Origin of the sequence: Geothermobacter ehrlichii, from assembly GCF_008124615.1 — a bacterium.
In the GTDB taxonomy this organism is placed as follows: Bacteria; Desulfobacterota; Desulfuromonadia; order Desulfuromonadales; family Geothermobacteraceae; genus Geothermobacter; species Geothermobacter ehrlichii.
Genome location: NZ_VNIB01000013.1, coordinates 1 through 55792, shown reverse-complemented (window position 1 = coordinate 55792; position 55792 = coordinate 1). Strand labels below are relative to the sequence as shown.

General features: G+C 63.4%; 55 protein-coding genes and 1 tRNA gene (1 of these 56 cut by a window edge). 24 read left to right on the top strand and 32 right to left on the bottom strand.

Annotation, left to right across the window (positions count from 1 at the left end):
* Positions 1–430, top strand: the 3' end of a protein-coding gene (moaA, locus tag EDC39_RS12500; protein ID WP_148896734.1) for a GTP 3',8-cyclase MoaA. 578 nt of this gene lie to the left of the window's left edge; only the last 430 of its 1008 coding nucleotides appear in the window; its start codon lies off the left edge, out of view; its stop codon occupies positions 428–430.
* A gap of 182 nt (positions 431–612) precedes the next feature.
* Here moaA and EDC39_RS12495 read toward each other — a convergent pair whose 3' ends face one another.
* From EDC39_RS12495 to EDC39_RS12485, 3 genes are all read right to left on the bottom strand, one after another.
* A complete protein-coding gene (locus EDC39_RS12495; protein ID WP_148896733.1) occupies positions 613–1878 on the bottom strand; it encodes a (Fe-S)-binding protein in 1266 nt (421 codons plus the stop codon).
* A gap of 85 nt (positions 1879–1963) precedes the next feature.
* Positions 1964–3343 (bottom strand): FAD-binding oxidoreductase, encoded by a 1380-nt coding sequence (locus EDC39_RS12490; protein ID WP_148896732.1) that lies wholly within the window; start codon positions 3341–3343, stop codon positions 1964–1966.
* A gap of 50 nt (positions 3344–3393) precedes the next feature.
* Positions 3394–4689, bottom strand: coding sequence for a nickel-dependent lactate racemase family protein (locus EDC39_RS12485; RefSeq protein WP_148896731.1), 1296 nt, complete (start codon positions 4687–4689; stop codon positions 3394–3396).
* 132 nt (positions 4690–4821) lie between these two features.
* Between EDC39_RS12485 and radA the strand changes: the two genes are divergently transcribed.
* From radA to EDC39_RS12460, 5 genes are all read left to right on the top strand, one after another.
* Positions 4822–6189: a DNA repair protein RadA gene (radA, locus tag EDC39_RS12480; protein ID WP_148896730.1), complete on the top strand. Its 1368-nt coding sequence runs from the start codon at positions 4822–4824 to the stop codon at positions 6187–6189.
* A gap of 1055 nt (positions 6190–7244) precedes the next feature.
* Positions 7245–7733 (top strand): cyclic pyranopterin monophosphate synthase MoaC, encoded by a 489-nt coding sequence (moaC, locus tag EDC39_RS12475; RefSeq protein WP_148896729.1) that lies wholly within the window; start codon positions 7245–7247, stop codon positions 7731–7733.
* A complete protein-coding gene (locus EDC39_RS12470) occupies positions 7730–8242 on the top strand; it encodes a PH domain-containing protein (protein ID WP_148896728.1) in 513 nt (170 codons plus the stop codon). The genes moaC and EDC39_RS12470 overlap by 4 nt, the downstream gene beginning before the upstream one ends.
* A 75-nt stretch (positions 8243–8317) precedes the next feature.
* A complete protein-coding gene (dksA, locus tag EDC39_RS12465) occupies positions 8318–8674 on the top strand; it encodes an RNA polymerase-binding protein DksA (RefSeq protein ID WP_148896727.1) in 357 nt (118 codons plus the stop codon).
* Between the two features lie 68 nt (positions 8675–8742).
* A tRNA-Ala gene (locus EDC39_RS12460) sits at positions 8743–8818 on the top strand.
* Between the two features lie 250 nt (positions 8819–9068).
* On the opposite strand, the gene EDC39_RS12455 is transcribed toward EDC39_RS12460, so the two are convergent.
* The 5 genes from EDC39_RS12455 to EDC39_RS12435 form a co-directional block, all read right to left on the bottom strand.
* Positions 9069–10055, bottom strand: coding sequence for a 4Fe-4S dicluster domain-containing protein (locus EDC39_RS12455; RefSeq protein ID WP_148896726.1), 987 nt, complete (start codon positions 10053–10055; stop codon positions 9069–9071).
* On the bottom strand, positions 10049–12079 hold the full coding sequence (gene fdhF, locus EDC39_RS12450) for a formate dehydrogenase subunit alpha (protein WP_148896725.1): 2031 nt from the start codon (positions 12077–12079) through the stop codon (positions 10049–10051). Before fdhF ends, EDC39_RS12455 begins: the two co-directional genes overlap by 7 nt.
* Positions 12076–12912, bottom strand: coding sequence for an FAD/NAD(P)-binding protein (locus EDC39_RS12445; protein WP_148896724.1), 837 nt, complete (start codon positions 12910–12912; stop codon positions 12076–12078). Before EDC39_RS12445 ends, fdhF begins: the two co-directional genes overlap by 4 nt.
* 13 nt (positions 12913–12925) lie before the next feature.
* Entirely contained in the window at positions 12926–13990 is a 1065-nt protein-coding gene (locus tag EDC39_RS12440) for a threonine aldolase family protein (protein WP_148896723.1), read from the bottom strand.
* 162 nt (positions 13991–14152) lie between these two features.
* Positions 14153–15154, bottom strand: a complete 1002-nt coding sequence (locus EDC39_RS12435) for a class I SAM-dependent methyltransferase (protein ID WP_222862883.1) — start codon at positions 15152–15154, stop codon at positions 14153–14155.
* Positions 15155–15397: 243 nt separating this feature from the next.
* On the opposite strand from EDC39_RS12435, the gene EDC39_RS12430 reads away from it, so the two are divergent.
* Positions 15398–16477 (top strand): GspE/PulE/PilB domain-containing protein, encoded by a 1080-nt coding sequence (locus EDC39_RS12430; protein WP_148896722.1) that lies wholly within the window; start codon positions 15398–15400, stop codon positions 16475–16477.
* A gap of 99 nt (positions 16478–16576) precedes the next feature.
* On the opposite strand, the gene EDC39_RS12425 is transcribed toward EDC39_RS12430, so the two are convergent.
* The 8 genes from EDC39_RS12425 to hypA form a co-directional block, all read right to left on the bottom strand.
* Entirely contained in the window at positions 16577–17593 is a 1017-nt protein-coding gene (locus EDC39_RS12425) for a GGDEF domain-containing protein (RefSeq protein WP_148896721.1), read from the bottom strand.
* A 337-nt stretch (positions 17594–17930) separates the two neighbouring features.
* A complete protein-coding gene (locus tag EDC39_RS12420) occupies positions 17931–18314 on the bottom strand; it encodes a response regulator (RefSeq protein WP_148896720.1) in 384 nt (127 codons plus the stop codon).
* Positions 18311–21184, bottom strand: coding sequence for a PAS domain S-box protein (locus tag EDC39_RS12415; RefSeq protein ID WP_187426791.1), 2874 nt, complete (start codon positions 21182–21184; stop codon positions 18311–18313). Before EDC39_RS12415 ends, EDC39_RS12420 begins: the two co-directional genes overlap by 4 nt.
* A gap of 87 nt (positions 21185–21271) precedes the next feature.
* Positions 21272–22285 carry a hydrogenase expression/formation protein HypE gene (gene hypE / locus EDC39_RS12410; RefSeq protein ID WP_148896718.1) on the bottom strand — a complete coding sequence of 338 codons (1014 nt, stop codon included), beginning with the start codon at positions 22283–22285 and terminating at the stop codon, positions 21272–21274.
* Positions 22286–22471: 186 nt separating this feature from the next.
* Entirely contained in the window at positions 22472–23575 is a 1104-nt protein-coding gene (gene hypD / locus EDC39_RS12405; protein WP_148896717.1) for a hydrogenase formation protein HypD, read from the bottom strand.
* Positions 23572–23802 carry a HypC/HybG/HupF family hydrogenase formation chaperone gene (locus EDC39_RS12400; RefSeq protein ID WP_148896716.1) on the bottom strand — a complete coding sequence of 77 codons (231 nt, stop codon included), beginning with the start codon at positions 23800–23802 and terminating at the stop codon, positions 23572–23574. The genes hypD and EDC39_RS12400 overlap by 4 nt, the downstream gene beginning before the upstream one ends.
* 211 nt (positions 23803–24013) lie before the next feature.
* Positions 24014–24760, bottom strand: a complete 747-nt coding sequence (hypB, locus tag EDC39_RS12395) for a hydrogenase nickel incorporation protein HypB (RefSeq protein ID WP_148896715.1) — start codon at positions 24758–24760, stop codon at positions 24014–24016.
* 2 nt (positions 24761–24762) lie between these two features.
* Positions 24763–25104: a hydrogenase maturation nickel metallochaperone HypA gene (gene hypA / locus EDC39_RS12390; RefSeq protein WP_148896714.1), complete on the bottom strand. Its 342-nt coding sequence runs from the start codon at positions 25102–25104 to the stop codon at positions 24763–24765.
* Between the two features lie 306 nt (positions 25105–25410).
* On the opposite strand from hypA, the gene EDC39_RS12385 reads away from it, so the two are divergent.
* The 7 genes from EDC39_RS12385 (at position 25411) to EDC39_RS12355 (ending at position 30709) form a co-directional block, all read left to right on the top strand.
* On the top strand, positions 25411–26751 hold the full coding sequence (locus tag EDC39_RS12385; RefSeq protein WP_148896713.1) for a sigma-54 interaction domain-containing protein: 1341 nt from the start codon (positions 25411–25413) through the stop codon (positions 26749–26751).
* 429 nt (positions 26752–27180) lie between these two features.
* On the top strand, positions 27181–27534 hold the full coding sequence (locus tag EDC39_RS12380; protein ID WP_148896712.1) for a NifB/NifX family molybdenum-iron cluster-binding protein: 354 nt from the start codon (positions 27181–27183) through the stop codon (positions 27532–27534).
* Positions 27531–27977, top strand: a complete 447-nt coding sequence (locus tag EDC39_RS12375; RefSeq protein WP_148896711.1) for a NifB/NifX family molybdenum-iron cluster-binding protein — start codon at positions 27531–27533, stop codon at positions 27975–27977. The genes EDC39_RS12380 and EDC39_RS12375 overlap by 4 nt, the downstream gene beginning before the upstream one ends.
* Positions 27978–28039: 62 nt before the next feature.
* On the top strand, positions 28040–29251 hold the full coding sequence (gene nrfD / locus EDC39_RS12370) for an NrfD/PsrC family molybdoenzyme membrane anchor subunit (protein ID WP_246140253.1): 1212 nt from the start codon (positions 28040–28042) through the stop codon (positions 29249–29251).
* 32 nt (positions 29252–29283) lie between these two features.
* Entirely contained in the window at positions 29284–30033 is a 750-nt protein-coding gene (locus tag EDC39_RS12365; RefSeq protein WP_148896710.1) for a 4Fe-4S dicluster domain-containing protein, read from the top strand.
* Between the two features lie 32 nt (positions 30034–30065).
* On the top strand, positions 30066–30449 hold the full coding sequence (locus EDC39_RS12360) for a c(7)-type cytochrome triheme domain-containing protein (RefSeq protein ID WP_148896709.1): 384 nt from the start codon (positions 30066–30068) through the stop codon (positions 30447–30449).
* A 77-nt stretch (positions 30450–30526) separates the two neighbouring features.
* Positions 30527–30709: a hypothetical protein gene (locus EDC39_RS12355; RefSeq protein WP_148896708.1), complete on the top strand. Its 183-nt coding sequence runs from the start codon at positions 30527–30529 to the stop codon at positions 30707–30709.
* 92 nt (positions 30710–30801) lie between these two features.
* Here EDC39_RS12355 and EDC39_RS12350 read toward each other — a convergent pair whose 3' ends face one another.
* On the bottom strand, positions 30802–31269 hold the full coding sequence (locus EDC39_RS12350) for a hypothetical protein (protein WP_148896707.1): 468 nt from the start codon (positions 31267–31269) through the stop codon (positions 30802–30804).
* A gap of 312 nt (positions 31270–31581) precedes the next feature.
* Here EDC39_RS12350 and EDC39_RS12345 point away from each other — a divergent pair, with 312 nt between their 5' ends.
* A complete protein-coding gene (locus EDC39_RS12345) occupies positions 31582–32937 on the top strand; it encodes a sigma-54-dependent transcriptional regulator (protein ID WP_148896706.1) in 1356 nt (451 codons plus the stop codon).
* Between the two features lie 81 nt (positions 32938–33018).
* Here the strand turns inward: EDC39_RS12345 and EDC39_RS12340 are convergent, their stop codons facing one another.
* Positions 33019–33420, bottom strand: coding sequence for a hypothetical protein (locus EDC39_RS12340; RefSeq protein WP_148896705.1), 402 nt, complete (start codon positions 33418–33420; stop codon positions 33019–33021).
* A gap of 176 nt (positions 33421–33596) precedes the next feature.
* Between EDC39_RS12340 and EDC39_RS12335 the strand changes: the two genes are divergently transcribed.
* From EDC39_RS12335 to EDC39_RS12295, 9 genes are all read left to right on the top strand, one after another.
* Positions 33597–35159, top strand: a complete 1563-nt coding sequence (locus EDC39_RS12335; protein WP_148896704.1) for a nickel-dependent hydrogenase large subunit — start codon at positions 33597–33599, stop codon at positions 35157–35159.
* A complete protein-coding gene (locus tag EDC39_RS12330; protein ID WP_148896703.1) occupies positions 35159–35638 on the top strand; it encodes a hydrogenase maturation protease in 480 nt (159 codons plus the stop codon). Before EDC39_RS12335 ends, EDC39_RS12330 begins: the two co-directional genes overlap by 1 nt.
* A 224-nt stretch (positions 35639–35862) precedes the next feature.
* Positions 35863–36963, top strand: coding sequence for a hydrogenase small subunit (locus EDC39_RS12325; protein ID WP_148896702.1), 1101 nt, complete (start codon positions 35863–35865; stop codon positions 36961–36963).
* Positions 36964–36967: 4 nt separating this feature from the next.
* Positions 36968–37897 (top strand): hydrogenase 2 operon protein HybA, encoded by a 930-nt coding sequence (gene hybA / locus EDC39_RS12320; RefSeq protein ID WP_148896701.1) that lies wholly within the window; start codon positions 36968–36970, stop codon positions 37895–37897.
* Entirely contained in the window at positions 37887–39050 is a 1164-nt protein-coding gene (gene nrfD, locus EDC39_RS12315) for an NrfD/PsrC family molybdoenzyme membrane anchor subunit (protein WP_148896700.1), read from the top strand. The genes hybA and nrfD (EDC39_RS12315) overlap by 11 nt, the downstream gene beginning before the upstream one ends.
* A gap of 294 nt (positions 39051–39344) precedes the next feature.
* Complete coding sequence (locus EDC39_RS12310) at positions 39345–41258, top strand: 4Fe-4S dicluster domain-containing protein (protein ID WP_148896699.1); 1914 nt, start codon at positions 39345–39347, stop codon at positions 41256–41258.
* Positions 41255–41995, top strand: coding sequence for an NADH-quinone oxidoreductase subunit B family protein (locus EDC39_RS12305; protein WP_187426790.1), 741 nt, complete (start codon positions 41255–41257; stop codon positions 41993–41995). Before EDC39_RS12310 ends, EDC39_RS12305 begins: the two co-directional genes overlap by 4 nt.
* The gene (locus tag EDC39_RS12300) at positions 41992–43269 is read left to right on the top strand and encodes a Ni/Fe hydrogenase subunit alpha (RefSeq protein ID WP_148896697.1); all 1278 of its coding nucleotides are present in this window, start codon (positions 41992–41994) and stop codon (positions 43267–43269) included. The genes EDC39_RS12305 and EDC39_RS12300 overlap by 4 nt, the downstream gene beginning before the upstream one ends.
* On the top strand, positions 43256–43714 hold the full coding sequence (locus tag EDC39_RS12295) for a hydrogenase maturation protease (RefSeq protein ID WP_148896696.1): 459 nt from the start codon (positions 43256–43258) through the stop codon (positions 43712–43714). The genes EDC39_RS12300 and EDC39_RS12295 overlap by 14 nt, the downstream gene beginning before the upstream one ends.
* Before the next feature lie 19 nt (positions 43715–43733).
* On the opposite strand, the gene EDC39_RS12290 is transcribed toward EDC39_RS12295, so the two are convergent.
* The 14 genes from EDC39_RS12290 to EDC39_RS12225 form a co-directional block, all read right to left on the bottom strand.
* Positions 43734–45215, bottom strand: a complete 1482-nt coding sequence (locus tag EDC39_RS12290) for a PAS domain-containing sensor histidine kinase (RefSeq protein WP_148896695.1) — start codon at positions 45213–45215, stop codon at positions 43734–43736.
* Positions 45212–45991 (bottom strand): ComF family protein, encoded by a 780-nt coding sequence (locus EDC39_RS12285; protein WP_148896694.1) that lies wholly within the window; start codon positions 45989–45991, stop codon positions 45212–45214. Before EDC39_RS12285 ends, EDC39_RS12290 begins: the two co-directional genes overlap by 4 nt.
* 28 nt (positions 45992–46019) lie before the next feature.
* Complete coding sequence (gene gpmI, locus EDC39_RS12280) at positions 46020–47573, bottom strand: 2,3-bisphosphoglycerate-independent phosphoglycerate mutase (protein WP_148896693.1); 1554 nt, start codon at positions 47571–47573, stop codon at positions 46020–46022.
* 6 nt (positions 47574–47579) lie between these two features.
* Positions 47580–48938, bottom strand: a complete 1359-nt coding sequence (locus tag EDC39_RS12275) for a tetratricopeptide repeat protein (protein WP_148896692.1) — start codon at positions 48936–48938, stop codon at positions 47580–47582.
* A 44-nt stretch (positions 48939–48982) separates the two neighbouring features.
* Positions 48983–49336, bottom strand: coding sequence for a TraR/DksA family transcriptional regulator (locus EDC39_RS12270; protein WP_148896691.1), 354 nt, complete (start codon positions 49334–49336; stop codon positions 48983–48985).
* An 18-nt stretch (positions 49337–49354) separates the two neighbouring features.
* The gene (locus EDC39_RS12265) at positions 49355–49828 is read right to left on the bottom strand and encodes a 23S rRNA (pseudouridine(1915)-N(3))-methyltransferase RlmH (protein WP_148896690.1); all 474 of its coding nucleotides are present in this window, start codon (positions 49826–49828) and stop codon (positions 49355–49357) included.
* Positions 49825–50187 (bottom strand): ribosome silencing factor, encoded by a 363-nt coding sequence (gene rsfS / locus EDC39_RS12260; protein ID WP_148896689.1) that lies wholly within the window; start codon positions 50185–50187, stop codon positions 49825–49827. Before rsfS ends, EDC39_RS12265 begins: the two co-directional genes overlap by 4 nt.
* Positions 50188–50201: 14 nt before the next feature.
* A complete protein-coding gene (gene nadD / locus EDC39_RS12255) occupies positions 50202–50846 on the bottom strand; it encodes a nicotinate-nucleotide adenylyltransferase (protein ID WP_148896688.1) in 645 nt (214 codons plus the stop codon).
* Positions 50847–50856: 10 nt separating this feature from the next.
* Positions 50857–52113, bottom strand: a complete 1257-nt coding sequence (locus EDC39_RS12250) for a glutamate-5-semialdehyde dehydrogenase (protein WP_148896687.1) — start codon at positions 52111–52113, stop codon at positions 50857–50859.
* Positions 52100–53260 carry a glutamate 5-kinase gene (gene proB / locus EDC39_RS12245; protein ID WP_148896686.1) on the bottom strand — a complete coding sequence of 387 codons (1161 nt, stop codon included), beginning with the start codon at positions 53258–53260 and terminating at the stop codon, positions 52100–52102. The genes EDC39_RS12250 and proB overlap by 14 nt, the downstream gene beginning before the upstream one ends.
* Positions 53261–53318: 58 nt before the next feature.
* Positions 53319–54341, bottom strand: coding sequence for a GTPase ObgE (gene obgE, locus EDC39_RS12240; protein ID WP_148896685.1), 1023 nt, complete (start codon positions 54339–54341; stop codon positions 53319–53321).
* A 144-nt stretch (positions 54342–54485) separates the two neighbouring features.
* Positions 54486–54740 (bottom strand): 50S ribosomal protein L27, encoded by a 255-nt coding sequence (gene rpmA, locus EDC39_RS12235; protein WP_148896684.1) that lies wholly within the window; start codon positions 54738–54740, stop codon positions 54486–54488.
* Between the two features lie 12 nt (positions 54741–54752).
* Positions 54753–55061: a 50S ribosomal protein L21 gene (gene rplU, locus EDC39_RS12230; RefSeq protein WP_148896683.1), complete on the bottom strand. Its 309-nt coding sequence runs from the start codon at positions 55059–55061 to the stop codon at positions 54753–54755.
* Positions 55062–55257: 196 nt separating this feature from the next.
* On the bottom strand, positions 55258–55554 hold the full coding sequence (locus EDC39_RS12225; RefSeq protein WP_148896682.1) for a hypothetical protein: 297 nt from the start codon (positions 55552–55554) through the stop codon (positions 55258–55260).
* Between the last annotated feature and the right edge of the window lie 238 nt (positions 55555–55792).

The window sequence follows — 55792 nt, the reverse complement described above, 5'->3', positions numbered from 1 at the left end:
TTTCATCGAATTCATGCCGGTCAGCGGCGATCTGGAATACGCACCGGAGCGGCGGGTGCCGGTGGAGCGGATCATGGCCGCTCTCGAGAGGGTCGCTCCCCTGGTAGAGGAACCGAGGACGGGGCCGGCCGGTCCGGCCCGTCTCTACCGCTATGCCGGCGCGCCCGGCGGGCTGGGGGTGATACCGGCGGTGTCCAGTCATTTCTGCGGCGAGTGCAACCGGCTGCGGGTGACGTCCGACGGCAGGATCCGCCCCTGCCTCTTCTCCGGCGAGGAGATCGACCTGCGCGCCGCAATCCGTGCCGGCGCCAGCGACGAGGAGCTGGCCGCCATCTTCCGCCGGGCGGCCCATGTCAAACCGGATCGCCATCATCTCGAAGATTCCAGTGTCGGCACCGGTCAGCGTCGCATGGGGCAGATCGGCGGCTAGGCAATTTTCTGTCGATCAGATGAAGAAAGGGAGCAGCTTTTTAAACTGCTCCCTTTTGTATGGAAAAATCGAACCGCGAAGTCACTAAGAACACGAAGCAGGGGCAAAGCGCAATCTGAACCTTCGGTCCTGCCTTCCGATTTTATCTTCGTTCCTTCGTAGTGGATTTACCTGTCTCGTTTTCACTTCTCCTCCGGCAGCGCCTCCCGCAACAATTCCAGGATATGCACCGCCCGCTGTCTGCCGCCGGCGTGGTTGATCGCATCCTGCAGCTGCATGATGCAGCCGGGGCAGTCGGTGGCGACCAGTTCGGCACCGCTTTCTTCGATGTGGCCGGCCTTCTTCGCGCCGATCTTCCTGCTGTTCTCGTAGTGGTAGACCGAGTAGGTGCCGCCGAGGCCGCAGCAGGTGCCGGCATTTTCCATCTCGACGAATTCGACCTGCGGCAGGGCCCTGAGAATGGCCCGGGGTTCGGCGGTGATGCCGCGGGTGCGCAGGTGGCAGGGGTCGTGGTAGGTGACCCGGGTCTTCACCCCGCGTGAGGGGAGTTCGGCCAGTTTTTCCGGCAGGCCCATCTCGACCAGAAAGACGAAGATGTCCCGGGTTTTTTCTGCCAGCTTTTCAAAGGGTTCGCCCATCTCGGCGTAGATCTTCCCGAGACCGGCGTTGCACGAGGCGCAGGCGGTCAGGACGAAATCGACCGGCTCGCGGCTCAATGCGGCCAGGTTCTGTTCGGCCAGCTTCTCCACCACCTCCCCGGCTCCGGCCGAAACTGCCGGCAGGCCGCAGCAGGCCTGGTCGGCGGGGATGATGACGGTCACTCCGAGAAACCTGAGCGCCTTGAGGAAGGCTTCACCGATCTCGGGATACATGTAATTGATTCCGCAGCCGGTGAAGAAGGCGACGGTCGGCTGGCTCGCTTCCCCCGCGATCCGTTCCGGATGGCGCTCGCGGAAGGGGCGGGCGCTCAAGGGCGGCAGGGTACGGCCGCTTTCGAGATAGGGGAGGGGAAAACGCAGCCGCAGGCCGCTGTTTTCCGGCAGTTTCCTGAACAGCAGGGACGAGAGAGCGCCGCCGGTCTTGGCCAGGGCGTTCATCAGCTTCGGCCGGCCGAGAACGGCGGCCACGCCCTTGCCGAAGGTGGAAAGCCCCTGCTGCTCGGCGATACGGCGTCGGGCGGCGGCGACGATCTCTTCGGTCGGCACCTTGTTCGGGCAGCCGGCACAGCAGGAGCCGCACAGCAAGCATTGGGAGAGGTCTTCGAGCACCTTCGCTTCCAGACCGATCTCGCCGTCGAGCACCGCTTTCGACAGCGCCACCTTGCCACGTGCCACCCGTCCTTCGCGTCGCTCGGCGCCGAACACCGGGCAGTGCGCCCGGCAGGCGCCGCACTTGACGCACTGCTCGATGGCGTCGCGGTAGTCTTCGAGGTTTTTCAGCTTGGCCATTGTGGATAAATCCAGTGACGGGTGACGGGGGACGAGTGACGAGGTTGAGTCTTTTGTTCCTCGTCCCTTGTCCCTCGTCACTGTTTCAATCCAGAAAAATCTTCCCCGGATTGAGAATATTGTTCGGGTCGAGGGCCTTCTTGATGGCCTTCATGTAGGCGGCCGCCTCCGGCGTGATCTCCAGCGGGATATAGGGCGCCTTGGCGATGCCGACGCCGTGTTCGCCGCTCATGGTGCCGCCCAGCTCCAGGGCGCCCCTGAATACTTCCTCGATCGCCTTGTGGGCCCGTTCCAGTTCGCCCGGAACCTTGCGGTCGATCATGATGTTGACGTGGATGTTGCCGTCGCCGGCGTGGCCGAAGTTGACGATCGGGATGTTGTACTTCTCGGCGATGGCATCGACCTTGCGGATCATCTCCGGCACCTTGGAGCGGGGTACGCAGATGTCCTCGTTGAACTTGTCCGGATTGACCTTGCGCAGCGAGGCGGACACCGAGCGGCGGATCTGCCACAGCGCCTCGCTCTCTTCCGGTGTCTCGGCGGTGCGGGTCTCGACCACTCCGAGCGGCTGGATCAGCTGCTGAATCTTCTGCACCTGCTTGGCGAGAAATTCCCGGTCGCCGTCGACCTCGATGATCAGCACCGCGCGGGCGTTGTCCGGCACCTCGAGATCGGTCGCCTGACGGACGCAGTCGATGGTCCGGCCGTCCATGAATTCGAGGGTGGTGGGGATGATCTTGTTGCTGATGATGGTCGACACCGCCTTGGCTGCGCCGTCGATCGAGTCGAACAGCACCAGCATGGTCTTCTTCGCTTCCGGCAGCGGCAGCAGCTTGAGGACTATGCGGGTGATGATGCCGAGGGTGCCTTCCGAACCGCACAGCAGCTTGGTCAGATCATACCCGACCACACCCTTCATGGTCGGGCCGCCAGTGGTGATGATATCCCCGGTCGGGGTGACCACCTGCAGGCCGATGACGAAGTCCTTGGTGACGCCGTATTTGACGCAACGCGGCCCGCCGGCGCATTCGGCAACATTGCCGCCGAGGGTGGAGAATTTGAGTGAGGCCGGATCAGGCGGATAGAACAGGCCGAGTTTTTCCACCTCTTTCTGGAACTGTTCGGTGACCACGCCCGGTTCCACCGTCGCCACCAGGTTTTCGGTGTCGATCTCGACGATCCGGTTCATCCGTTCGGTGGACAGGACGATGCCGCCCCTGGTCGGCAGCGAGCCGCCGGTGAAGCCGCTGCCGGCGCCGCGCGGAAAGACGGGTATCCGTTCGGCGTTGGCGATCTTCATCACCAGCGCCACCTCTTCGGCACTGGCTGGAAAGACCACCACGTCGGGCAGGTACTGCTGCTGGGTGGCATCGTAGGAGTAGCAGATGAGATCGGCCTTGTCGGTGGCGACATGCTCCGCTCCGAGCGTCGCCTGCAGGTCGCGGATAATGCGTTGGTCGAGCATGGTGTTTTCCTTTGGTATTCAGGAGTCAGGTTCCGGGAGAGAAAGGCATTTTATTCTGACTCCTGAATTCTGAATCCTGGCTCCTGCAGTATCGGCAGCACCGTCCCGCCTTCGGGAATGACCAGGGTGCGTGGATTTTCGGGCAGTTCTTGATAGGCCATTTGCAGGGCGGCGTCAAGGTTTTCGGCCTTTTCCATCCCCATGGCGGCGGTCTGCTCGGCGGAAAAGCCGCTGATCAGGATGATCCGGAAGCGGCGGGCCTTGTCGAGGGTGGCGTGGGCGGTCTGACCGTTGATCTGGTAGCCGGCGCGCAGGGCCGTTTCGAATTCGGCCAGATCCTGGTAGCGGAACCAGTCGAAAAAGGTCGGATGGCCGAAACCGTCGGGACATGCGGCCAGCAGGATCGCGGTGCCGCCCGGCCGCAGCGCCCGCACGCCGTAGTCGAGGGCCTTGTGGGCCTGGATGAAGTTGATGTCCTTCGGTGCCCCGCCGCAGGAGATCACCGCCAGATCGGCCGGTTCGGTCACCGGCGCGGTGTAGAGCCGCAGGGCCAGCTCGCAGCCGGCCAGGTGGGCCTGTTCCAGGTCGCCGCAGAAGACGCCGGCGATGCGCTTGTCCGCAGTGAGCACGGTGTTGAGCAGAAAATCGGGCTCGACCAGCCGTGCCGCCTCGAGAATCGCCGCGTGCACCGGGTTGCCGTCGAGTATCGCCGGCGCCGCCAGCGGATGCTTGCCGCCGACCCCGGGCGGGTTGAACACCCGGAAATGGGTGGCCATGCAGGTCTCGCGGGCCGCGACGCCGGGCACCAGTCCCTTGCGGCCGCCGCCGAAACCGGCGAAATAGTGGACGCCGATGGTGCCGGTGACGATCACCCGGTCGGCTTCGACCACCGTACGGTTGATGACCACCGGAATACCGTCGACCTCGCCCAGTTCGACCAGCTGTTCCGAGTCGTCGCAGTCGTGGTCGACGATCCGGATACGGCCGAACAGCGGGCCGAGGATTTTCCGGTGTTCGGCCTCCGTCTGCCGGCGGTGAATCCCCAGGGCGATGACGATGGTGATGGCGTCGTCGGTGATACCGGCCCTGTTCAGCCGTTCCACCAGCTGCGGCAGGTAGATTTCACTGCCGGTGTAGCGGGTGATGTCCGAGGTGACGATGGCGACCGTTTCATGCGGGCGGACGATGGTTTCGATGGGCGGGGTGCCGATGGGAGCGTCCAGGGCGGAGCAGATCAGTGTCGCTTCCGCGGCCGGGGCGACGAAGGGGCGGGCGCACAGCAGCTCGGCGCCGGGAATGCTGGCCGTTATCGTGTCGGTGCCGTATTTCAATTCGAATTCGGTCATATCTTACCTGGGAAGTTGACTTTTCCATCATAATGAAAAAACGGCTCCGGCGGCAAGCTCTGTACCGTACTTTTGTTGACACCCGCCGGCCCCGGTTCCTACAATGCCCTATTTCCAGCGGGAGTGCCTCATTTGGCGAACAAGAAAGCGAAAACCATCTTTTCCTGCCAGCAGTGCGGTTACCAGAGTCCCAAGTGGCTTGGGCGCTGTCCCGACTGCGGCCAGTGGAACAGTCTGGTCGAAGAGACCGTGCAGCCGGCGCCCGGCAGGCGCAGCGGCGTGGCCGCCGGCACAGCGAGTGTGCCGCAGTGGTTGAGCGAGGTCAACGCCCGCGAGGAGGACCGCCTGCAGGTCGGCATCGGCGAGTTCGACCGGGTGCTGGGCGGCGGGGTGGTCCCCGGATCGCTGACCCTGATCGGCGGTGACCCCGGCATCGGCAAGTCGACCCTGCTGCTGCAGGCTCTCGGCCGTCTGGCCGGGCATGGCGCGGCTCTCTACGTCACCGCCGAGGAGTCGGCCCGCCAGGTCAAGTTGCGCGCCGAGCGGCTGGGAGTGGCGGCCGGACAGTTGCTGCTGCTGGCCGAAACCGCGCTGGAAGCGATTCTCGAGCACATCCGGCAGCTCGATCCCGCCTTTCTGGTCGTCGACTCGATCCAGACCATTTTCACCGCCGCCCTGGAGTCGGCTCCCGGCAGCGTCAGCCAGGTGCGCGAATGCGCCGGGCGACTGATGCAGGTCGCCAAGGGGGACGGCATACCGACCTTCATCGTCGGCCACGTCACCAAGGACGGCGCCATTGCCGGACCGCGGATGCTCGAACACATGGTTGACACGGTCCTCTACTTCGAGGGGGATGCCGGCCATCCCTACCGCATTCTGAGGGCGGTGAAGAACCGTTTCGGCTCGACCAACGAAATCGGTGTTTTCGAGATGCGCGAAAGCGGCTTGGTCGAGGTGCCCAATCCGTCGGAACTCTTCCTCGCCGAACGGCCGGAGGGGGTCGCCGGCAGCGCCGTCGTCCCCTCGCTGGAAGGCAGCCGTCCGATTCTGGTCGAGCTGCAGGCGCTGGTGTCGCCGACCAGCTTCGGTACGCCCCGCCGCACCACCATCGGTTTCGATCACAACCGGGTGGCTCTGCTCGGGGCCGTGCTGGAGAAGAAGGTCGGCCTGTCGCTTCTGGCACAGGACATCTTTCTCAATGTCGCCGGCGGGGTGCGCCTGGACGAGCCGGCGGTCGATCTCGGTGTGGCGGCGGCCCTGGCTTCGAGTCATCTGAACAGACCGATTCCGTCGCGCACCATTGTCTTCGGGGAGATCGGCCTGGCCGGCGAGGTACGGGCCGTCTCCCGCCCCGAACTGCGGGTCAAGGAGGCGTCTCGGCTCGGGTTCGACCGCTGTTTTCTGCCGGCGGGAAATCTGAAGAATCTGGAGGCGCCCGAGGGGCTGGAGCTGGTCGGGGTGAAAAGTGTCGCGCAGATGCTGGATGATGTTTTCGAATGAGAGCTGAAAAAGCTGCTGGTTGTGGTCTGCCGGTTTTGAATGTTTAGATCTTCGGGCGATAGAGGTGCATCCGGGGTTGCGCCCCCGGACGGCGCCGTCCTCTTTTGCTGGCCCAAAAGAGGACGCAGAAAAGGGCCTTGCGCCTGCGGCGGGCATTACTGTCGCGAAGGCTCGGTGGGGCGTAAGAATGTCGTATCAACCTGGGACGACAGCCCTTCGAGCCAGCGGAAAAGGCCTCCCCAACGAGCGGCAGGCCGCTCGATGGGCCAGGTCGACCTGCCGCAACCTCGACGGGAACGGCTGTTGGCGGGACAAGCGGTACACATGGGGCAGCTCGGAACCGTTTGGCCCGTGCGAGCGTAGCGAGCCCGGGAACGACGTTTTTCTGCTGCCACGAAGAACTTTCGGTCTGTTTGTCGGGATGGTAGAAAAGAGGCACAGGCAGCCGCGACAGCAATAAAACAAAGCGTTTTTGCTTACTTTTTTCGCGCTGAAAAAAGTAAGGCGCCCGGCGGGGCGCGTCCCGCCGGTTTTGCTTTTGATTTTTTCGACCTTTGGTCGATAGCCATCAATCCGGGGTTGCGCCCCCCGGACGACGCCTTACTCTTTGGCGCTCCAAAGAGTAAGCAGAAAAAGCTTCGCCTGCGGCGGGCATTGCTGTCGCGAGAGTTCGGTGGGACGTAACCCTTGCGTTTCCGTCCAGAACGACGATGCTTTGCGCCAACAGAAAAATTTTCCCAGCGAGCGGCAGGCCGCTCGCTGGGCCAGGTTGCACTGCCGCAGCCTCGACAGAAAAGGTTGTTGCCAGAAAGAACGGTTCGCTCTGCACCGCTCGGAACCGTCTGGCCCGTGTGAGCGCAGCGAGCCCGGGAACGATGATTTTTTGTCGCCACGAAGCAGGGGCTGACCAGTTCGGTCGGTTTGGTAAAATGAGTCACTGGCCTTTGCGGCTGCTATAAAACCAGCGTTTTTGCTTACTTTTTTGCGCTGAAAAAGTAAGGCGCCTGGCGGGGCGCGTCCCGCCGGTTTTACAGGATTTTATCCGGAGAGCAATTATGAGCGATAAGCTGACCCATTTCGACAGCGAAGGCCGGGCGGTGATGGTCGATGTCGGCGGCAAGCCGGTCACCGAGCGGGTGGCTGTCGCCGGCGGCGAGGTGCGGATGCGACCGGCGACTCTGAACCGGATTCTCGACCGGAGCATCGAGAAGGGGGATGTTTTCGGTATCGCCCGCACCGCCGGCATCATGGCCGCCAAGCAGACCGGCAGCCTGATCCCGCTCTGCCATCCGCTGCTGCTGACCTCGGTCAGTGTCGATTTCACGCCGCATCCCGACGAGGGCCGGGTCGAGATCCGTGCCACCGTCAAGGTCACCGCCCGGACCGGCGTCGAGATGGAGGCCCTGACGGCCGTCTCGGTCGCCGGCCTGACCATCTACGATATGTGCAAGGCGATCGACCGGAGCATGGTTGTCGGCCAGGTGCGCCTGCTCGAGAAGCACGGCGGCAGGAGCGGTTCCTGGGTGCGGGAGGAGAACGGATGAGTGCCTGTTACCGTATCGGCTGGAAGACATTGCTCCCCCTGGGACTGCTGCTGGTTCTGCTCCTCGGGCTGCTGATCCTCAGCGTGATCCGCGGCGAGGCCGTGCTGAAGATCCTGCTGGTCGCCGGCATCCTGTTGCCGGTGCTGCTGGTCCTGCTTGCCAGCCTGCGGCGTCGGGTGGTGCTGGACGAGGAAGGTGTCCGGGTGGTGCGTGTCTTCGACGAGAAGTACTTCCGCTGGGACGAGCTCACCTCGCTGGAGGCGGTCGCGGTGCGGGGACGCGCTTTCGTGACCCTCTGCGCCGGCGAGGATTTCGCCATCCTGTCCAACAGTTACGGCGACTTCACCGGCCTGGTGCGGGCCCTTGCCGACAGGTTGCCGGAGTCGGTAGTCAGTCCCGAGGCGAAGCGGCTGCTCGAGCGGCAGGATTCGGTCATGGCCGGGGTTTTTCCCCTGTGGTTCGGCGTTGTCGCCCTGCTCTATATCCTGTGGCACATGCTGCTGGGCTGAATCGGCCGGCGGAATTGACTTGGGATGGTATTTCAAGTAATTTGACTTATTACAGTCCAACCACGGAGGCTCCCCATGGAACCTGAAAAACTCGAAGAATTCCGGCAGTTGTTGCAGGGGCAGCTGGACGAGATTCTGCGCAATGCCGGCGAAACCGTGGCCGAAATGACGGACGAGAAGGAAAACTTTCCTGATCCGACCGACCGGGCCTCGCTGGAATCGGACCGGAATTTCGAGTTGCGCATCCGTGACCGGGAGCGCAAGCTGGCCAACAAGATCCGTGAGGCCCTGGAGCGTATCGACAGCGGCGAATTCGGACTTTGCGAAAGCTGTGGCGAGGAGATCGGCGAAGGACGGCTGAAGGCGCGGCCGGTCGCCACCCTCTGCATTGAGTGCAAGACTGAGCAGGAGCGCCAGGAAAAGATCGGCTGAGGCGGTGTCCTGGCCGCTTTGCCCTGTTGACAGGAAAATCCCCTTTGGGTAAGGTAGCAACGCTTTTCGGGGCTGTAGCTCAGCTGGGAGAGCGACGCGTTCGCAACGCGTAGGTCGGCGGTTCGATCCCGCTCAGCTCCACCAATAAATTCAAGGCCGATCCGGAGAAACCCGGGTCGGCCTTTTTTTGATCGCACCATATCCGGCGGGATCGAAGCGGAGCGAGCGCGTCCAGTGGACGAAAAGCGGCCAGGGATGGCCGCGACAGCGAGCGGAGGGGGGGCTGCGCAGGGGCGGACAGGACGTCTGCCCCGTAGCAGGCGATCCCGCTCAGCTCCACCAAAGAAAAGACGGCCGGTCCGGAGGATATCCGGGTCGGCCTTTTTTTTCAACTTCAGGAGCCGTGCCGGTCGCAGGTGCGCACCAGCTCCTCGCACAGGGCGAACATGCCGATGCCGGTCGGGCAGGCGCGGTCGCAGCGACCGCAGGCGACACAGCCGGGCTCGCCCCAGCGCAGCGGGTCGGCGACCAGCTTGTGATAGATGCGACGGCGGGTGCGCAGGGTTTCGGTGCCCAGGGGATTGTGGCCGCTGGCTTCGCGCATGAAGGCGTCGAGCTGGCAGGAATCCCAGAGTCGGCTGCGCTCGGTCCGCTTGCCGAAGGTCCGGTCCTGGACGCCGAAGCAGCTGCAGGTGGGGCAGGCGAAGTTGCAGCCGCCGCAGGCGATGCAGCGGGCGGCGATCTCTTCCCAGAAGTCTTCCGGAACCCGTTCTTCCTGCAGCAGCCGGGCAGCCTTAAGCAGGATCTCGGGCAACAGTTCGGTGGCGTTCCGGTCGAGGGCGGCCAGCTTGTCCGGCGCGGCCTCGGCAAATCCTTCCAGCAGCTCCGTTCCGCGCGCCGTGTGTGGGTGGGCGAGCAGGCCGTCCGGAGCGAGGATCAGCTCCAGGTCGCACTCCCCTTCCAGTGGGGGCAGTGTCTCCCCCTGCGCGCCGGCCAGGCCGCTTACCCCGACCAGCAGGGCCCCCCGGCGGCGGCGCAGGTAGGCGTCGTCGGTGGGGGGGCTGAGGAAGAAGCGGTCGAGAAAGGCGATGCCGGCCAGATCAAGGTGGTCGAGGCCGAGCAGGGCCGGAGGCTTCTCCGGCGGGTTGGGCAGCGCCACGCCGCCAGCATCGTCCAGTTCCAGGAGCAGCTCGAGTTGGGGGAAGAAAACTTCCGTCGGCTTGCGCTGCAGTGGCGGGCCGGCCAGCACAGGCAGCCCGCCCTGCCAGGGCAGCAGCAGCCGGCTGCCGTCGCTCATCCGCTGCGGCACCAGCAGCTGCCAGCGCTCGGCGATCCGCTCCAGCAGGCAGAGAAAATCCTTCTCTTCCAGCCGTTTCAGCATGGCTGAAGCCTCACGGCGCAGACCTTGAATTCGGGGATGCCCGATTCCGGGTCGAGGGCGTTGTTGGTCAGGGCGTTGGCGGCTCCTTCGACGAAATGGAAGGGGATGAACAGCTGCCCGGCGGGAACCCGATCGGTGATTCTGGTCCGCGCTTCGATGCTGCCGCGGCGGCTGCTGATGCGGACCGGCCGGCGTTCCTCAAGCTGATAGCGGGCGGCGTCGGCCGGATGGATTTCGACGTAGGGCTCGCGTTCTTCGCGGTCGAGCAGGTGGCTGCGGCGGGTCATGCTGCCGGTGTGCCAGTGCACCCCGGTGCGTCCGGTATTGAGCAGGAATGGATAGTCGGCGTCCGGCGTCTCGACCGCTGGTCGGTAGGCGACCGGACTGAAGCGGGCCTTGCCGCGGCTGCAGCGCCCGACGTGCAGGATCGGAGTACCGGGATGTTCAGCATCCGGGCAGGGCCATTGCAGGCCGGTCCCTTCCAGCCGGGGGTAGCTGATGCCGGCGTAGCTCGGGGTCAGCGCGGCGATCTCCGCCATGATCTCCCCCGGACCGGCATAGCCGGCCGGCACGCCGCAGCGCCCCAGCAGCGCGCAGAGAATCTGCCAGTCGGCCCGGGCCTCTCCCGGCGGGGCGATCGCCTGGCGGCCGCGCTGGACCCGGCGCTCGGTGGAGGTGAAGCTGCCGTCCCGTTCGGCGTAGCAGGCGGCCGGCAGCACCACGTCGGCCAGCTGCGCGGTTTCGGTGGGGAAGATGTCGATGACGGCGAGAAACTCCAGCTTCTGCAGTGCCTGACGGACCAGGCCCTGATTCGCCTCGGAGAGGAGCGGATTCTCCCCCATGATCAGCATGCCGCGCACTCTGCCGGCCGCGGCGGCTTCCATGGCGTGGGTCGCCATCAGGCCGGGCCGATCCGGCAGGGGCACGCCCCAGGCGGCGGAGAATTTCTCCCGCGCCGCCGGGTCGCTCACCTTCTGGTAGCCGCTGTAGACGTCGGGCAGGGCGCCCATGTCGCAGGCTCCCTGGACATTGTTCTGGCCGCGCAGGGGATTGAGGCCGGTGCCCGGCCGGCCGATGTTGCCGGTCAGCAGGGCGAGGTTGGAGAGCGCCCGGACATTGTCGACCCCGTGGCTGTGTTGGGTGATGCCCATGGCGAAGACGATCATCGCCTTATCCGCGCAGGCGAAGCGGCGTGCGGCGTCGACCAGTTGCTGGGCCGGCACGCCGGTGATGGCCGCGACCCGCTCCGGGGTGTAGTCCCGCAGCGAGGCTTCGAAGGCGGCGAAGTTTTCGCAGCGGGCGGCGATGAAAGCGCGGTCCTCCAGGCCGTCGGCGAGGATCTGCCGCATCATGCCGCAGAGCAGAGCGACGTCGGTGCCGTTCTGCGGCCGCAGGTGCAGGTCGGCATGCCGGGCCAGGCGGATGGTCCGGCCGTCGATCACGATCAGTCCCGCGCCCCGCTGCCGGGCCTGGAGGATCCGGCTGCCGATCAGCGGATGCTGTTCGGTGGTGTTGGAGCCGATCACCAGCACCAGGTCGGTCCGTTCGAAGCAGTTCAGGCTGTTGGTCATCGCTCCCGAGCCGAGGGTCTCCGCCAGGCCGAAAACGGTCGAGGAATGGCAGAGCCGGGCGCAGTGATCGACGTTGTTGGTACCGAAGCCGGCCCGGGCCAGCTTCATCAGCAGGTAGTTCTCCTCGTTGCTGGCCTTGGCCGAGGCGAGGAACATCAGGCTGTCGGGACCGTGCCGTTCGGCGATGGCGGCCAGGCGGCAATGGACCAGATCGAGGGCGGTTTCCCAGTCACAAGGGCGCAGCTTTCCCTGCCGGCGCAGCAGCGGGTGGGTCAGCCGCTCCGGGTGGGCGACGAAGGCGTGGGCGTTCCAGCCCTTGAGGCAGAGTTGGCCGCGGCTGACCGGATGGCCGGCGACCGGTTCGACGCCGTACAGCTGTCCCCGCTCGTCGCCGAGCAGGTAAAGATTGCAGCCGGTGCCGCAGTAGGGGCAGGTGGTCAGGGTGGCCTTCACAGGGCGCCTCGCAACGCTTCCACCTCCTCCAGCCAGAAGACCGGACCATCGCTGCAGCAGGTGAGGTGTTCGATGCTGCAGTGGCCGCACTTGCCGACCCCGCAGCGCATCTGCCGTTCGAGGGAGAGCATGATCCGGCGTTCGCCGCTCAACCCGAGCCGGCGCAACTCGGCGATCACCGGACGGTACATCGGCGGCGGACCGACCAGCACCGCGCTGCAGTTGGCCGGATCGAGTTCGAGCTGTGACAGCAGCCGGGGCAGCAGCCCGGTTTCGCCATCGTAGCAGGAGTCGGCCGGAATCCGGTCGACGGTGTAGCGGCAGTCGAGTCGCTCGCTGCGCTGCCAGGCGGCCAGATCGTCCTTGAACAGCAGATCGGCGGGAGAACGGGCGCCGTAGAGGATGTGCACCGCGGCGAACTCCTCCGGCCGGTCCTGGCAGTACTGGATCAGGGAGCGCAGCGGAGCCAGGCCGCAGCCGCCGGCGATCAGCAGCAATTGCTTGCCGCGCAGGGCGTCGAGCTGGAAGGGGCGGCCGAAGGGGCCGCGGATGCCAATCAGGGCGCCGGGGGCAAGCTTGTGCAGGGCGCCGGTGAGTCGGCCGGCCCGGCGCACTGCCAGTTCGAAAACGGTGCCGCGGGTCGGCGAGTTGGCGACCGAGATCGGCGCCTCGGTCAGACCGGGAATCGACAGCTGGATGAACTGCCCCGGCTGGTGTCCCAGGGAGGAGCCGTCCACCAGCTGCAGCCGGAACAGCTTCTCCTGCGGGGTCAGCCCGGAGACGGTCAGCAGCCGGCAGGGCCGGGGGGCGTAGAGCGAGGCGGGAGCGGTCATCGCTTTTCCATGGTCATCCCGTCTTTGGCAGGGCGGCTCGGACCGCGGCGACCAGCTGGCCGACATCCTCTTCGCTGGTGTGCCAGGAGCACATCAGTCGTGCTTCGCCGGTACCGATGAAGGTGTAGAAATACCAGCCTTCGGCCCGCAGGGTGTCGATCACCTCCTGTGGCAGACGGACGAAGACCGCGTTCGCCTCGACCGGATGGGCCACCTCGACCCCGGGCAGTTTCTGCAGCTCATTGGCAAGCAGTCTGGCCATGGCGTTGGCGTGGCGGGCGTGGCGCAGCAGGGCGCCGTCCTGCAGCAGGCTGATCCAGGGGGCGGAGAGGTAGCGCATCTTCGAGGCGAGCTGGCCGGCCTGCTTGCAGCGGTAGTCGAATTCGGCCGCCAGTTCCCGGTCGAAGAAGATCACCGCCTCGCCGACCGCCATGCCGCACTTGGTGCCGCCGAAGGTCAGCACGTCGACCCCCGCCTTCCAGCTCAGCTCGGCCGGCGACAGCTCGAGGCTGGCCAGGGCGTTGGCGAAACGGGCGCCGTCCATGTGCAGGCGCAGCTCATGCCGCTCGGCGCAGTCGCGCAGGACCTGCAGTTCGTCCGGGGTGTAGACGGTGCCGAGTTCGGTGGACTGGGTCAGGCTGAGCACTTTCGGCTTCGGATAGTGGATGTCGCTGCGACGGGTGACCAGGTGCTCGACCTGGGCCGGGTCGACCTTGCCGCCGTTGCCGGTGGTCAGCAGGATCTTGGTGCCGTTGGAAAAGAACTCCGGCGCCCCGCATTCGTCGGTTTCGATATGCGCCAGTTCGTGGCAGACGATGCTGTGGTAGCTCTGGCAGAGGGAGGCCAGGGCCAGGGAGTTGGCGGCGGTGCCGTTGAAGACGAAGAAGATCTGGCAGTCGGTGGCGAAAAAGTCACGCAGCATGTCGCAGGCGCGGGCGGTCCAGGGGTCGTTGCCGTAGGCGTTGACGTAGCCGCTGTTGACCTGGAGTATGGCGTCCATGGCCTCGGGGCAGATCGGGGCGTAGTTGTCGCTGGCGAACTGGTTTTTCAGAACGGGATCGGGATGGACGTGTTGCATGAAGACTCCTTCAGAAAAGTGGATCTCCGATGATTGTAGTTTTCCGGCCGGAAAAGGCAACCGTCAATTGCCGGTTCAGGGTCAAACAGGCCAAAGGTGTTTTTAACGCAGAGACGGAGAGAAAGCTTACGGGTTGATATTTGTTGCTGCGCCTCTCGCCCCTTACCTTGTGTAGAGCATCAGATGCAGCCCCTTGTCCGGGTCCCGTTCCGGAAAATCGGGACCGGCGGTCCGTTTCTCGAGCAGCTGAAGAAAAGGAGTGTGACGGTTGATCATCTCGAGCAGAAACCGGCGGCCCAGGCGCGGCGAGCTGACGCAGGCGAGAAATTCGCCATTGGCGGTGAGCAGTTCCGGCAGCTTGCGCAACAGTTTCGGCCAGTCCCGTTCCGAGCGAAAACTGGCTCCCTGAATGTCGGGGGGGTCGGCGATCACCAGGTCAAAGGGGCCGAGACGGCGCAGCTTGCCGAAGGACTTGAACAGGTCGTGGGCGAGAAAGCCGGCACGGCGCGGATCGATGCCGTTCAGCAGGTGATTTTCCCGGCCGCGGGCGAGAACGTTGCGGTTCATGTCCAGATTGACCACCTGGACGGCGCCGCCGGCCAAAGCGGCGACCGAGAAGGCGCAGGTGTAGGCGAACAGGTTGAGAATTCTCTTCCCTTCGGCTCTTTCCCGCACCCAGCGCCGGCCGGCGGCCATGTCGGGGAAGAAACCGATATTGCGGCCACGGCCGAAGTCGAGCCGGAAGGTCAGGCCGTTCTCGCGGGCCACCGGCGCGGCCGGATGTTCGCCTTGCAGCAGCAGGTGCGGCGCATCGCACAGATCCCGACGCTGCAGATAGACGGTGGCCGGTCGGGGTTGCAGGTGCGGATCGAGCAGATCGGCCAGCTGTCGGGCGAAGGCTTCGGGAATCTCGCGGTAGGCGATCAGGTGCAGGACCGGCGGGTACCAGTCGATGGACAGCCAGGACCAGTCGATAGCGGTGCCGCCACGGCCATGCCAGAGACGGCGGGCTTCCGGGCCGGTCGCCGGCAGGCGATGCCGGAGCAGGGGGAGCAGGGTTTCGGGTGCGGGCGGCCAGGAGGCGGGAGACGGCTGACCGCCCGGCTCTCCCTGTCGGTCGGAACCGGGGGCGTTCAGCGTCTTGAATCCTTTTTCCGGATGCACTGGGCACAGGCGGCGGTGTAGGCCTTGCCGCAGGCTTTGCACTTTTCCATGCTGCCTCCTTGATACTACATGTGGGGTTCTTCGTCTTGCAGACCACAATCTGGGGTGGTTATATCCCTTGTGGGGCGGGCAGGCAAGCAAAAAGCGCCGGCGTTGATTCTCTTTGGATGGCGTACTTTGTGGTTGGCAGTCCTCTGGAAGCAGGCTAACCTTTTCGGGCGAGGCTAGCTTCAGGAGGGAGTCATGGCGCTGACATTGCTGGAGATGTTGCGGGAAGCGGAACTGATCACCCGTGAGCAGTTCGACGAGGCGCTGCTCAACCGGGTGGTCTACGGCGGCAAGATCGGCACCAGCCTGATCGAGCTGGGCATGGTCGAGGAGGAGACACTGGCGCGGTTTCTCAGCCGCAAGCTTTCTGTCCCCTATGTGCATCCCGACCAGCTGCAGGAGATTCCCGCCGAGATCATCCAGAAGGTTCCCAGGGGGCTGGCGCTGAAATACAGGGTTGTTCCCATCCGCTGCGAAAAGAAACGGCTCAGTTTGGCCATGGCCGATCCGGCCGATCTGGCCGCCATCGACGAAATTGCCTTTATCACCGACTACATCATCCAGCCCCTGGTGGCGCCGGAGGTGCGCCTGTTGCAGGCGCTCAACCGTTACTACGGCTACGAGATCGAGGATCGCTACCAGGCCATCATCGCCCGGATCGGCGAGTGGAAGGGGACGGCGGCCGAGGCGGAAGCCGAGCAGCAAGCGCATGAGGAACAGATCGATGAGGAAGAGCTGGAAGAGGCGGTCATCCTCGAGGAGGAGGATTTTTCGGAGCGGGTCGGACAGTATTCCATCGACCAGGTTTCGCAATCCCTGGCCGAGGCGACGTCCCGTGACGAGATCGGCGACGTGCTGCTCGGTTATCTCGGCCAGGAGTTCGATCGCGCCGCCCTGCTGGTCTGTCGCGGCGAGCGCGTCGACGGCTGGAAGGCGGTCGGTGAGGGCAAGGTGTTGGACGACTTTTCCCAGCTCAGCATTTCTTTGAACGAACCGTCGGTGATCAGGACCGTGGTCGAGGGGAACAGTCCCTACCTGGGCGGCATACCCGTCAAGGGGGAGAACGAACAGCTGATCGAAGCCCTGGGAGGGCAGGCGCCGACAGCTGCCCTGCTGCTGCCGCTGCAGCTCGGAGGCCGTGTGGTCAATGTTGTCTATGTTGACGGCGGCGAAAAGAGCCTGGCGGAGCGGATGGCCGATCTGAACCGGCTGGTGCGCAAGACGGTGCTCGCTTTCGAGATTCTCATTCGTCGCGAAAAGATCCTCATGACCTGATCGCCTCCAGCTTCCCCGTATCTGGAAGCTGCGTTCGTCTTTTGCGGCCGGCGTCTTGTCGCATCTTCCGCTGTTCGCGACCTTTCTTGACCGTCTGCCTCAGGCGTTTCCCTGCGGATGTTCCAGGTCGAGGCGAAAGCCGTCCTCGGTGAAGATCTCCAGATTGTGGCTGAAGATTTCGGTACGCCCGGCGCCGAAGCGGCGACCGGTTTCGACGGCGCAGTAGGCTTCTTCGATCAGGTTCGCCGGCGCGAAGGTGCCGGCGCCGGAGATGCTGCTGATGCCCATGCTCAGGGTGACGGAAAACCGGTCAAGGGGATGGCGCGGCTGGCGGTGGTTGAGTTCGTCCCTGATCCGTTCGGCCAGCCCGTAGGCTTCGGGGGCCGTCGTTTCCGGCATGATGACGGCGAAATCCTGGTGGTTGAAGCGGCAGGGGATGTCCGAGCGGCGCACCACGTCGCCGATCACGCCGCCGACCAGGCCGAGAACGCGGTCGCCGGCCTTGTAGCCGAAGTTGGCGTGAAGCCAGTTGAAGCGGTCGATGACGATGACCAGCAGGGAAAGCAGGCTGCCGTTGCGCTGACAGCGGGCGGTTTCAAACTGCAGGGCGACATCGAAATAGTTTCTGTTGTACAGGCCGGTCAGAGGATCGCTGATGGCCAGGCGCGCCAGCTGGTTGTTCTCTTCACGCAGGGAATCGATGCGCAGTTTGCGATTGAGGTGCGGGTAGAGCCGTGCCCTCAGGTCGGCGGCAGGAATGCTGTAACCGAGGCAGTCGCTGGCACCGTTGAGAAAGGCGCAGATGGCGGTTTCCCGGCTTGTTTCGGCGGTAAAGACCAGCAGGGGGATGTCGCGCCAGTCGTCCTGCTCGTCGAGGCAGGCGGCCAGCTCGGCGATCGATTCCGGGTCCGGTGGCTGCCAGTCGAAGAAGAGGGCGTCGACCGCATGCTCGTCCAGAATGGCCTCGATGCCGTTCAGGTCGGCGGCGCAGTGAATCTGATGAAAGATGCCCGTGCAGTCGAGCAGGCGCAACAGGTAGTCGCGGGATGCCGCCCGGTCACTCAGGATGACGGCCGTTCGGTCCGCTTCGGTCCATGTCGGTGTCAGTGTCGGCATGTCAACCTTATCGGCAGCCTGCCGGCAAAGATAAAGGTGGAACTCCCTTCGCGATCGGCAGAAGCTGTCGATGGCCGTAGAATGCAGTTTTACAGATCATTTTTTCGGGGAAATGCGTATGGCGTAAAAAAAGGGTTGACATCCATTTTCAGGAAGAGTAGATAATTGTCAAACATCGTTTTGGAGATGGATTTTCCGATCCTGACACCGCGCTTTGATTTGTCATTGCATGCGTCCCGCCTTGCTGCTGGGCGCGCTTTTTTTGCCTGTCGGCCATTGTTATATTCGCTGACGGTTCATTACTCTCCGTCGATTCCGCTCTCGTTCCCTTGTTCGTTCAGCTTCCGGCAAGCTGCGCTTCCAGCAGCGCCAGGAACCGCATCAGGTCCGGTTGCGGTTTCCGCACGACCTGGGCTTCGCCGATGCCGAGCTTCTGCAGTTCGGGCGGTACGGCGTAGTCGATGGAACCCGTGTGGATCAGCACCTTCAGTTTCGGCTGGATTTTCAGCGCCTCGACAATGAACCGGTTGCCGCTTTCGCCGGCCAGACGGACATCGACCAGGGCCAGGTCGATGCAGTTGTGCTCGATAAGCTTCAGCGCGGTCGCCGTGTCGGCGGCAGTATGAACCTGCCAGCTGAAATCGCCGAGAAACATCTCGAGGCTCAGGCGGATGGCTTCCTCGTCGTCCAGCACGAGAATGCGTTTCGGTCGCTCGTTCATGAGGCCTCCTTGCTGCGGGTTGTCGGCAGCTGCAGGATGAAGGTTGTTCCCTGTCCCGGTGTCGACTGGACGTTGATGCTCCCCCCGTGATTCTGGGTGATGATGAAGGAAACCAGGGCCAGCCCCAGGCCGGTGCCGCCCTGCCCGCTGCGGGTGGTGAAGAAGGGCTCGAAAATGCGGTTGCGGGTCGCTTCGTCCATCCCCGGACCGTTGTCCGACAGGCGCAGCAGAGCGTGGTCGTCTTCGTCGGTCAGTTCGATGTGGATGCAGGGACGGCGGACGCCGGCCCGGAACATGGCCTGGGCGGCATTGCGCAACAGGTTGAGCAACGCCTGCTGCAGCTGGTCAGCCAGACCGACGATCGGCGGCGGTGGGGTGCAGAGGCTGGTTTCGAGCCGAATGGCGCGAAAATCGTATCCCTGGTCGGTATTGAATTCGGTTTCGGCCAGCTTCAGGCTCGATTCGATGATCTGGTGCATGTCGACCGGTTCGAGTTTGCCGGCTGGGCGGCGACTGAAAGAGAGCAGGTCTTCGACGATGGTGCGGGCGCGCTGGGCGGAGGTGTTGGCGTTGTCCAGCAGCAGGGGGATCTGTCTTGCTTCACTGTAACGGGACAGAGCCTCTAGGTCGAGACCTGCCTGTTCGGCGGCCTGCCGATTGCCCGGATGTTGCTGGTCGAGACGCATGCCGAGAACTTGCAGGTTTTGCAGCACACCGGCCAGCGGATTGTTGATCTCGTGGGCGATGCCGGCGGCCAGATGACCGATAGTGAGCATCTTTTCCGCCTGCAGCATCATCTCTTCCAGTTCCTTGCGCCGGCTGATGTCCCGGACGGTGGCGATGATCACCCGCCTGTTGTCGATGGTTGCCGGTCGCAGGCTGACTTCGACCCAGAAGAGTTCGCCGTCGAACCGGCGGGTGTGCCACTCGAACACCGTGTGTCCCTTGAGCAGGGCGTTGGCGATGCGCATCCGGGCTCCCTTCTGGTCGAACGGCGGTGTGCCCGAGCTGAGTTTTCCGATATCGCTGGCAAGCAGTTCGTCCCGGCTGGCGCGGTACATGGTTTCGGCGGTCTTGTTGACATCGAGGATGACGCCGGTGGCGGCGTCGTGGATGAACAGGGCATCGCTGGTGGCGTCGAAGATCTGCCGGAAGCGGCGCTCGCTCTCGGCCAGGCGCCGGGCCGCCTCTTCCTGTTCGGTGATGTCGCGGATGACGCCGACCAGGATCGGTTCGCCGTCGGGAGAGAGCATCAGGCTCTTGCGGGTGGCCAGGATGCGCGTGCTGCCTTCGGGTGGCGTGATTCGCTCGATGTTCAGGTTGGTCTCTCCGGTCGTGAAGACCAGATCGTCCTTTTCCCAGAAAACCCGTGCTTCCTCTTCCGGAAAGAGATCGAAGTCCGACTTGCCGAGCAGCTCGCGCCGCGGCTTGCCGATCAGTTCGCAAAAGGCGTCGTTGAGGCGGATCCAGCGGTGTTGGCGATCCTTGGCGAAGATCGGATCGGGGATGGCGTTGAGCAGGTCGTCAAGAAAGATTTCCATCGACAGTCGTTCGTTGATGTCGACCAAAATGCCGCGTAGCCCGGTTGTTCTGTCGCCGCTGAGAATGGGGCTGGCATAGCCGAGAACGCTGCGGATGCGGCCGTCGGCCAGTTGTATCCGGTAGACCAGGTCGGTTCGTTCTTCGGGCTCTTCACCGAGCAGGATGCGGATGCGCCGTTCCATGACCGGTCGGTCTTCCGGCAGCAGAAACTCCAGAAGGCACCTGCCGATAAGCCGTTCGCGACTATAGCCGCTCCACTCCGTGCAGTAACGGTTGACATAAGTGATAATCCCCTGGGTATCGATTTCGAAGACGGTTTGCGGCAGATTGTCGGTCAGTTCGCGCAACTGTGCTTCGCTGCGTCGCAGCTCGTTGGCGATCCGGCGTTCGCGCTGCAGGGCGTTCCTGAGTTCATCGGTCTGCAGTTCGACCTGACGCTGCAGCAGGCGGTTCCAGAGCCAGAAGGCGATGATAAGCAGCATGAAGAGGCCTAGTACCAGGCCGGCGATAGTCAGTTCTTTGGCACTCAGTTTGTTGGCTGTCACCAGACCGACCCAGCGGTGCAGCAGGGCTTGCCGGGCGTCATCGGAGATGCCGGCCAGGGCCTTGTCCAGAATGGCGTGCAGCAGCGGCCAGTCGTTACGCACGCCGAACCTGAAGTCCCAGTAGAAGTTGGTGGAGCCACCGACCTGCAGGTTGCTCAGACCGAGTCTGTCGATGTGCCAGCTGGCGACCGAAAGATCGGTTACAAAAGCGTCGACCTGACCGAAGGCGAGCTGCTTGAGCCCGTCGAGGTCATTGTCGACGGCCACCAGGGTGGCATTTGGCGCATGGGTTCGCAGATAGTCCCAGCTGGCGTAGTCCTGGACAACAGCCACCCGCAAGCCGGCCAGATCCTTTTCCCGAAGTCCCGTTTTGGCCCCCCTGCGGGTGATGATGGCGTTGGGCAGGTGTACGTAGGGGCGGGTGAAGAGGAGCTTTTTCGCCCGTTTCGGGGTCTGCTGAATGGAGCCGATGATATCGATGCGATGCGCCAGGGCCATCTGCTGCAGTTCGGCCCAGTTGCGGGCAACGACGCGCCGAAAGCGGATGCCGAGCTCTTCTTCGATGGCCCGCAGGTAGTCGGCGGTCAGGCCGCTTTGCCGGCCGTCCTGAAGAAATTCGATGGGAGGGTAGTTGGGAAGGACCCCGACGCGGATCGATTGGCCGTGCTGTTCGAGCCAGGCGCGCTCTTCGGCGGTCAGTTCGATACTGACCGGTGTCTTGCCCCAGACCAGGGCCGGCAACAGCAGAGCCAGGCAGGCAAAGAAGAGCAGGCGCGGCCTCATGGTGATCCACATCGGTTACGGATGACGAAAAATTGAAACAATCTTCAGTCAGTATAGCCGAAGAAGTGCGGCCATGCTTACCTGCTTTCAACAGATACGCGGCAATTGTTCGCCAGAGAGCATTTCGATGGCGCGCAAGCCGCCGATGCCAGTGCGCATCAGCACCCGACCGTTGGAGGCTGCGGTCACCTCGCCGATGATGGTTGCCTGCCTGCCGGCGGGATGCCGGCGCATGGCCGCGAGAGCGTCTTCCGCTGCTTCGGGGGCTACCAGGGCCAGCAGCTTGCCTTCGTTGGCGACAAACAGCGGGTCGAGGCCGAGGATGGCGCAGGCACCACGTACCCCTTCGCTGAGCGGAATGGCCTGCTCCTCGAGGGTGATGTCAACCCCGGACTGGCCGGCGATCTCGCGCAGGGTGGTGGCGACGCCGCCGCGGGTCGGATCGCGCAGCACGTGCAGTTTGTCGCCGCAGGCGGTGAAGAGGTCTTCGACCAGACCGTTGAGGGCGGTGCTGTCACTGCGAATGTCGGCGGTCAGCTCCAGCCCTTCGCGGCTGGCCATCACAGCCATGCCATGATCGCCGACCGGGCCGTTGATCAGCACCTTGTCGTCGGGGCGGGCCGCGGAGCCGGATATCTTGCGGCCGGCAGGGATACGGCCGATGCCGGCGGTGTTGATGAAGATCTTGTCGCCCTTGCCGCGCGGCACCACCTTGGTGTCGCCGGTGACGATGCGCACCCCGGCGGTATCTGCGGCCTGTCGCATCGATGCCAGTACCTGCTGCAGGTCGGCTACGGGAAGGCCTTCCTCGAGAATCAGGCCGACGCTGATCGCCACCGGTACAGCTCCGGCCATCGCCAGGTCGTTGACCGTGCCGTTGATGGCCAGATCGCCGATATTGCCGCCGGGAAAGAAGATCGGATCGACCACGTAGGTGTCGGTGGTGAAGGCGAGTTCGCCGTCGATCGCCGGCAACACGGCGGCGTCGTTCTGCTCTTCCGGAGCGATGCCGGAGAGGGCGGGAATGATGATGTCGTCGAGCAGCTGGTGGCTCAGTTTGCCGCCGCTGCCATGGCCGAGAAGGATGAGGGCAGAGTTCATAGGTGTCTCACCTGTTCAATTCACCACTGGACGCAGAGAGAATCCGGCTCGTGCCCGCTCGCTGGCGCTTTCTCAAGACGCAGAGACACAGAGAAAATATTTTGATTTCAGGTCCAATTCTGTTTTCTGAGCGGCTCTGTGTCTCTGTGCGAGATTTTCTGTTCTGCTGTGGTTCTGTGGTGGCAATTAGATATTGCCGTACTTGTACTCCGCCGCGCAGGTCCCCTCGCTCGACACCATGCAGGCGCCGACCGGATCCTCGGGGGTGCAGATCTTGCGGAAGAGGGGGCAGTCGCCGGGGCGGACCTTGCCTTTGAGGATTTCGCCGCACAGGCAGCCCTTGTGCTCCACCGGCTCTTCGACCTCGACCGGCAGCTTGAGCTCGGCGTTGAAGGCGGCATGGCTGTTGCGGATGCGCAGGCCGCTGCCGGGAATGACGCCGATGCCGCGCCAGCGGGCATCGCAGGGCTCGAAGACGGTTTCAAGAATCTGCCGCGCCTTCGGGTTGCCGTCGGGCCGCACCACGCGGGAGTATTCGTTTTCGACCTCCGCCCGGCCTTCGACCACCTGTCTGGCCAGCATCAGTACGCCGCGCAGCACGTCCAGCGGTTCGAAGCCGGTGACGACACAGGGCACCCGGCAGGCCTCGACGATCGGCCGATAGGCGTCGGCACCGATGATGGCCGAAACGTGCGCCGGGCAGAGATAGCCGTCGACCTGCAGTTCCGGGTCGCTGGTCAGGGCCATCATGGGGGCCGGCATGGTCTTGTGCGAGCCGAGGACGCTGAAGTTGGTCAGTCCCTGCTTTTCGGCCGCCAGAACGGCGCCGGCCACCGTCGGCGTGGTGGTTTCGAAGCCGACGCCGAGAAAGACCACCTCCTTGCCCGGATTGCAGGCGGCGATGGCGATGGCGTCGAGCGGCGAGTAGACGATCCGGATGTCGGCGCCCGCCGCCTGTTCGCGCAGCAGGCTGCTGGAGGAGCCGGGAACCCGCACCATGTCGCCGAAGGTGGTGATGATGGTGCCGGGGCGGCGCGCCAGGGCGACCGCCCGGTCGACGTAATCGACGGGGGTGACGCAGACCGGACAGCCGGGGCCGGAGATCAGGCGGATCTGCTCCGGTAGCAGGGCGCGGATGCCGTGCTGGTAGATGGCCATGGTGTGGGTGCCGCAGACCTCCATCAGGGTCATCTGCCTCCGGTAGTTGCGCACCGTCGTCTCGATCTGCCGCAACAGGGCGCGGGCGACCGCCGGATCACGATAGGCTGTGGTCAGATCCTGGCTTTTCATTTCGGCTCCAAGCCCATGTCAAGGGCTTCGCGCAGCGCCTTGAGGGTCAGCTCCGCTTCTTCAGGGTCGATCTTTTCGATGGCGAAACCGGCGTGAATGAGAACAAAATCGCCGACTTGCGCCTCGTCGAGCATCATCAGAGAGGCTTCGCGCTGTACGCCGTCGATTTCGCAGACAGCGACGCCGTCGGTGATGCTCTTGATTTGCATGGGGACGCCTAGGCACATGGTCTTCTCCGTGGGGGGGCGATAAGGCCCCGCCTGCTGCGTTACACTCTCTCTTCGCTCCTCGACGTAGCTGCCGCTACGCCTGCGGGCTCATCGTTCGCAAGCCTTGCATGCGAAACCTTCTCGCCCCCCTGTACGATTGGGTGGCGGCCGATGAAAAAGCCCCGCCTGCTGTGTTACGCTCTTTTTTCACACCTCGACGCGGTTGCCGCTACGACTGAGCCTGCTGTCGTTTCGCCGCCACCTGGGCGCGCAGCCAGTCGTACCAGGCGTCCATCCCGGCGCCCGATCTGCAGGAGAGCTCGAAGATGCGGGCCTGCGGGTTGACCTGGCGGATGAACTGGCGACACTGGTCGAGATCGAAGTCGAGGTGCGGCAGCAGGTCGATCTTGTTGACGATGACGATGGCGGCGGCGCGAAACATCTGCGGGTATTTCAGCGGCTTGTCCTCGCCTTCGGTGATGGAGAGGACCGTCACCTTGCTGTCTTCACCGAGATCGAAGGAGGCGGGACAGACCAGGTTGCCGACGTTCTCGATCAGCAACACGTCGAGATTGTCCAGATCGAAGTGGTCGACGCCGTGAGCGACCATGTGTGCGTCGAGATGGCAGCCGGCGCCGGTGTTGATCTGATGCGCCGGCACCCCGGTGGCGGCGATGCGGTCGGCATCGTTGCTGGTCTGCTGGTCGCCTTCGAGAACGGCGAAGCGCAGCTCGTCCTTCAGGGCGCGCAGGGTGGTTTCGAGCAGGGTGGTCTTGCCCGACCCGGGGGAGCTGACCAGGTTCAGGGTGAGCAGGCCGTGCCTGGTGAAACGGACCCGATTGGCTGCCGCCAGCCGGTCGTTCTTGGCCAGCAGGTTCTCTTCGACCCTGATGGTTCGCCCGTCATGGTCATGATCGTGATCGTGGTGATGGTGGGCCTGCCCGGTCCGTTCGCTGCAGCCGCAATCGATGCACATGGTCAGTCGACCTCCAGTTCCTTGATGCGTAATTCCTCTCCGCGCACTCTCTCCAGACCGAAAGCGCCGCAGTTTTCGCAGGCGAAGCTGTAGTTGTCGATGGCCTGTTCCGTTTGGCACTGCGGGCAGCGACCCTGTCCGGGAACGGTTTCGATGACCAGTCGCGCGCCCTCGAGCAGCGTCCCCTTGCTGCAGACTTCAAAACAGAATTCGACGGCGTCGGGAATGACGCCGGACAGTTCGCCGATTTCGACAGTGACGCTTCGCACCCGACCGCCGCCATGTTTGCGGGTGGTCCGCTCCGCGATGTCGACGATGCTCTGGGTGATGCCGAGTTCGTGCACGGAAAACCTGCCTTGCGTAAGGACTGCCCGGATGAGAGGAAATCCCACTATAAGTGGAGCCGCGAGAAAAAATCAAGGCGTCGCGGCCCGGCTAGGCGTATACGCTTTTATCGGAAAAACCGAATGAATAAGAATGGCCTTTGCAAGGCATGGATTTTTGCCGGATTTTCATGGTGTGCGTCGGGCCGGTTGTCCGGGCCGATTTCGGTTGCGTCGGCTGTAATGTTTGTTTATTTTAATTGTAGTTTGTTCAGCGGTGCCCGCTTTCGCAACAGGTTCAACCTGTCTTGCAACGAGGTCTGCACGATGTCTAAACAAGCCGATCAGCCGCGTGCCGGGCTGTCCCAGGATGTCCTCAACAGCCTTGCCGATGGTGTATTCACGGTCGATCGGGATCTGCGTATCACCTCCTTCAACCGGGCTGCGGAGGCCATCACCGGCTACAGCCGCGACGAAGTACTCGGTCGGCCCTGCCGGAGCATTTTTTCCAGCACCGCCTGCGGTGCCTATTGCCCGGTTCGTGAGGCTCTGGCCAGTGGCCGGCCGGTGATCAACCGGGAGTTCGACATACGGCACAAAAACGGCCGCAAGATACCTGTCTCCATCAGTGCCTCGGTTCTGCGCGATGCCGATGGCAATATTGTTGGCGCGGTGGAAACGGTTCGTGACCTGTCCGGCATCGGTGAGATGAAGCGGGATATCCGGACCCGCTACGCCTTTGAAGGAATGCTCAGCCGGTCGGACAAGATGCGCAGTCTTTTTGACGTGCTTCCCGATATCGCCGCCAGCGACGCTACGGTGCTGATCCAGGGGGAGAGCGGCACCGGCAAGGAACTGGTGGCGCGGGCAATTCACAATCTGAGTCCGCGTCGGGACAAACCGTTGGTGACTGTCAACTGCGGCGCCCTGCCGGAACAGCTGCTGGAGTCGGAGATCTTCGGCTCCCGGCGAGGCGCCTACACCGGTGCCGTGGAAAACCGACCCGGTCGACTGGAGATGGCCGAGGGCGGCACCCTCTTTCTCGACGAAATCGGCGATCTGCCCCTGCCGCTGCAGGTCAAGCTGCTGCGGGTGCTGGAGAACCGCGAATATCAGCCTCTCGGGGCCCGGCAGCCGCAGAAGGCCGATGTCAGGTTCGTTACCGCCACCCACCGCAACATCGCCCGGATGGTCGACGAGGGCAGCTTCCGGCGCGATCTCTATTTCCGTATCAATGTTGTCTCGCTCTGCCTGCCGCCGTTGCGGGAACGCCCGGAGGACATTCCCCTGCTCATCGACTATTTCCTCGACCGGCTGAATCTGCAGTACGGGAAGAAAATCCGCGGTCTGGCCCCATCGGTGCTGCAGCTGCTGCTCGACTACGACTATCCGGGCAATGTCCGCGAGCTGCTCAACCTGCTCGAGCAGATGGTGATTCTCGGTCGTAGCGGCGAACTGGGGCCGGAACATCTGCCGCGGGAATTCGAGGTCCGGCTTGCCGGCCGGGCTCCTCTGGCGCGCTCGAGCAGAATGCCCGACCGCGACCGTCTGCTCGGTATTCTGCAGCGCAACCACGGCAACCGCCGAAAGACGGCGGATGAGCTCGGGGTTGATCGTACCACCCTGTGGCGCTGGATGAAGCGTTACAATCTTCTGCACTCCTGCTGAGCGTTGCCGGCGATCGCCATGTGCGACGCGTCCATTCCTTTTGTCGCCAATATCAACTCCCGCTGGGCCAGGCCTGTGGGCGCCGGTGTTGCAAGGCTGTTGCAACATTTCATTTGGTTGCAACAATTATAATGCATTAATTTTTTAGAACGGGTTTTGATTCTGACCCTGCTCCCGGTTTTTCCGATACTTACCAGGTGCAGACCGTCCCTTACCGATCTTTCTCCCCGGAAAACCAATAAAGCGTTCTAATGTTTTGCCGTTGCAGATGCAACGGGAAGCCGGCTTTTGCTTTGGCCCCAAGGAAGAGCTTCACATTTGTAACCCTCTGATTTTATATGGATTTTTTGTGTTAATTAGTGCTTTTTATTGTTTCGGCACGGCTCTTGGAATTGGGATGGGCGTGCAATTTTGATGGAGGAACCGCCCATGAAAATCGCTTTTCCCTACTACCACAGGCTTGTGCTGCCGCTGTACGGCCTGGCGCGGCTCTTCTTCATCGCCTGTGTCGACACCGATGACGGACAGGTCGTTTCCTGTCGGCTGCAGACCTTCGATCCGCAGGACCAGTCCCTTGGCGACTGGTTGGCAGCCAACCGGGTTGACGGCCTTTTCTCCGGCGACTCGCCGCCCTGGCTGCTCGACGAGCTGGAGCGGCGGGGCATCTGGCACCGCCAGACGCCGGCCGGGGAGCCGCTGCAGATTCTCGGACAGTGGTTGCGGCAAGGGCCATCTTCCGCCCGCCCGGCGGCATCTTGGTTGCTTTCGGGGAGCTGGTCATGAAGATGGCGTTCAGCAGCTGCGGACCAACGCCGGACTGCACCATCGACGAACGGCTCGGACGGGCGTACTGGCTGCTGATCTACAGCCTTGAGGAGGATTGCTGGCTGGCCGTGGACAACAGTGACAACCGCAAGGCGCTGCAGGGGGCGGGCGAGCTGACGGCGAGAATTCTGATCGATCTCGAGGTGACACACGTTCTGACGGGAGAGGTCGGACCCAAGGCTTTCCGGATACTTGCCGAACGCGGCATCTGTGTCTACCTCGGGGTCAGTGGTTCGGCGGTCGGCGCCCTGCTGGCCTGGCAGCGCGGAGACTACCGCCCGGCGACGGGGCCGAACCAGGTCGGCAGCCCTTACTGCCTGATGGGCAAGGCGCGCCGAAACCTGGTGGAGACGGTTGCGCCGGCCATGAGAGTCGAGCCGGGAGAAGCGAGAAAGATCTGAGGAAGCCGATCGACGACCGGCAGGTCTCTCAACAAACACCACAGGAGGAAAGGATTCGTACCATGACACAGCGAAGTATCGTCAACGGCATGACGCTCAACGAGCTGGAAAGCCTGCTCGTTGGCCGCATCAAGTCGGGCAGCAACGCCTATTATCTGGCCCTGCTGCTCTGTGCCCTGGTCATGCTGGCCGGTTCGGTGGCCGGCCTGCAGGCCACGGTCGGGGGACACCACATCTATTACGGCGTCTCCCGGGAAGTTCCCTGGGGCATCCTGATATCGACCTACGTCTTTTTTGTCGTTACCTCGACCGGGCTCTGCCTGGTGTCGGCCATCGGCCATGTCTTCGGTGTCAGTGACTACATGCCGATCGCCAAGCGTTCGGTCTTTCTTTCCATTGTCACCATCCTGGCCGGATTCCTGGTCATCTCCGCCGAAATCAAGGTGCCGATCAAGATGATGCTCTACAACATCATCTCGCCCAACCTGACCTCGAACATCTGGTGGATGGGCACGCTTTACGGCGTCTATCTCATGTTCATGTTCATCGAGTTCGCCTGCCTGCTGATCGACCGGCACCGCACCGCCGTCACGTTCGGCTTTCTCGGTGCCGTGGCCGGTATCGCCGCCCACAGCAACCTCGGAGCGGTCTTCGGTCTGCTCAACGGCAGGGAATTCTGGCACGGCCCCTACATGCCGATCTACTTCATCACTTCGGCGATGATGACCGGCACCGCCGTGATCATCTTCTTCCACCTGCTCGCCTACCGCGTCAACCGACGTCAGCTCGATGCGCCGATGGCTCGTTCCCTGGACATGGTGCGGCGGCTCGCCATCCTGCTGATCTGCGTCATCGCCTTCTTCACCGTCTGGAAGATACTTTCCGGCATCGCCGGCATGCCGGAAGGGAAGTACCAGGCGGTCATGGCGCTGCTCACCGGCCCCTACGCGATCAATTTCTGGGTGTTCGAGGTCGGCCTGGCGCTGCTGCTGCCACTGGTCCTCTTTCTGACCGGCCGCAACCGCCCGCGCCAGCTGCTGATCGCCTCCGGGCTGATGATTCTCGGCATTTTCATCATGCGCTACGACCTGGTGATCGTCGGCGAGGTGGTGCCGGTCTTCCACGGCCTTGGGGTCAACGAGTTCAAGGGTCTGCTCAGCTACCGGCCGTCACTGCACGAACTGGTCATCACCCTGGGCGGATTCGGCATGGTCGGTTTTCTCTTCCTGCTCGGCGAGAAGATTTTCGACGGGCACAAAGTCGACCTTCACTGATCTGACAACCCCAGCATTTTGGAGATTCGATCATGACTGCACCGAAGTTCGACCAGCTGAAAAACGAAGGCGTCGAGAATCTTCCCGACCGGGAGCGGCGCAACTTTCTCAAACTCGGTCTCGCCATCACCGGCGTCTTCGCCGGCGGGACCATCCTGGCGGTGACCAGCAACGTCCGCAGAACCTACGCCTCGACCGGCGAGTTTCTCGCCCGGTATCCCTACAAGCCACATTACGGGATGCTGATCAGGCAGGATCGCTGCATCGACTGCGAGCGCTGCAAGCAGGCCTGCGCCAAGACCAACCATGTGCCGGGTTACGGCTATCGCACCGACATCCTCGAGCGGGATATTCCCGATGCCGAGGGGCAGCAGCGCGAGTTCATCCCGGTGCTCTGCAACCACTGCAACCTGCCGCAATGCACCCGGGTCTGTCCGACCAAGGCGACCTACAAGGATCCGCGCAACGGCATCGTGATGATGAACCCGAAGAAGTGCATCGGTTGTCTTACCTGCCAGATGGGCTGTCCCTACAATGCCCGCTATTTCAACGAGGAGAAGATGGCGGTCGACAAGTGCGATTTCTGCTGGGAATCGCGGCTGAGCAAAGGGGAGCGGCTGACCGCCTGCGCCGCCGCCTGTCCGGCGGAGGTCCGGATTTTCGGCGACCTTTCCCGTGACGACGACCCGGTGCACCGGGCGGTGCACCAGATCGGGCGCACGGTCTGGGTGCTGCGGCCCGAGGCCGGGACCAAGCCCAATGTCTTTTACACCCGCGGCTGAGGCGGCGGAGCGACTTCGAGGAGGTTCAAGCCATGCGATTGTTCATTACCTGCCTGACCTGCGGCCTGTTTCTTCTGCTCGCCGGTTCCTGTCTTGCCGATGAGGCCGACCATGGCGGTGATATCCACTTCAAACAGCCGGTGACCGGGGTTCTGTTCAGTCACGCCCTGCATGTCGAGGAGCTGGGTCTGGAGTGCGATTCCTGCCACGAGGGGCTGTTCGCCTTCGAGGCCGGCGTCGCGGAAGCGAACGGAGATTTCACCATGGCGAGCCTGGCGGAAGGCAACTACTGCGGGGCCTGCCATGACGGCGACACCGCCTTTTCGTCGGAGACTCGCTGCGCCGTCTGCCATGAAGGCGTCAAGGGCTACAAGCGGGCCCTCGGTCTGGTCAACGACTCCGGACACGGGCATTGAACAGGACGGAGAGCGGAACGATTCACCCCAAATCGGCCACCAGTTTCCGGTGGTCGGGAAAGGAAGAGGTAAAAGCCATGACAGCACTCAAGTCCCAGACCATGAGTCACGAAGCCGGTATCGGCAAGGTCGAGCGCAATCCGGTAGCCAACATCTGGCTGGCCGCCCTGACCATCATCCTGGCCCTGTTTGCCACCTGCACCCTGGTGCTGGTCGCCTGGCCCATTCTGGCCTGGATCGGGGCGAAGTTCGGCGGCTGAAGCCGGATTGTGCATGACAGCACTCAAGTCCCAAACGAAAAACCGGGAGCCGGATGGCTCCCGGTTTTTCGTTCGGGGGCTGTGGTCTGTCCTCAGTCCTGGGTGGCGCCGTTGGCGATCAGGTCGAACAGGTTGACGTTGAGTTGCGCCAGCAGGTAGATCAGGCCGGAATGCGCCAGGCCGACCAGCCAGGGGATGACAAGGGAGTGCTGGCCGAAGAAATCGTGAATGAAGAGCAGGCCGCCGACCCACCAGATCACCAGGACAGTGCCGGCGGCGGCCTTGACCCATTCGATGCAGAAGACGGTCAGCCTGAACAGCCAGGGAGGATCCATGCGGTCCGGCAGGGCGGCCAGGTAGCTGATCCGGTAGCGGTAGCAGCTGCGAAACAGGACCGCCATCAGGTAGAACAGGGCCAGAAAGACGAAAAAACGCATCGGGGTTGGTTGCCAGGGGCGGCCGTCGAACAGGCCGGGGAGCAGGTAGAGCCCGGCCATGTTCAACGCGAACAGAGCCGTGTAGCGTTCACCTGAAATGACGGTCAGGGCTTTTTGCCACATGCCGAACTCCCGTTTTTCCGCTGAATTGCGCAGTTATCAAATTATATACAGCAAATCTTTCTCTTTGGCCACGACAACCTTCGTGTGGTCTTTTGCTGCAGCGCGTGCCGCAGGGGCTTGCCTCCCCCAAGTAAAGAATCGGCTGTTGCGGCAGCCGTCTTTATCGCCGAATCGGTGCGTTGCCGCATATCGGCGGAATCTGTTATGGTTCAAACTTGGATCCGTGGGCTCATCAATGACGTGTGCTCTCCATCCAGCATGAACCCACGGACTCGGGTTGGTGACAAACGAGCCTTGAACGGGAGAGAAGGCATGCAACAGGGCTGGATACTGGTCTGCGACGACGAACAGGAAATCCGCGACTTTCTGCGTGACATGCTGGAGACGCGGGGGCACCAGGTCGATACCTTCGACGGCGGCGGCGCCCTGCTGAAGATGCTGCAGGAAGAGCGAGACGCCCAGCCCGACCTGGTGCTGCTCGACGTCAAGATGCCCGGCATGGACGGCATGGAAGTGCTGCGCCGGCTGCGCATCAGTCATCCGCGGCTGCCGGTGGTAATGATGAGCGCCTTCGCCACCGTGCGCGGCGCGGTGGCGGCCATGAAGCAGGGGGCGCACGATTACCTGATCAAGCCCTTTTTTGCCGATGAACTCTTCAACCTGGTGGAGAAGATCGTCGAGCGCAACCGGCTGGAGACGGAGAACCGGTCCCTCAAGGCCGAAATCCGTCGCCGCTTTGATCCTGACCAAGTAGTTTTCACCAGCGCCGGTTTCCGTCGGGCCTTCGAGCTGGCCCGCAAGGTGGCTCCGAGCGACGCCAGCGTTCTGATCATGGGGGAGAGCGGCGTCGGCAAGGAGCTGATTGCCTCGACCATCCACTACAGCAGCCAGCGCTGTGAAAACCGCTTTCTCACCATCAACTGCGCCGCTCTGACCGACACCCTGCTCGAAAGCCAGCTCTTCGGCCACGTCAAGGGGGCCTTCACCGGCGCCGTCGCCAATCATCGGGGGCTGGTCGAGGAGGCTGACGGCGGCACGCTCTTTCTCGACGAGATCGGCGACATCAGCGCCGCCCTGCAGGCGAAACTGTTGCGCGTGCTGCAGGAGAAGGAATTCATTCCGGTCGGTTCGACCAAGGTGCGCAAGGCCGATGTCCGCTTCATCGCCGCCACCAACAAGGATCTCGAAACCGAGGTGCGGCTGGGAAACTTCCGCGAAGATCTCTTCTATCGCCTGAATGTCGTGACCATCCGGGTGCCGCCCCTGCGCGAGCGGCGCGACGACATTCCGCTGCTGGCGCAGTATTTCGCCCGCAAGTATTCGCCGCGCGGCGAGCAGCGCATCTCCTCCGAGGCGATGGCACTGCTGAACAGCTACCACTGGCCGGGCAACGTCAGGGAGCTGGCAAATGTCATCGAGATGGCCACCATCCTCGCCGATGGCGATACCATAGATGCCGAACACCTGCCGGTGAAGGTGTCGGAGGGGACGCCGGTCGAGTTTGCCCTGCCCAAGGAGCAGATGTCGCTCGAGGATGTCGAACGGCTCTACATCGAACAGGTCTATCGCCAGACCGGCTACCACAAGCTGAAGACCAGCTCCATTCTCGGCATTTCCCGCAAGACGTTGGATCGGAAGATCAAGCAGTTCAATATCGTCAGGGAATAGAGTTGGGCGGCAGGGCGGCTGAAATGCCGCCATATGCTGCGTTGCCTGTGTCCTTCGTCGCTGCGTAGCTGCCGCTACGCTTCACTTCTCAGTTCGCAAGACGCCTTGCATCTGACGACATTTGAGCCACCCTGGAACGGTTTTGCTGGAAAGGTTGAAAAATGGGTTTTCCCTTCCCGCGGAAGCCACTGAACAGGGGCGGCCTTTTTCCCGAAACAGGCCATGAATGTCCGAGGCGACAGCCGAGTTTTCATGGCCGCCGAAACAGGTTGCCGGAGTAAGGCACCCGCAGGGGCGTGATTCATCACACCCGTAGGCCTGTCTTTTTCTTCTTCCCGTCCCTGATTCTGTGTCGCCTTGTGTATCCAAATGATACACGATGGCGCATTTTGTCTCATTCGATGTGTATACGGTGGGGCGCAGAATTTCCCGTTGACGCGTCAACGTCACGATTCCCTTCTCCTTTTCGTCAAACAGCTTCATGACGGCACGTCCCTTGCCGATTTGGCACCGCCGGTTCCGCGACCCGGTCCGGGACGGTTCGTCTCGGGCCGGACCGGGGCAGGAATGGGTTTGATTTCAGCCAATGAGCGCATTTCCCGGACGTGACGCCGCCTGGGTGGCGGCCGGGGAAAATCCAATCTGTCAGGAGAGAGTTTATGGCAAGTCAGATTGTCATCGACCCGTTGACGCGGGTCGAGGGGCACATGAAGGTGGAGGCGACGGTCGAAAACGGCGTCGTCAAGGAGGCGAAGAGCTCCGGCATGATGTACCGGGGGCTGGAGAACGTGCTGATCGGCCGCGATCCCCGGGATGCCGCCCGCATCATGCAGCGCATCTGCGGGGTCTGTCCGACCTCGCACGGACTGACCGCCGCTTTTGCCCTCGATGAAGTTTACGGGGTCAGCGGCGCCATCACCGACAACGGACGCATTCTGCGCAACCTGATCCAGGGGGCCAACTTCGTTCAGTCGCACATCCTGCATTTCTACCAGTTGGCGGCTCTCGACTATGTCGATGTCACCGCCGTCGCCGACTACCGCGGCAGCGATCCCGATCTGGCCCGGGTTCGGGAGTTCATCGCCCGCGGTCATCTTGGCCCCTTCGTCCCCCGCTACGAGGGCGATTACCGGCTGAGCAAGAAGGAGAACGTCGCTGCGGTCAAACACTATGTGCAGGCGCTCAACATGCGCCGCATAGCTCACGAGGCGGTGGCGATCTTCGGCGGCAAGATGCCGCACAACATGTCGATCGTGGCGGGCGGGGTGACGGCCAGTTCCGATATCGACAAGATCGCCGCTTTTCTCTGGCGCATCGAACGCCTGATCGATTTCATCAACGGCTGCTATCTGCCCGACGTGCTGATGGTGGCGGAGCGCTACAGCGACTATTTCGACATCGGTGCCGGCTGCCGGCAACTGATGAGCTTCGGCGTCTTCGATCTCGACAGCGATCCCGACCTGACCCGCCGCCGTCGCTGGCTGCCGCAGGGGATTGTCGGTGCCGATCTGAAACTGCGCCGCATGGACCCGGAGAAGATCACCGAAGAGGTCACCAGCAGCTGGTTCCGCGAGACCGGTCCCGTCCATCCCTACGATGGAACGACGGTTCCCGAGCGGGACAAGGCCGGAGCCTACAGCTGGATCAAATCGCCGCGCTACGCCGGCGAGGTGATGGAGGTCGGCCCCCTGGCCCGCATCGCCGTCGCCTATGCCGCCGGCGATCCTGAGGTCAAGCGGCAGGTCGATGCCGTGCTCGGACATTTCAAGGCCACGCCGGCAGCGCTCTTCTCTGTCCTCGGCCGCCACGCCGCCCGCGCCATCGAGACCAAGCTGGTCGCCGAAAAGCTGAAGCAGTGGGTTTTGCAGCTGCAGCCGGGCCAGCCGTCCTGCACCGATTTCAACCTCGATGTCACAGCCCGCGGCATGGGGCTGCACGAGGCGCCGCGCGGCGCTCTCGGGCACTGGATTCGTGTCGAGGACGGGAAGGTGACCAACTACCAGGCGGTGGTGCCGACTACCTGGAACGCCGGACCCGTGGACGCCAAGGGGCAGCCCGGCCCCATCGAGCAGTCGCTGATCGGTACCCGGGTCCGGGATGAGCGCAATCCCTTCGAACTTGTGCGCATCGTCCGCGCCTACGATCCCTGCCTTTCCTGCGCCGTTCATGTGGTGACTCCCAAAGGTGAAGATTTGGGCCGCTTCCTGGTTGGAGGCGCGTGATGGACTGCGCCGCCATCCGGGCGCCGCTGCTGGTGATGGCCGTCGGCAACCTGCTGCGCGAGGACGACGGTTTCGGTCTCGCCGTTCTCGAGCATCTGCGGCAGGTCGAGCTGCCGGAGACGGTGGAGCTGTTCGATGCTGGCACCAGCATTGTCGATCTGATGCAGGTTTTCGATCGGCGCGAACTGCTGGTGGTGCTCGACGCGGTGCGCGGCGGACAGCAGCCGGGCAGCCTCTACCGCTTCGGTCCGGAACAGGTGCAAAGCGGCGCCCTGCCGCTCGACTCGCTGCATCAGGTCGGCCTGCTCGAAACTCTCAGGTTGGGGGAGCTGGTCGACTGCCGGCCGCAAAGGACGGTGGTGATCGGCTGCGAGCCGGAGCGGACCGGGCTGGCCATCGGCCTGTCCGACCCGGTGCGGGCGGCGGTGCCGAAGGCGGCTCGGCTGGTGCTGGCAGAACTGGGCTGTGCAGCAGCGTGAAGAGACCACGAAGACACGAAGGACACGAAGAGAATCAACGGCGTTTTCAACGCAGAGACGGAGAGTGGGTCCGTGGAGATGGAAGCTGTTTCTCGGCGTCTCCGCGTTAAGGATTTTCGCTTTCCTTGAGTCCCTGGTGTCTCGAGTGTTGCAGTGAGCGGCTGGCGCAACCAAACGACTCGATAATAAGATTCTTTTTCAATTTTTTACCCAAGGAGAGACCTATGTCCGTATCCAGACGCAGTTTTCTCAAGACATCGGCCGCCGGGGTCGCCGCCCTGGGGCTGGGTGTTTTCGATAACCCGATGTTGAAAAAGGCCTTTGCCGGGGCCGTTCAGGAGACGCCGGTGATCTGGCTGGCCGCCGGTGCCTGCAGCGGCTGCAGCGTGTCGCTGCTCAACAGCCTGGCGCCGCGCATCGAGGAGGTGCTGCTCGACCAGGTGCTGCCGGGCAAGCATACCGGGTTTGCTTTTCATCCGACGGTGATGGCCGCTTCGGGCGAACTGGCCATGGAGGCTATGCATGCCGCCGAGCAGCGGCAGTTTCTGCTGGTGGTCGAGGGAGCGGTGCTGACCGGCTTTGACGGACGCTGCTGCGAAATCGGCGAGAGACAAGGGCACGGCGTCACTTCGGTCGAGCATCTGCGGCGTCTTGCTCCCAAGGCCAAGGCGATTATCGCCGTCGGCAGTTGTGCTTCCTACGGCGGCGTGCCGAAGGCCAACATGAATCCCTCCGGCGCCCAAGGCGTGGCCGAATTCCTCAAGGCGGAAGGGATCGCCACGCCGCTCATCAACCTGCCGGGCTGCGCCGTGCATCCGGACTGGTTCGTCGGCACCCTGGCGGCGTTGCTGCTCGGCGGGCCCAAGGCGATCGAGGTTGATGCCGACGGCCGGCCCCGCATGTTCTACCGCAAGCTGATTCACGACAACTGCCCGCTGCGCGGCCAGTTCGATCAGGGCCGGTTCGCCCAGAAGTTCGGCGACGAGGGCTGCCTGTACAAGCTTGGCTGCAAAGGGCCGGTCACCAGGTCGAACTGTCCGGAAAAGAAGTGGAACGGCGGCGTCAGCTGGTGCATCGACAACCGTCATCCTTGCCAGGGGTGCACCGAACCGGACTATCCCTATGCCGACAGTATGTGGCAGCCGCTGCCGCCGAAGACGGTGACGCCGCCGGCTGCCTATCCGCCGATCTTCACCGACCGCCGGAAACCGGTCGACCTGACCCCGGGTTATGCTGCCCTGGCCGGCATCGCCGGCGGCGTGATGGGGGCGAAGGTGCTGGGCAAAAAGAAAGAACGGACGCAGGACGACGAGAGAAAGGACTAGGGGGATGAAGATCAGCCGCAGAAAATTTCTCAAGCTAGGCGCGGCTGCGGGCGGCACGGCGGTGGTCAGCGCCGCCGGTCCCGCCATGGCCCGTGGTCCGCAGCAGCCCGATCCCAACTGGGTCGGCATGCTCAACGATTCGGCCCGCTGCATCGGCTGCAAGGCCTGCCAGGCGGCCTGCAAGCGGGAAAACGGCCTGCCGCCGGAGTCGACGCTCGGGGACGCCGAACAGTTCGGCGCGCCGCTCTACGATTCGCCACGGGGGCTGTCGGACAAGACCTACACCGTGATCAAGCTGCATCGCGATCCGCAAAGCGGTGAAACGACCTTCGTCAAGCGCCAGTGCATGCACTGCGTCGATCCGGCCTGCGCCTCGGCCTGCATCGTCGGCGCGCTGAAGAAACAGCCGAACGGCGTGGTGAGCTATGACGCCGACAGGTGCATGGGCTGCCGCTACTGCATGGTCGCCTGTCCCTACAGCATTCCCCAGTTCGAGTACCAGAAGGCGATCCCGTCGATTCGCAAGTGCACCTTCTGCAACGAAAAGCGGCTGCAGAAGGGGAAGCCGACCGCCTGTTCCGAGGCCTGCCCGGCCGGAGCGATCACCTTCGGCAAGCGCAACGATCTGCTCAAGATCGCCAAACAGCGCATCGCCGGACAGCCGGAGCTGTACGATCCGAATGTCTACGGTGAATTCGAGGTCGGCGGCACCGGGGTCTTCTATCTGAGCAAAAAGCAGGTCGGTTTCGCCGCGCTCGGGCTGCCCGATTTCGATTACCGGCCGGTATCGGGGCTGACCGAGAGCATTCAGCACCGGATCTTCCAGTACTTCATTCCGCCGATCGCCGTCTACAGCATTCTGGGCGGCATCATGGCCTACAATCAGCGCCGGAAGAAGAACGCCGGCAAAGGAGGTGCCGACGATGAGCTCTAAGGCTGCGCCTTTGCATCAGAAATTCTGGACCCTGAACGTTGCGCTGCTGTTCTTTTTCATGGCCGGCGGGGTTCTGTTCGCCTATTTCCGTTTCTTTCACGGCTTTGCTTCGGTGGCCAATCTCAACCCCGGCTATCCCTTCGGCATCTGGATCGCCTTCGATGTCGCCTGCGGGGTGGCGCTGGCGGCCGGCGGCTTCACCACCGCCGCCATCGTCGAGATCTTCGGCCGCGAGAAGTACCACGCCCTGGTGCGGCCGGCGATCCTGACCGCCTTTATCGGCTACTTTCTGGTCGCCCTGGCGGTGTTCTTCGATCTCGGCAAGTACTACAACATCTGGCATGCCCTGGTGTACTGGAACGGTACTTCGGTGCTGTTCGAGGTTGCCTGGTGCGTCATGCTCTACCTGACGGTGCTGGCGATCGAAAACCTGCCGAACGTGATCGAGCAGTTCAAGGGCGACCGGCGGCTGCCCGCCTGGATTCTCTGGCTGCTGGAACGGCTCGACCGGTTCTGCAGCAGGACCATGGCCTTTTTCGTCATTGCCGGGGTGGTGCTCTCTTTCGGGCACCAGTCTTCGCTCGGTACCATGATGCTGATCGCGCCCTACAAGCTGCACCCGCTCTGGTACACGCCGCTGTCGCCGCTGCTCTTTCTCACCTCGGCGGTCAGTGTCGGCATCCCGATGGTCATTTTCGAGGGGACCCTGGCGGCGAAGTGCTTCGGCCGCAAGCCGGAGACCGAACTGCTGTCCGGCATCGCCCGCTACATCCCCTGGTTTCTTGGCACCTACCTGCTGCTGCGCATCGGTGATCTCGCCTGGCGCGGGGTGCTGGCCGGCGCCTTTGACGGCAGCGTGCAGGGGAATGCCTTTCTGATCGAGTTCGCCCTGTTCGCCGTTCCCTACTTTCTGCTCAAGCGAAAGCGGGTGAGGAACAATCCGACCCTGCTCTTCTGGTGCTCGGTGTCGGTGATCCTGGCGGTGGTGGCCAACCGTTTCAACGTCTTTCTCGTCGGCATGGACATGGGGCCGGAGTGGAGCTATTTCCCGTCGGTCGGCGAGATCGCGGTCACCCTGGCCTTCGTCGCCTTCGGCGTGCTGCTCTACAAGATCGGGGTGAACTACCTGCCGATTCTGGAAGAGGAACACTGAAAAACGGAGGACCACCAGGAAAGTCTTCAACGCATAAGGCGCGGAGAGGGGGAGAACGCGGAGAAAGCTCATAATGATTCTGGTTTTTTCTGAATCTAAAAGGGGGTTCTCTCCGTCTCTGCCGCTCACCGCTTCTGCGTTGAATTGTTTGGGCCTCGCTCGGTATCCTGAGCGAACGAAGTGAGCGGGTGATAAAGGTTTTCTCCGCCCTGTTTCGTCCATCCCGCTTGACCTGAGAAAGCGGCCTTACGTAGACTGAGAGGAGTTGTTTTCTTGCGAAGGAAATGGTTCTTCTTGGAAACTCGTGCCGCGACACCTCTCAGATCCCGTCCCGGCCCGGCGGAAACGCCGGCCGGGACGCTTGCCTGGTACCGGCTCTCACGCTCCGACATCGATCGTCTGGTGCGTTCGCTGAACAGCGCCTACGAGGTGGTGGGGGCCCGCTGCCGCAACGGCCGCTACACCCTTGATCGCATTACCGACCCGGCCGAGCTGGCGCTGGAGTTTCCGCCCCGGGTCCATTCGCCGAAAAAATTCCTCTTTCCCAACTGGGAGAAGCTCTTCCGCTTTCGCCTTGGCGGCAAGATCATGCTCGAGGCGGAAAAAGCCGCCATGCCGCGCGTGATCTTCGGCATGCATCCCTGTGATCTGCATGCAGTGCGCATCCTCGACGACTGCCTGTTCGAGGGGGAGGCGGACAGCGCCTATCGGGCCAAGCGGCAGGCCACGGTGCTGATCGGCGTCGACTGCGAACCGGACGACTACTGCTTCTGCACCAGCCTCGGCACCGACCGCATCGACAGCGGTTTCGACCTCTTTTTGCACCGGGTCGATGACGGCTACCTGGCCCGGGTCGGCACCCTGCGCGGCCAGCAGCTCCTGCGGCGACACCTGCCGGAGCTGCAGCCGGTCGACGATCCGCATCTGGCACCGGCCAGCAAGGCCTGTCGCCGCAGCATCCGGTTTCCGGTCGAATCGCTGGCGCCGGTTCTCGGCGAGGTCTACGACCATCCGGTGTGGAAGAAGATCGGCGACCGCTGTATCGGCTGCGGCTCCTGCAACCTGCTCTGCCCGACCTGCTATTGCTTCAACGTCCAGGACCGGCTCGACCTCAATCTCAAGGGCGGCGAGCGGGTGCGGACCTGGGATTCCTGCCAGTTCGACCAGTTCACCCGCGTTTCCGGCGGCAGCGATTTCAGGCCCGACCAGACCGACCGCCAGCGGCACCGGTTCTTTCGCAAATACAAGTACCTGTGGGAGAAGCACCAGCGGACGGCTTGCGTCGGCTGCGGACGCTGCAGCCGGGAATGCCTGGCCGGCATCGACAATACCGACGTGCTCAACAGTCTCTTCACCGAGCAGGCGACGGCGGAGTTGACGCCGGCTCCCGGTGTCGAGTATCAGCCGCAGATGGCCGAACTGGTCCATGTCGAGGAGCTGACCGAGCGGGAGAAGCTCTTCCGGCTGCGGCTGCCCAAGGCGGTCGATTTTCGTCCCGGTGCCTTTCTGCAGGTTTCGGTGTTCGGCGTCGGTGAGGCGCCGCTGACCATCGCCTCGGCTCCCGACCCGGAAAACCGTGAAATCGAGCTGGTGGTGCGCGCCAAGGGGAATCTCACCCGAGCCCTGCACCGGCTCTCTGTCGGGGCGGCCATCGGCGTGCGCGGTCCCTTCGGCAACGGCTTTCCGGTCGACGAGTTCGTCGGCAGGGACGTACTGCTGGTGGCCGGCGGCATCGGCCTGGTCACCCTGCGCTCCCTGCTGCTGACCATCCTGGCGCGGCGGCAGGATTTCGGCCGGGTGATGCTGCTCTACGGTTCGCGCAGCGTCGACGCCTTTCTCTTTCGTGACGATCTGAAGCGCTGGCATCTCGGGGAGGAACTCGACTGCCGGTTCGCGGTGCAGGAGTTCAACGCCCGCTGGGGGGTGACCGGCGGCGACATCACCCACCTGTTTCGCGATCTCGACATCGTTCCGGCCCGTGCGGTGGCGGCGGTTTCCGGACCGGCGGTGATGTACCGCAACGTCAATCCGCTGCTGTTCGGCCTCGGTTTCAGCCCCGACAGCGTCTACCTCAATCTCGAGCGGCACATGAAGTGCGGACTCGGCAAGTGCGGCCGATGCCAGATCAACGACATCACCGTCTGCCAGTGCGGTCCGATCTTCCCCTACAGTCGCATCCGTCATCTGCGGGAGGCGATCGAGCGATGAAGCCACGGGTCGGATTCTTCGATTTCGCCAGCTGCGAAGGCTGCCAGCTGACGGTGCTCAACCTGGAGAATGAACTGCTCGACCTGGTCGAGCTGATGGAGATCGTCGAATTCCGGGAGATCAGCTCCGCCCACGGCGAAGAGCTGGACATCGCCTTTGTCGAGGGGAGCATCTGCCGGCCGGAGGATGTGAAGCGTCTCAGAGCCATCCGCGCGCGCAGCCGGCAGCTCATCGCCCTCGGCGCCTGCGCCGATACCGCCGGGATCAACGCCCTGACGAGCGATCGGCCGGTCGCGGAGCTGGTGCGGGAGGTGTATGGTGACAAGGGGGAGGCGTTTCTGGTCGCCGGTCGGCCGCGTCCGCTCGAAGCCTTTGTTCCGGTCGACGGTCGGGTTCCCGGCTGTCCCATCGACGGTGGTGAATTCCTCACAGTGCTGCAGGCCCTGCTTATCGGCCGTACACCGGAGCTGCCGACCTTCGCCGTCTGCGCCGAGTGCAAGCTGCGCGAGTTGCCCTGCACCTTCGAGCGGGACGTCATCTGTCTCGGGCCGATCACCCGGGCCGGCTGCAATGCCCACTGCATCGCCGAGGGTGACCGGTGCCGCGGCTGCCGGGGGATGGTTGACGCTCCCCGTTCCGGGCCCTATTACCGGATTCTCGAGGAGTACGGACTGAGCGAGGAGCAGATCCGCGACGAGCTGCGGCTGTACAACCTGGGCGGAGAGGCGAAGAAATGAAAATTGCCGTCAATCATCTCGCCCGCATCGAGGGTCATGCCAACCTGGTGATCGACAGCGTGCGCGGCACGGTGCGCGAGCTGAGGCTCGAGATCGTCGAGGCGCCGCGCTTTTTCGAGCCGATGCTCACCGGAAGGCACTACAGCGATGTCGCTCACATCGCCGCCCGCATCTGCGGCATCTGTTCCAATTCCCATACCCTGGTTTCCCTGCAGGCCACCGAGCAGGCTCTGGGGATCGAGGTGAGTGAACAGACGCAGTCGCTGCGGCGCCTGCTGGCCTTTGGCGAGATCCTGCAGAGTCATCTGGTGCAGCTTTTCTTCATGGCGCTGCCCGACTATTACGGCGAGGCGAGCATTCTGCCGCTGGTGCATACGGAACGCGCCCTGGTGCAGCATGCCCTCGAACTGAAGAAGCTGGCCAACGACATCCTGCGGGTGGTCGGCGGCCGGCCGGTGCATCCGGTAACGCCGGTGGTCGGCGGTTTCGCCCGTCTGCCCGAGGCCGCCGACCTGCAGGAGCTGCGCCGGCGGCTGGTCCGGGTGCTGCCCGATCTGGAGGCGAGCGTCGAGATTTTCGGCAGCCTCGACTATCCGGATTTCGAACGCGATACCGACTGCTTCTCCCTGCGCGGCGGCGACGACTATCCGCTGTTCGGCCGCCAGCTGGTTTCGAGCGGCGGCGTCGACTGCGCGGTGGAGGATTATCGTGACGTGCTGGAGGAGTACCTGGTCCCCTGGTCGACGGCCAAGTTCGCGCGCCTGCAGGGGCGCTGCTTCATGGTCGGCCCGCTGGCCCGGCTGCGCAACAATTTCGACCTTCTCTCGCCGATGGCGCGGCAGGTGGCCGAGGCTCTGGGGTTGACGCCGGACACGGCCAATCCCTACCGCATTCTGGCCGCCCGGCTGGTGGAGGTGGTCCACGGAGTGGAGCGGGCCATCCACCTGATCGACGAGCTGCTGCTGGCCGGATTGCAGGCCGAAGAACCTCTGCCGCCGCAACGTCATGGCCGGGCGGTTGCCGTCATCGAGGCGCCGCGCGGTCTGCTCTTTCACAGCTACAGCTATGACGCCCAGGGGAGGATCGAACAGGCCGACTGCCTGATTCCCACGGCGCAGAACCTGGCGAACATCGAGGCCGATCTTCGCGCCCGGGTCCCCGAACTGCTGGAGACCGGCCGGGAAGAGCTGACCCGTCAGTGCGAGCAGCTGATCCGGGCCTACGATCCCTGCATCAGCTGCTCGACCCACCTGTTGACCATTGACTTCGCCTGACCTGCTCATTCTCGGCATCGGCAACCTTCTCATGGGCGATGACGGCGTTGGGCCGGCCGTCATCGAACGGTTGCGGCAGAGGCCGCTGCCGGCCGGGGTGACGGTCGAGGACGGTGGCCTGTGCGGGCTGAGCCTGCTCGATTTCTGGCGGGGGTACCGCCGGGTCTGGCTGGTCGACGCCGTCGACATGGGGATGACTGCGGGGAGTTGCCGCTGGATCGATCTCGGGCTGGAGGCGCCGGCCGGCGGCGAGGCGTTCGATGCTCACGGCGATCTGGCTCCGGTGCTGGCCCTGGCCAGGGAGCTCGGCGAGTGGCCGTACGAGTTGCTGCTGCTCGCTGTTCAGCCGCAACGGGTCGAACCCGGGCTGGCCCTGAGTCCGGCGGTCGCCAGAGGCGTTAAGCGGGCGGCGGCGATGATCGTCTCCAGGCTGGCGACGGAATGAAGAGAGGGGTGTGCGGTGGTCAGCCGGTGGTTTCGTTCAGCTCGATGACGAAGGTGGCGCCGCCGCCGGGCGTATCCTCGACCCGAACCCGGCCGTGATAGAGGCGGGCGATCTTCTCGACGATGGCCAGGCCGATGCCGGTTCCCGATCCCTGCGGCCTGTCGCCGCGGGTGAAGGGACGGAAGATCCTTTCCTTTTCACTGTCCGGCAGCCCCCGGCCGTAGTCGCGTACCCACAGGCGGACACAGCTTCCCGCCCGGTCGCCGCCGAGGACGATCCTGCCGCCCGGAGGGCAGCCGTGAGCCAGGGCGTTGCGCAGAAGGTTGCTGATCACCTGGCGCAGAGGGGTCTCCGGCAGCACCGTTTCCGGTAGCGGACCGAGGTCGATGCGGACCCCTTTTTCGTCGATGGTCTCGCTCAGCTCCAGCAGGGTTTCTTCGACCAGTGGCCGGATCGGCGCGGCCTGTTCCCGGTTCGGCAACCGGCCCACCTGGGCCAGACTGAGCAGGTCCTCCATCATTCGCAGCAGCTTGTAGCCCTGTTGTTCGATATCGCTCAGGATCTCCCGGGCGCGTTCATCGAGCTGGTTGCCATATTCCATTTGAAGGAATTCGGCATAGCCGATGATCGGGGTCAACGGCGTACGAAGGTCGTGGGAAACGGTGTGGGCGAAGGACGCCAGCTCGGCGTTGGCCTGTCGCAGGGCTTCTTCGGCTTCCTTGCGTTCGGTGATGTCCCGACAGACGGCCAGCTTTCGTTCTGGGCCATTCGGGCCATGCAGTGGAGTGTGCAGAATTTCATAGATTTTGCCGGTTCGCGGGTTGGAGCGTTCTTCCCGCATTACTTTTCCCGCCAGAATCTGGGCGGAGGGGCAGTGGACACAGGGTTGTTTTTTACCATAGAGAGCTTCATGGCAGATTTTGCCGGTCTGGTCACCGAAACAGGCGATCATGGCCGGATTCATGTATTCGATGCGGTTGTCGGGAGTGACGATGTAGGCGAAATCGGTCATTGCCTCGAGCAGGTTGCTCAAGCGTTTCTTCTCTTCTTCCAGTTCGCGGGTCCGTCTGGCGACCGCCTCCTCGAGCTTGCGGCCGTGGGCGCGCAGTCGCTGTTCCAGCCGTATCTGCCGGCTCAGGTCGATGAAGGATTCGATGCCGCCGACAATCTTTCCCTCGTGGCGCAGGTAGTCGACGTTCTTGCTGATGGTCAGCGGTTTGCCTTCTTTGGTCTTGATGGTGCAGATGGCGTTGCGGATCGGTTTGCGAATGTCGGGATCGTACAGGCCGCAGTTGCGGCCGCATTCGATCCCCTCGAGGATGGAGCAGTGTCTTCCGAGGATTTCCGCCGCCGGATAGCCGGTCAGATCCTCGGCGGCGCGGTTCCAGTAGACGATGTGCTGGTTGCGGTCGACCAGAAAGAGTGCGCTGGGGATGGTGTCGAGGGTCGTCTTCAGCGAGAGAAGATCGATCAGTTTTCTGCTGTTGGTTATGGCGCTCATGACTTCACTTGGACGGATGCGGCCTGAACGAATTCGGGCTGCAGGAAACGGGCGGCCCGGCCCGCCACGGCGATTTCGACCTCGGCGGCGCCGGCGGCGAGCAGTGCCTCGGTGCAGGTTCTGGCTGTGGCTCCCGTGGTCATGACATCGTCGACCAGCAGGACCCGTCGGCCGCCGAGGCGGTCCTGGACACCGAAGGCGCCGCGCAGGTTTCGGCGGCGCTGCTCTGCGGACAGATTCTGTTGCGGGGGCGTCGGCCTTAGGCGTACGAGAAGTCGGTCGGAAAAGGAACTTTGCAGAATTCGCGCCAGTTCTCTGGCGATGAGCTGGGCCTGGTTGAATGTCCGTTTTTTCAGCCGCTCGTAGTGCAGGGGGACGGGGAGCACGAGGTCTGGGGAACCGGCACCGTTCTGGCTCAGCGCCTGTGCCAAAAGGCGTGCCAGAGGACGGTCGAGCAACGGAACAGCGTGATATTTGAGCCGGTGAATCAGTTCCCGCAACAACCCCTGGTAGAGTCCGGCGGCATGGACGATGGCGAAGGGAGGTCGCCGTTTTGCGCAGTCGCCGCACAGGTGGGGCATGTCGTCTGTCGCAGGGTAGGGAAGGGCGCAGACGGGACAGCGGGCTTTGGGCAGCGGCGTGATCGCCGTCAGGCACGAGGCGCAGAACGTCTGCTCGCCGGCAAGCGGGCCGGCGCAGGCGGGACAGACCGGCGGCAGCAACAGGCGGCCGGCATGACACAGTTCTTTCCAGATGTCCCGGCCGTGAAATCTCATCTCCCCTCCGGTTTGGCGCCGCCCGCCGTCAGGGCGTTTTTTGCAGCAGGCTCTGTCCGCTCATGGCCGCCGGTTTTTCCAGTCCGAGCAGGTCGAGCATGGTCGGCGCGATATCGGCCAGGATGCCGTTTTTGAGCCGGGCCTGCCGCAATCTGTCACTGACCAGCAGCAGGGCCACCGGGTTGTCGGTATGCGCCGTGTGCGGCCGTCCCTGTTCGTCGACCATCTTTTCGCAGTTGCCATGGTCGGCGGTGATCAGCAGCTCGCCGCCGGCGGCCAGCACCGCCTCGACCACCTTCCCCAGGCAGTCGTCCACGGTTTCCATCGCCCTGACGGCGGCTTCCATGACCCCGGTGTGGCCGACCATGTCGGGATTGGCGAAGTTGAGCACGATGACGTCGTGGGCGCCGCTTTCGATCTCCCGGATCACGGTGTTTGTCACTTCGCGGGCGCTCATTTCCGGTTTCTGGTCGTAGGTCGCCACTTCCTGGGGCGAAGGGATCAGAATCCGCTTTTCGCCGGGGAAGGGCTCCTCGCCGCCGCCGTTGAAAAAGAAGGTGACGTGAGCGTACTTTTCGGTCTCGGCGATGCGCAGCTGGGTCTTGCCGGCCCGGGCCAGCACCTCGCCGAGAATGTCGGCGTAGCTCTCCGGCGGAAAGGCAATGGGCAGGCCGAAGGTCTCGTCGTACTCGGTCAGGCAGACCCAGGCGGCCAGGTCGGGCACCTCGCCGCGGTCGAAACCGGAGAATTCACGTTCGTTGAAAACGCGGGTCAGTTCGCGGGCGCGGTCGGCGCGAAAGTTGAAAAAGATGACGCCGTCGCCGGAGCGGACCGGGCCGACGGCGAGGCCGTCGGCCTGAATGACGCGCGGCTCGACGAATTCGTCGGTCTGACCGGCGGCGTAGGCGCTTGCGATCGCCTGCGCGCTGTCGGTGGCCGCTTCGCCCTCGCCCCGGGTCAGGGCGCGCCAGGCCTTTTCGATGCGGTCCCAGCGGTTGTCCCGGTCCATGGCGAAGTAGCGGCCGATCACTGTGGCTATCCGGCCGGTGCCGAGCCGCTGCAGTTCGGCTTCCAGCTGTTCCAGGTAGCCGGCGCCGCTTTTGGGCGGCGTGTCGCGACCGTCCATGAAGGCGTGGATGCAGATGTCGCCGATCCCGTGATCACGGGCCATGCGCACTAGGGCGTACAGGTGGCTGTTGTGGGAATGGACGCCGCCGTCGGAAAGCAGGCCGAACAGGTGCAGCCTGCCGCCGCTTTCGCGGATGGCGTCCATCGCCCGGCAAAGAACCGGGTTGCGGAAGAAGTCGCCGTCGGCGATGGCCTTGCTGATGCGGGTCAGGTCCTGGTAGACGATGCGGCCGGCGCCGATGTTGAGATGGCCGACCTCCGAATTGCCCATCTGGCCGGCGGGAAGACCGACGTCCTCTCCCGACGCTCCGAGCAGGGTGTGGGGATATTGGCTGAACAGGCGGTCGAGCACCGGGGTTTTCGCCTGGCAGACGGCGTTGGTGTCGGTACATTCGGCCTGGCCCCAGCCATCGAGGATGATCAGGGCCAGGGGCTTGCGCGGGTTGTCTTTCATGTCTGGCTATCTTTCCCCGTGGTGAATCTCCCGCACTTCCAGTGGGCGGGCGTCACGGAAGAGCTGACGGTTGATGAGACTCAGGCTGCCCCAGGTGCTGCAGCTGTCGCAGCGGCTGTGCCACTCCTCCGACGGGGTGCCGCAATTGTCGCAGACGTAGCCGAGCCGCAGGTGCTTGTTGGTGCCGAGGGCGCGCTGGTATTCCTCGATCGCCTCCGGCAGGCGGTCGCGGCGCCGATAGGCCTCGCCGAGCAGGAAGTTGAGCTGGCTCGATTCGACGCCGGCGTTTTCGACCGTCTGGAGCTGTTCGATCGCTTCGTCGACCATCTCCAGCCGCAGGCAGAACTTGCCGAAAAAGAGGCGCAGCATCATGTCATCCGGCTGCTTTTCAACCTCCGCGCGGTAGAAGGCCAGCAGGCTGGCGGGATCCTCGACGCCCATGAAATGGTCCTCGAGCCGGGAGAGGAAGACGCCGCGTCCCAGTTTTCTGTAGCCTTCCTGCCAGGTCTGCACCGCCTCGTCGCTGCGGTTCAGGGCGAGCTGCGCATCACCGAGGGAGACGCGGGCGGGAACGAAATCGGGCTGCTCCTTGACCAGTTCCTGGAAGGCGCCCAGCGCCTCGTCGGCCTTGCCGGCCTCGAGCCGGCCGCGGGCGACTTCGTAGCGCAGCCGGGACAGCAGCTTCTTCTCCTCGTCCAGCCGGCTGCTGCCCTGGGCGACCTTGATCACCCGCTTCTGCAGCTCGAGGGCCTCTTCCCAGTTGCCTTCCTTCATGGCCAGGCTGCGCAGGGAGCGGAGCGCCTTGCGGTTGCCGGCCTCCAGCGCCAGGATTTCCTGGTAGGCGGCGCGGGCCTGGTCGATGTTGCCCATCTCTTCGTGGGTGCTGGCGAGCTTGAACAGCGGTTCGAGGTTTTTCGGGTCGATCTGCCAGGCCTGGCTGAGCAGCTTGATCGCCGCCTCGCCCTGGCCGTCCTGCAGCTCGAGGTTGGCCATGGCGATCAGGGTGTCGACCCGTTTCGGATCGCGGTCCAGGGCCTTTTGCAGCAGGGTGCGGGCCTTCTTCAGGTCGCCGGACAGCAGCCGGCTGACCCCTTCCCGGTAGATGGTTTCGATTTCCTTGGCCTTCTTTTCGTTGCGATCGCGGCGCCAGTGCTTGAGCTGGTGGGTGATGAGGCTGTAGATGTGGGCGCCGTAGCCGATGACCAGGCCGACGAGAACAAAGCCGAGGATGAGCAGGGCCGGCGAGAAGGTGATGCTGTGGTCGGGCCAGTAGTAGAGGGTGATGTCCTCCGGGTTGAGCCAGCTGCAGTAGATGAAGAAGGAGAGAAAGAGGATGATCAGCAAGAGAAATCCGAGAATCGTCATGGCGTGCTCCCGAGGCCTGTAGTCCACTGGCTATTCATTGTAACCTATTCGCCGAATTTTTCGATGTCCGTCTTGCACTCGATGCAGTAGCGGGAGAAGGGGCGGACCTTCATGCGCTGGGGGCTGATCTCTTCCTCGCAGCGGGCGCAGATGCCGTATTCGCCGTTGTCGATCTTTTCCAGGGCGGTATCAATGTCCCGCAGCTTTTGCCGCAGGTTTTCGCTCAGGTTGAGCAGGACGTTGCGGTTGGCGGCGTTGGCCGAGACGTCGCTGATGTCCGGCAGGTTTTCCTGGCCGAGTTCGCGGTAAGTGTTGAGCGATTCCTGTGTCTCCTGGAGAACCTGCCGGCGCATCTCCAGAAGGGTCTTGCGAGCTGTTTCGAGTTCTTCCTGGTTCATGACCCCTCCTGCCCCCTTTCAGGCGTTATGGTAAGGTTCGTTGCGGATAATGGTCAGCCCCCGGTAGAGCTGTTCGAGGGCGATCAGCCGTGCCATCTGGTGGGTGAAGGTCAGCCGGGAGAGGGAGAGAACCCTGTCGGCGCTGCCGGTGACCTCCGCACTCAGACCCCAGGCGCCGCCGATGACGACGTTCAGGTAGCGGCTGCCGGCGGTCATCTCCTGCTCGATCAGGCGGGCCAACCCCGCCGAGTCGGTCTGTTGTCCCTTCTCGTCCAGCGCCCACAGTCTGCCCGGCCGGCGGACCTGGTCGAGAATCGCCCGCCCTTCGCGGCTTCTGATCGTGTCGGGCAGTGTCTTGCCGCCGCTCTTCTCTTCCTTCAGTTCGATGATCTCCACCGGCAGGTAGCGCTGCAGCCGCTTCCGGTATTCGGCGGCGCCGTCCCTGATGAAGGACAAAGAAAGCCTGCCGACGCAGATCAGGCGGATCTTCACCCGACGGTCTCCGCTGCCGGCTGCGGGATTTCACTCGCCTCGCTCCACAGCCCCTCCAGGTCGTAGAATTCACGCACCTGGGGCTGAAAGACGTGCACCATGACGTCGCCGTAGTCGATGAGGACCCAGCGGCCCTCGTCCATGCCTTCCACCGCCAGCGGGCTGCACTGGTGCCGGTGTTTCATTTCCAGACGGATGTTCTCCGCCACCGCCTGGACGTGCCGGTCGGAGGTGCCGGAGGCGATGACGAGGTAGTCGGTCAGGGAGGAGATGCCGGCGACTTCGAGAATCTTCAGGTCGAGTGCTTTCTTGTCGAGCGCCAGGCCGGCGCACAGCAGGGCCCGATCTTTCGGTTGCAAATGCCAGTCCTTTCTCAAATCCGATAGAGCTGTTCCCTCTCGATCAGGTCGACGACCGGATCGGGGACCAGGTAGCGGATGGAACGTCGTTCGGCCACCAGCCGCCGGATCGCGGTCGACGAAATGTCGAGGCGGGTTTCCTGGAGAAAAATCAGCCAGTTTCCGCTCCGATGGCGCCATTTTTCGGGTGAGCAACTATAACAGAACTGTTTTTGCACTGCAACGGGCAGCAGCTGCATGGGCTCGGTCGCCTCGGCGCCGGGGCGATGGGCGACCACCAGGTTGGTCAGTTCGGGAATCCGGGCGTAATCCTTCCAGGACGGAAGGTCGCGGAAGGAATCGAAACCGATGATGAAGTAGAACTCGTCCTGCGGGTAGAGCTCGTGCAGCCGTTGCAGGGTGTCGACCGTGTAGTTGGGGCCGGGGTGCTCACGCTCGATGGCGCAGGCGGCGAAGGCCGGGTGATCGGCGATCGCCACCTCGACCATGGCGAGGCGGGTGGCGAAGGGGACCCTGGCCGCGATCCGCTTGTGCGGCGGCGTGTCCGCGACGAGAAAGAGGACCCGGTCCAGGCCGCAGGCTTCCCGCACCTCCTCGGCGATCCGCAGATGGGCCAGATGGATGGGATTGAAGGTGCCGCCGAGGATGCCGGTCTTCATCGCGCCTCCGCTACTCCCGCACCTGCCCTTCGCCCAAGACGATGAACTTGCGGGTGGTCAGATCCTCCAGACCCATGGGGCCGAAGGAGTGGAGCTTGGTGGTGGAAATGCCGATTTCGGCGCCGAGTCCGAGCTGGCCGCCGTCGGCGAAGCGGGTCGAGGCGTTGACCACCACGGTGCTGGAATTGACCTGCCGCAGGAACTGTTGCGCCCGGGCGTAGTCGCGGGTGACGATCGCCTCGGTGTGCAGCGAGCCGTAGCGGTTGATGTGGTCGATCGCCTCGTCGATCGACGCCACCACCCGCACCGCCAGGATCAGGTCGAGATATTCGGCTGCCCAGTCCTCTTCGCCGGCCGCCGCGACCTCAGGGGCGAATTTCCGGACCACCGGGCAGCCGCGGACTTCGACTCCGGCCTGCTGCAGGGCGGCGGTGATGCGGGGGACGAAGGTTTCGGCGATATCCTGGTGGATCAGCAGGGTTTCCATGGCGTTGCAGACGCCGGGGCGCTGCACCTTGGCGTTGAGGGCGATCCGCTCGGCCATGTCGAAGTCGGCATCGGCGTCGACGTAGACATGGCAGACCCCCTTGTAGTGCTTGATCACCGGAATCCGCGAGTTTTCCGCCACGAAGCGGATCAGGCCCTCGCCGCCGCGGGGGATGACGAGATCGATCTGCTCCTCCAGCTTCAGCAGTTCGGTCACCGCCTGGCGGTCGGTGGTGGGAACCACTTGGACGGCGGCCTCCGGCAGGTTCCGTCGCTTGAGTTGCTCACGCAGAATGGCGCCGATGGCGGTGTTGGAATGAATCGCTTCCGAACCGCCGCGCAGAATGACGGCGTTGCCGCTCTTCAGGCAGAGCCCGGCGGCGTCGGCGGTGACGTTGGGCCGGCTTTCGTAGATGATGCCGATGACCCCCAGCGGAATGCGCATGCGTCCGACCTGCAGTTCGTTCGGCCGTTTCCACATGCCGGTGATCTCGCCCACCGGATCGGGCAGGGCGGCAACTTCCCGCAGGCCGTCGGCCATGCCGCGGATGCGGCTTTCGGTCAGCTCCAGACGGTCGAGCATGGCCGCCGACAGGCCGTTGGCGCGTCCGGCCTCCAGGTCGAGGGCGTTTTGCCGCTGCAGGCTTTCCTTTTCGGCCTCCAGCGCGTCGGCCATGCCGCACAGCAGCTCGTTCTTGATCCGGCTCGAAAGGCCGGCAACGATGCGGGACGCCTCTTTGGCCTCCCGGGCTATCTGGAGCATCTGCTCACGAATGGTCATCGCTCTCCTCCATGGCGCGGGTACGGTCCCGGTCGAGGACCAGGTCGTCCCGGTGCACGATTTCATCTCCATATTTGTAGCCGAGAACGGCCTCGATATCGAAAGTCTTGCGGCCCATGATACGGGCCAGCTCGTCGTGGGCGTAGTTGACGATGCCGCGCGCCAGCTCCCGGCCCTGCCGGTCGCAGATACGGACGGCGTCGCCGCGCTCGAAGCGCCCTTCCATGCCGATGATGCCGGTCGGCAGCAGGCTCTTGCCCTGGGCGGTCAGCGCCCGGGCGGCGCCCTCGTCGAGGCGCAGGCTCCCCTGCGGTTTCTTGGTGAAGGCGATCCAGTGCTTGCGGGCGGCCATCTTTCCGGGGGCCGGCCGGAAAAGGGTGCCGACCGGCTCGCCGGCGAACAGGCGCAGGAGCTGTCCCGTTTTTTTGCCGTTGAGAATGACGGTCGCCGCGCCGCAGAGGCTGGCCCGCTGTGCCGCCTTCAGTTTGGTGACCATGCCGCCGGTTCCCAGTTTCGAGGCTGATTCGCCGGCCATTGCCTCGATCTCGGGAGTGATCCTCTCGACCTCGTGCAGCAGGCGGGCGTCCGGATGCCTGCCCGGATCGCGGTCGTACAGGCCGTCGACGTCCGAGAGGATGACCAGCAGGTTGGCCTCGACCAGGTTGGCGGTCATTGCCGAGAGATTGTCGTTGTCGCCGAAGCGCAGCTCCTCGACGACGACGGTGTCGTTTTCGTTGATGATCGGGATCACCCGATGTTCCAGCAGGGTCATCAGGGTGTTGCGGGCGTTGAGGTAGCGTCGCCGGTTGTTCAGGTCATCGCGGGTGAGCAGAACCTGGGCCACCAGATGTCCGCGCGGCCGCAACTGCTCCTTGTAGGCGCGCATCAGCCGGCTCTGGCCGATGGCGGCTGCCGCCTGGCGCAGCGGGATGCTCGGCGGCCGGCCGTCGATGCCCAGCTCCTTTTTGCCGGCGGCGACGGCGCCGGAGGAAACCAGGATGATTTCGTATCCCCGGCGCAGCAGGGTGTCGACATCCTCGCAGATGGCCGCGATGCGGGCCGCGTCCAGCCCCTGGTCGGTGGAGATGACGCCGCTTCCGATCTTGATGACCAGGCGGCGGACGGATGCGAGAATGTCTTTGCGCATATTCTAACTGTCCGGTTTTTATGGAAAAACAAACTCTACTTGCGGTGGCCGCCCGTTGTCAACTCTCCTCTTTTTCGGCGCGCCGGCGGTCGAGTTCCCGCCCCAGGGCGGCGACCAGCTCATTCAGCCCTTCGCCGGTGGCGGCCGAGATGCAGAACACCCGGTAGCCGCGGTCTTCGAACAGCCGGCGCATGGCCGGCGTGCGTTCCCGCACTTCGGTCAGGTCCTGCTTGGTCAGCACCACGAAGCGGGGTTTGTCGGCCAGCAGCGGGTTGTGCTGGCGCAGTTCGCGGCCGAGCATGTCGAAGCTTTCGACCGGGTCCTGCTCCTGCAGGTCGGAGAGATCGACCAGGTGCAGAAAGAGGTCGGTCCGTTCGACATGGCGCAGAAAGCGGGTGCCCAGACCCTGCCCCTGGCTGGCGCCCTCGATCAGTCCGGGGATGTCGGCCATGACGAAGCTGCGAAAGCCTCCGTAGCGCACCACCCCCAGGTTCGGCACCAGGGTGGTGAAGGGATAGTCGGCGATCTTGGGCCGGGCGGCGGAAACGGCGCTGATCAGGGTGCTCTTGCCGGCGTTGGGCAGGCCGATCAGGCCGACGTCGGCCAGCAGTTTCAGCTCAAGGCGCAGCTGACGTTCCTCCCCGGGAAGCCCGGGCTGGGCGTAGCGCGGCGCCTGGTTGGTGCTGCTGGCGAAGCGGGCGTTGCCGCGGCCGCCGCGGCCGCCGCGCAACAGCAGAATCCGCTCGCCCACCGCGGTGAGATCGGCCAGCTTTTCCCCCGTCTGTTCGTCGTAGACCAGGGTGCCGGGCGGCACCCTGAGGATCAGGTCGTCGCCGTTGCGGCCGTGGCGGTTCTTGCCCATGCCCGGCGCGCCGTTGCCGGCCCGGTAGACCTTCTGGTAGCGCAGGTCGAGCAGGGTCGACAGCCCGCCGTCGACCTCGAACAGCACGTCGCCGCCGTCGCCGCCGTCGCCGCCGTCCGGTCCCCCCTTGGGTACGAACCGCTCCCGCCGGAAGGAGACGCAGCCGCGACCGCCGTCGCCGGCCTTGACATGGATTCTTACTTCATCGACGAAGTTCATGGAAATGTCGGGTGTCGGGCGTCAGGCGGCTGGTTCTGGGAGATGAAGTCCCCGCTGTCTGATGCCCGGTGCCTGCCTTTTTAAACCAAAAGCCCGAAGTTCGACGAACCTCGGGCTTTTGGTGTCTGCTGTCATGGGTGCAACTCAGTCGGCGTAGACGCTGACCTTCTTGCGGGTCTTGCCGTAGCGCTCGAATTTCACCACGCCATCGACCAGGGCGTACAGGGTGTAGTCCTTGCCGCAGCCGACGTTGTTGCCGGGATGGATGGTGGTGCCGCGCTGACGCACAAGAATCGAGCCGGCGCTGACCTTCTGGCCACCGAAGCGCTTGACACCGAGGCGCTTGCCAATGCTGTCGCGACCGTTTTTGGAGCTGCCACCCGCTTTTTTGTGTGCCATGGGTTTTTCTCCTTAAGCTTCGATGCCCGTGATTTTCAGGCGTGTGATGGGTTGGCGGTGCCCGTACTTCTTGCGATAGTTCTTGCGCCGCTTCGACTTGAAGACAAGGATCTTCTTGCCCTTGCCCTGTTCGACGATTTGCGCCTTCACTTTCGCGCCAGGCAATAGAGGTGTTCCGATCTTGACCTCTTCTCCGCCGACCATGAGGACTTCACTCAGCTCGATGGTGTCACCCACCGCGCCTTCCAGTTTTTCGACCTTCAGCAGGTCGCCTTCGGAAACTTTGTATTGCTTGCCTCCGGTCTTGATCACCGCGTACATCCAACTCACCTCGCTCTCGTCTGGGTCTGGTCCGGTATTCACCCGGAACAACGCACTATATTGCCCCTGCCGGGGGGCTGTCAAGAGAAAATCCGGGATTCGGGGAGGGGGTGGGCGGGGCCTGAAAGCGGGGGGCCGGTGGCAACTACCCGCCTTCAGGCTGGGTCAGTTTTTTTCGCTCGACCCATGTGGTTTGCTACTTTTTCTGGATTATTTTGTCTCCATTACAGGTGAAAATTTGCTCGTGCTCAAAAAGTCCCCACCATGTCTTTTCTGCCAGGACTATTTCCGATTCCAAGGGTTTTAAAGTATATGAAAACTGGTGAAATTTAGCGAACCAGAAGCCTCCTGCTGCTATTATTCCTAATAGAATTAATGCTAAAATTCCAGCGAAAAAACCAGATTTTTTCTCGTAGTTTTGTGCGATTTTCAATAGTTCCTTTTTTTTAGATTCTTCAATTTCTAGTTCTAGTATTTTGTCAATCAGTTCCATTTGCTTCTCTCATTATTTGTAAGCTAACGGTACATGATAAGAGGTGGCGACGCGAGCTTGTGTTAACCACCGACGTTTCAGATTTCGTTTTTCGAGAAGTACGCCTATATTTTCCGTCCTCTTGATTTTGTGTTTGCAAAATAGGGGTCACCCATTAAAAAGACACCGGTCAATTGAAAAAACGACTCCCGCGCGAGAGATTTAGCCTTTCTCGCCTTTGATCGTGACCACCGGTCAC

What these genes read in the sequence shown, in the direction of transcription:
- hypE (WP_148896718.1), bottom strand. Translation starts at nt 22,285, where the DNA reads ATGAACTCTGCCCTCATCCTTCTCGGCCATGGCAGCGGCGGCAAACTG.
- EDC39_RS12335 (WP_148896704.1), top strand. Translation starts at nt 33,597, where the DNA reads ATGGCAAGTCAGATTGTCATCGACCCGTTGACGCGGGTCGAGGGGCAC.
- nadD (WP_148896688.1), bottom strand. Translation starts at nt 50,846, where the DNA reads ATGAAGACCGGCATCCTCGGCGGCACCTTCAATCCCATCCATCTGGCC.
- rpmA (WP_148896684.1), bottom strand. Translation starts at nt 54,740, where the DNA reads ATGGCACACAAAAAAGCGGGTGGCAGCTCCAAAAACGGTCGCGACAGC.
- EDC39_RS12250 (WP_148896687.1), bottom strand. Translation starts at nt 52,113, where the DNA reads ATGACCATTCGTGAGCAGATGCTCCAGATAGCCCGGGAGGCCAAAGAG.
- EDC39_RS12290 (WP_148896695.1), bottom strand. Translation starts at nt 45,215, where the DNA reads ATGAGCGCCATAACCAACAGCAGAAAACTGATCGATCTTCTCTCGCTG.
- EDC39_RS12360 (WP_148896709.1), top strand. Translation starts at nt 30,066, where the DNA reads ATGCGATTGTTCATTACCTGCCTGACCTGCGGCCTGTTTCTTCTGCTC.
- moaC (WP_148896729.1), top strand. Translation starts at nt 7,245, where the DNA reads ATGAGCGATAAGCTGACCCATTTCGACAGCGAAGGCCGGGCGGTGATG.
- EDC39_RS12375 (WP_148896711.1), top strand. Translation starts at nt 27,531, where the DNA reads ATGAAGATGGCGTTCAGCAGCTGCGGACCAACGCCGGACTGCACCATC.
- obgE (WP_148896685.1), bottom strand. Translation starts at nt 54,341, where the DNA reads ATGAACTTCGTCGATGAAGTAAGAATCCATGTCAAGGCCGGCGACGGC.
- nrfD (WP_246140253.1), top strand. Translation starts at nt 28,040, where the DNA reads ATGACACAGCGAAGTATCGTCAACGGCATGACGCTCAACGAGCTGGAA.
- rplU (WP_148896683.1), bottom strand. Translation starts at nt 55,061, where the DNA reads ATGTACGCGGTGATCAAGACCGGAGGCAAGCAATACAAAGTTTCCGAA.
- EDC39_RS12445 (WP_148896724.1), bottom strand. Translation starts at nt 12,912, where the DNA reads ATGACCGCTCCCGCCTCGCTCTACGCCCCCCGGCCCTGCCGGCTGCTG.
- EDC39_RS12340 (WP_148896705.1), bottom strand. Translation starts at nt 33,420, where the DNA reads ATGAAGCTGTTTGACGAAAAGGAGAAGGGAATCGTGACGTTGACGCGT.
- EDC39_RS12420 (WP_148896720.1), bottom strand. Translation starts at nt 18,314, where the DNA reads ATGAACGAGCGACCGAAACGCATTCTCGTGCTGGACGACGAGGAAGCC.
- EDC39_RS12455 (WP_148896726.1), bottom strand. Translation starts at nt 10,055, where the DNA reads ATGCTGAAACGGCTGGAAGAGAAGGATTTTCTCTGCCTGCTGGAGCGG.
- hypB (WP_148896715.1), bottom strand. Translation starts at nt 24,760, where the DNA reads ATGTGCATCGATTGCGGCTGCAGCGAACGGACCGGGCAGGCCCACCAT.
- proB (WP_148896686.1), bottom strand. Translation starts at nt 53,260, where the DNA reads ATGCGCAAAGACATTCTCGCATCCGTCCGCCGCCTGGTCATCAAGATC.
- EDC39_RS12470 (WP_148896728.1), top strand. Translation starts at nt 7,730, where the DNA reads ATGAGTGCCTGTTACCGTATCGGCTGGAAGACATTGCTCCCCCTGGGA.
- EDC39_RS12345 (WP_148896706.1), top strand. Translation starts at nt 31,582, where the DNA reads ATGCAACAGGGCTGGATACTGGTCTGCGACGACGAACAGGAAATCCGC.
- EDC39_RS12305 (WP_187426790.1), top strand. Translation starts at nt 41,255, where the DNA reads ATGAAGCCACGGGTCGGATTCTTCGATTTCGCCAGCTGCGAAGGCTGC.
- EDC39_RS12425 (WP_148896721.1), bottom strand. Translation starts at nt 17,593, where the DNA reads ATGCCGACACTGACACCGACATGGACCGAAGCGGACCGAACGGCCGTC.
- EDC39_RS12275 (WP_148896692.1), bottom strand. Translation starts at nt 48,938, where the DNA reads ATGACGATTCTCGGATTTCTCTTGCTGATCATCCTCTTTCTCTCCTTC.
- EDC39_RS12400 (WP_148896716.1), bottom strand. Translation starts at nt 23,802, where the DNA reads ATGTGCCTAGGCGTCCCCATGCAAATCAAGAGCATCACCGACGGCGTC.
- EDC39_RS12225 (WP_148896682.1), bottom strand. Translation starts at nt 55,554, where the DNA reads ATGGAACTGATTGACAAAATACTAGAACTAGAAATTGAAGAATCTAAA.
- gpmI (WP_148896693.1), bottom strand. Translation starts at nt 47,573, where the DNA reads ATGAAAGACAACCCGCGCAAGCCCCTGGCCCTGATCATCCTCGATGGC.
- hybA (WP_148896701.1), top strand. Translation starts at nt 36,968, where the DNA reads ATGAAGATCAGCCGCAGAAAATTTCTCAAGCTAGGCGCGGCTGCGGGC.
- EDC39_RS12380 (WP_148896712.1), top strand. Translation starts at nt 27,181, where the DNA reads ATGAAAATCGCTTTTCCCTACTACCACAGGCTTGTGCTGCCGCTGTAC.
- EDC39_RS12325 (WP_148896702.1), top strand. Translation starts at nt 35,863, where the DNA reads ATGTCCGTATCCAGACGCAGTTTTCTCAAGACATCGGCCGCCGGGGTC.
- EDC39_RS12430 (WP_148896722.1), top strand. Translation starts at nt 15,398, where the DNA reads ATGGCGCTGACATTGCTGGAGATGTTGCGGGAAGCGGAACTGATCACC.
- EDC39_RS12270 (WP_148896691.1), bottom strand. Translation starts at nt 49,336, where the DNA reads ATGAACCAGGAAGAACTCGAAACAGCTCGCAAGACCCTTCTGGAGATG.
- EDC39_RS12415 (WP_187426791.1), bottom strand. Translation starts at nt 21,184, where the DNA reads ATGAGGCCGCGCCTGCTCTTCTTTGCCTGCCTGGCTCTGCTGTTGCCG.
- EDC39_RS12330 (WP_148896703.1), top strand. Translation starts at nt 35,159, where the DNA reads ATGGACTGCGCCGCCATCCGGGCGCCGCTGCTGGTGATGGCCGTCGGC.
- EDC39_RS12350 (WP_148896707.1), bottom strand. Translation starts at nt 31,269, where the DNA reads ATGTGGCAAAAAGCCCTGACCGTCATTTCAGGTGAACGCTACACGGCT.
- EDC39_RS12355 (WP_148896708.1), top strand. Translation starts at nt 30,527, where the DNA reads ATGACAGCACTCAAGTCCCAGACCATGAGTCACGAAGCCGGTATCGGC.
- EDC39_RS12365 (WP_148896710.1), top strand. Translation starts at nt 29,284, where the DNA reads ATGACTGCACCGAAGTTCGACCAGCTGAAAAACGAAGGCGTCGAGAAT.
- EDC39_RS12285 (WP_148896694.1), bottom strand. Translation starts at nt 45,991, where the DNA reads ATGAGATTTCACGGCCGGGACATCTGGAAAGAACTGTGTCATGCCGGC.
- EDC39_RS12490 (WP_148896732.1), bottom strand. Translation starts at nt 3,343, where the DNA reads ATGCTCGACCAACGCATTATCCGCGACCTGCAGGCGACGCTCGGAGCG.
- EDC39_RS12485 (WP_148896731.1), bottom strand. Translation starts at nt 4,689, where the DNA reads ATGACCGAATTCGAATTGAAATACGGCACCGACACGATAACGGCCAGC.
- hypD (WP_148896717.1), bottom strand. Translation starts at nt 23,575, where the DNA reads ATGAAAAGCCAGGATCTGACCACAGCCTATCGTGATCCGGCGGTCGCC.
- EDC39_RS12495 (WP_148896733.1), bottom strand. Translation starts at nt 1,878, where the DNA reads ATGGCCAAGCTGAAAAACCTCGAAGACTACCGCGACGCCATCGAGCAG.
- EDC39_RS12440 (WP_148896723.1), bottom strand. Translation starts at nt 13,990, where the DNA reads ATGCAACACGTCCATCCCGATCCCGTTCTGAAAAACCAGTTCGCCAGC.
- EDC39_RS12385 (WP_148896713.1), top strand. Translation starts at nt 25,411, where the DNA reads ATGTCTAAACAAGCCGATCAGCCGCGTGCCGGGCTGTCCCAGGATGTC.
- dksA (WP_148896727.1), top strand. Translation starts at nt 8,318, where the DNA reads ATGGAACCTGAAAAACTCGAAGAATTCCGGCAGTTGTTGCAGGGGCAG.
- nrfD (WP_148896700.1), top strand. Translation starts at nt 37,887, where the DNA reads ATGAGCTCTAAGGCTGCGCCTTTGCATCAGAAATTCTGGACCCTGAAC.
- EDC39_RS12300 (WP_148896697.1), top strand. Translation starts at nt 41,992, where the DNA reads ATGAAAATTGCCGTCAATCATCTCGCCCGCATCGAGGGTCATGCCAAC.